We start from the raw sequence: 57,671 nt of genomic DNA, 5'->3' as shown, positions 1-57,671 counted from the left end.
CTTCAACCGCACGGCGCAGCAGTGTTTCCGCCTGTCCTAGCCTCCGAAGGCCCAGATTTGCCGTCCCCATCGAGGTCAGGATCTGCGTTGTCATTCCCTGATTGAGCGCTGCGCGGATAAAGGCATCCAACGCAAGCTCGTATTCACCCGAAGCCATCAGCCGGTTGCCGACTGCAATCTGATCCTCGGCCGGGGCTTTACGATCAATGCCAGGTGCATCCAGATCCCCAGAGGACCCCGTTTCCGTGCAAGAAGCCACCGTGGCAAGAACCACGGTGGCCTGTAACACGCGGCGTATCCCCGTTTGGATGCACCTGGGTTTCAATTTCATAGGCTATTAGCCTCCGCCGAATTCAGCGATGCCTTTGGCCGAGGGTCCAACCAGAATGACCAGCAACGGTGGCACCGTCAGCATCATAGTGGCGAGTGTCATTTTGGTTGGCAACTTGTTAGCGGCCTCTTCGGCGCGCATCACGCGCTTATCTCGCATCTCGCCGGCGTAAACCCGCAAGGCTTCGGCGATGGATGTACCGAATGTTGCCGATTGGATCATCACCGTCACAAATGAGTTAACATCCTGAACGCCACAGCGCGTACCAAAATCGCGAAGAACCGTATCCTTGTCCTTACCGGCCTTCAATTCGTGGGCGACGACTTCAAATTCAAGCGAAATCTCAGGGTAGGAGGCTTTCATTTCGCGTGCGACGCGAACGATGGCCTGGTCCAGCGACTGGCCAGCCTCGACACAGACCAGCATCAGGTCAAGAGTATCGGGGAAGCCTGCGGTGATCGCTTCTTGCCGTTCTGCGACCCTTCGGGTGATCCAATAGCGCGGCAGAAAATACCCGGCGGCCGAAGGGACAAGAACTCGTATTATCATCTGCTGCGCGGTAAATTCCTGACCATCGGAAAGGACAGTGACCAGCAAAACACCAATCACAATTCCGATGATGCCCAAGGAAAATTGAGCGAAGTGGAAAAACCGAACTGCGTCCTTTGACTGGTACCCCGCCTGCCGCAGTTTCAGCTGCATGGCAGACAGTTCTTCCTTATTCTGTGGCTCAAGGAAGTTGGCAAATTTCTCAAGCTGCTCGTTTCGCCCGCTGGTTCTGAGCTTGTCCTTTTTGACCTTCTTATCCTGTCGAGGGGCTGCATTAGAACGCTGCAGTTTCTTCAGGGGATCTTCTGGCTGGCTCAGGATCAAGGGGACGGTGATCAAGATCATGAACAGTCCAAGTACACCAACCACGATCAGTGGACCGAAGGGGCCAAGGAGCTCGGTTAGAAAGTCGTTTATTCGGGTCAGGATTTCCATGGTGGTGTCCTCAGACCTTGATGTCGGTTAGAATGCGCATGACGATCAGGTTCAGTGTCAGCATGATGCCGACAAAGAAACAGGCAGGAATGAACCATGGGTGATCCATTACTTCGTCATAGTACCCGGGGTCGTTCACCAAAATGAATCCCAGGCAGAACAGTGGAAATCCAGATAGGAATTTTCCTGACCATTTTGCCTCAGCTGTGATGGCGTTGACGCGCCGGAAAAGTCGAAAACGGGCCCGGATCACCTTGGCCAGACCGGCCAGAATTTCGGCCAGGTTACCACCGGATTGCTGTTGGATGCCGACGGCCACTGCCAAAAACCGTAGATCCTGCATATCCAGTCGTTGTGCCAGATCTTTGAGAGATTCACCGACGTCACGGCCATAGGCACATTCATCAGCGATAACCCCGAATTCAGTGGCGAGTGGATCCTGGACTTCATTTGCGACGATTTGAATGGTGGACACAAAAGGGTTCCCGACGCGAAGCGACCGAACCATCAATTCCACAGCATCTGGCAACTGTTCTTCCAGCATTGCCATACGCTTTTTGGCCTTGTTGTTTACCCACGCATAGACACCGCCAACACCGATTGCGACCGAAATAGCGGCCCGCATTATGGTTTCCGTTCCCGTTGCAATACTGAGCCCCATAAAGGCAAAGCCTGTCACCAACACCATAATCAGGATCAACTGACGGGGTGTGAAGGCGATGGCGGCCTTCTGAGCCTTGTCCGCCAACAGGGAATAGAGCGGAATGCTCTGGGACTTCATATGCTGCTGCATTTCCTTGCGCAGCTGTTCCAGAACTTGTTCGCGCCCGACGCCTTTATCCAGCATGTCCAGACGGCGGTTCACGCGGCTGTTCAGACTGATGGATTTTCCGAAGGCAACCAGATAGATTCCTTCCACCAACGCAAGTACGCCTACGAAGATCGCGACGTAGATCAGTGCCTCCATAGGCAGTTGCATTTCAAGATCTCCTACATAGTCGTTGGTTCGTAAATCGAAGGGGGCAGATCATAACCCCACAGACGGAAGCGTTCGGAGTAGTGGCTGCGAACGCCTGTCGCGGTAAAATGGCCAATGATCTTGTTGTCGGGTGTTAATCCAACGCGTTGAAAACGAAAAATTTCCTGCATGGAAATCACATCGCCTTCCATACCAGTGATTTCGGTGATCGAAGTCATGCGCCGCGAGCCGTCCTGCAGGCGGCTTGCCTGAACGATCAGGTTCACAGCACTGGAGATCTGGCTACGGACGGCCTTGATCGGCATTTCGATCCCGGCCATCGCGATCATGTTTTCAAGACGCGAAATCCCGTCTCGGGCCGAGTTCGCGTGGATCGTTGTCATCGAGCCATCATGGCCAGTGTTCATGGCCTGTAGCATGTCGATAACTTCCGAGCCCCGTGTCTCACCCACGATGATACGGTCGGGACGCATACGAAGGGCGTTTTTCAGACAGTCGCGGGGGCTGACTTCACCCTTACCTTCGACGTTGGGCGGGCGGCTTTCCATCCGGCCAACATGAGACTGTTGCAGCTGGAGTTCCGCTGTATCCTCGATGGTCAGAATACGCTCGGCGTCGTCGATAAAGCTGGACAAAGCGTTTAGCGTGGTTGTTTTACCGGAACCGGTACCGCCCGAAACGATCACATTCAGGCGTGTAGATACAGCAGCCTGCAGATAGGCGGCCATTTCTTCGGTGAAGGCACCAAAATTCACCAGGTCATCAATGGCCAGCTTATCTTTTTTGAACTTACGAATGGATACCAGCGAGCCGTCAACGGCAATCGGTGGCACCATGGCGTTGAAACGCGAGCCATCCGCCAGACGGGCGTCCACATAGGGGTTGGATTCGTCAACACGGCGGCCCACGGCGGATACGATCTTGTCGATGATCCGCATCAGGTGCTTTTCGTCTTTAAATGTAACGTCGCTAATTTCTAGCTTACCGAACCGTTCAACGAAAATTTGCTGCGGGCCGTTGACCAGAATATCGCTGACAGAGTCGTCCTGAAGCAAGGTCTCGAGAGGGCCAAGACCGGTTACTTCGTCATACAGTTCTTTGTTCAGCTGCTGCCGGTCGTCGCGGTTCAGAACGATGTTGCGGGATTCCAGAACCTCACTGGCAATCGCACTGATTTCCGAGCGCAGCTCGGATTCTCCAGCTTTCTCAAGGGCCGCTAGGTTCAGGTTTTCAAGAAGCTCGCGGTGGAGTTCGATCTTGATTTCGCCCAGACGCTCTTTGCGCTTGCGTTCCTTGTCCGCCCCTACAACCTCGGCCGCCTTTTTGGGGGTGGGTCGCCGGGCAACTGCAGTAGCGGTTGATGCTTGCTCCGCTGCAGGTGCAGGTGTGGCCTCGGGCGATTTAGCCGGTGCCTGGACCGGTTGTGCTTCTGGTTTTTTATATCTTGAAAACACGGCGGCTCTCCCTGTGGGATTGTGTTATGCGGCTTCGGCACTACTGCTGCCCAGGCTGTGCAGCGACTTCGCAAGCTTTGCGATTTCCTTGCGCAGTGGGTTCTTGGCCGCAGCGTTGGCCAATGGCAGACCGTGATCACCGCTTTGCATCACCGGTTTGCCGCCATCCGGCAGTTGAAGATCAATAGAGATACCCAGGCTTTCACCCATGCGCTTGACCCGGCCCTTACCATTCAGATCGGTAAATTTCGGGGCGCGATTGAGAGCGAAACGCAACTTATTGAAGGGTAGTTCCTCGGCCTGTAAAGCGCGCTTGAGGCGCAATGCGTTCTGAGCCGATCGCATGTCCAGTTCTATCAGGGCAAAGTAAACATGGGCGGCCTGCAGTACAGTTTCCGACCAGTGAACCAATGTCGTTGGCATGTCGACGATCACATAATCGAAGTGTTTTCGCGCCTTTTCGATCACCCGTTCGATATCTTCTTGCGTAATCAGATCCAAAGGCACCATATCCGACGGCGCGGTTAGCACCTGCAGCTTGTCCTCATAGGACTGAAGCGCCTGGTTGAAGACGTCATCATCCATTGCCGCCGTATCAGACAGCATCTCGAATACAGTTTCTCGACGGGGAAGATCCAGATAGGTCGAAACCGTTCCGTATTGCAGGTCCAGGTCAATCAAACAAACCGAAGGGGCCTCTTTGTCAGAGACCGTTGCCAGTTCCCAAGCTAGGTTGACGGCCATAGTCGTCGACCCGACCCCACCGGCAAGTCCCTGAATCACAAACAAAGCACCCTCTTTAGAGTCGCCAGCTGCACGTGCGGCATCTGATCCGGGGGCAACGGCGACGGGTTCGGGTTTGTTCATCCGGTCGATTGCTTCTTGCAATTCACCTTCTGGAAGAGGGTAGGGGACGAATTCGTCCGCGCCCTTGCGCAACAACTGATGCAGCGAAGCCGGGGTCACGTCCTCGGCGATCAGAACTATTTTGATATTTTTGTCTTTTGCCTGTGTGATGATTTCACCCATCAGTGACAGGTTGTCTTCATCCTCGCCATCAATGGCCAACGCGACAAATTGCAGTGAATTCGCCTCGGGTTGGTTGAAAAATGTCAGGGCTTCGGCAAAGCCGAGATCGCCCCAACGCTCACCCAAAGCGCCTTCCATATCTTCTATAAGCAGATCGAAATTCTGGACATCACGACTGATCGTGCAGGCCAGAATTGCGGTCTCTTCGTTTTGCGGCGTGGCGCTTGTCATTAACACAATCCTCGTCGAAGGGTAGGCGAACCATCCTGGCCCAGAGGACAGGATTGGCTTGCTGTCACCCTATTGCGGCCATTTTCGGACGCAGGTCACCCAATTGTTGAAAATGTGGCTTGGAACTTAGGCAAGAATTAGGCGCAAAAGAACCAATTGTAGGGAATTGGGCGACGATGCCGCCCAATCACAGTTTATTGTTCGCTTGTATCGCCAATAGCGGTTTCGCGGCGCAGCTGGGATTCATAAACCGCGCTTTCCACGTACTCACGATTGACGATAGCGGCGTATTTGCCATCGAGTAGCTGGGGTGCACGATCAACGAAGCCTGATACTTCGGTCACGGTGCGCCTGTTGCGACGGTCTCGATCCGGCGTAGCCACGAGAGGTCGAGACTTACCGAATGAAACAACCGCCTCCAACCGCGAGCGAGAGATACCCTGCCGCGTAAGGAACGCAACAGCCGCATTCGCGCGCCGCTGGCCCAGGCTTTGGTTATATGCCGTTGATCCAACAGCATCCGTATGGCCATAGACCCGGAACCGTGCCTCGGGGAACTGTTTGATCCAGTTCGCCTGACGCAAGAGTACTCGCTGAGCTGTTTCGTCCAGTTGAGCGCTGTTGAAATCAAAGTTGATCTGGGTCGGCACTTCGGCTGCGAACCGTTGGCCCAGGATCTGGGCATATGTCAGTTCGCCATTCATTACTTGAATGTTGTTCAGTGTCGCATTCCCGAACGCGCCTTGATCGGCTTCGTATCCGGCCTCACGCGTACATGCGGCGACAGCGACCGAAAGACCCAGTGTGATGATCCACTTCTGCATTGGTCCTATCCTCCTAATCAATCCAGGACGTAGCCGTACGAGCTACCGAAGTCCTGATTCGCGACTTCCGAAGCTGCACCGGCACCCAGACGTTCAGTCCGACCGACTTTGCCATTGACGAACAGATCAAATTCGCTGGGCGGTTTGACCCGATCCGTAGGCAGAGCCAGTGCCTCGCCACGAGTCGGCGACACAAGGTGGGCTGTGATGATGATCACCAGTTCACTTTGCTGACGCTGATATTCCGCGCTGCGGAAGAGGGCGCCAAGAACCGGGACGTCACCCAACCAAGGAATCTGGCTGTTCAGGTCGGTGAAATCATCCTGGATCAAGCCAGCGATCGCAAAGCTTTCACCATCGCGCAGCTCAACCGTTGTGCTGGTCTGGCGTGTGATGAAAGATGGAACATTATCACCTTGAATGGTGAAGTTCGACGAACCATCGATAGCTGACACGGCAGCAGCCATTTCAAGGTTGATCAGATCACCATCCACAACGCGGGGGATAAAGTCGATTTCAACACCGAAGGCTTTGTATTCAATCGCAATTACGCCGTCGTCCTGCGGTACCGGAATAGGAACTTCACCACCTGCAAGGAACGTCGCTTCCTGACCCGAAAGTGCGGATAGGTTAGGCTCTGCTAGGCTGCGCGCCAGTCCTTTGGACTCGAGTGCCTCCAGCAGCAGACGAACCTGTGTGGAGCCTGCGCCAAAGCCGAACAGAATTGCGCCGGTATTCGTCTGTACCGCCGGAATGTTGTTGTTCAGGGCATTTGCCAAAGCACCAGCATTGTTCAGCGTGTTGATACCGCCAGTCACATCACTGCCGCCGAAACCAAGCGATGCAGTCAGGCTTTTAGCTACCGACCGATTCATCTCGGCAAAGCGCACTTTCAGCATGACCTGCTGAACGCCGCCAACCGACATGAGGTTCGATACGCGCTCCGGTGCATAGCGCTCTGCCAGCTCCAATGCCCGCGCCAACTTGGCAGCGCTAGAAATTGTGCCAGAAAGAACGATACCGTCATTGGCGGTGCGAACTTCGATAGGCTCGGTTGGCAAAATCTGGCGCAGACGTTCTTTAAACTCGGTAACATCCGGTGCCACACGGACCCGAACATTAGCAAGTAGATTACCTGCGCCGTCGAACAATGTCAGGGTCGTCAGGCCAGGAGCCTTACCCAAAACATAGATAGTACGATCCGAAAGCGACGAAATATCAGCGATGCCTGCATTGGCGATGCTGAGTTCGGCAAACGGTTGCTCACTTTCTACAACTATTGCGCGGTTCATTGGCACATCAAGCGTTTCCGCTGTACCCTTCTTTACCACGCGAAGTGTTTCAGCCCAGGCAGCATTGCCGACTGGGCCAACTACGAGCGCCAAGCCCAATAGGGCTGCGCTTATCCAGGAACTTCTTTTCATGTGACCTGCCTCTCCGATCACGCCTCGTTTTTTGCGGCTACTGCCTTATGTCCGATAACACTGCGCGAATTGAGAATTTATTGCAATAATCAATGGTTTCTGGAATTTTCCTTATGTGGACAATGCGCAACATGCGAACAAATTAGGGCCGCGCAATTCGCGCGGCCCTGGTCATGTAACGCACTGATTTTCTGTTAATTTGTGCAGGGTGTTACTATTCCCGTGTCGACGATCTCGGCACCACGGCGTGTCTTGACCGTACAGACCTCTTCCGCGATTTTGGGTGCCACGGGGACGACATCTTTAATGCCCAGAAGTTTTCTTTGGTCAACTTCGACCGCGCTTGCGATTGTGTCGTCTTGCACGCCAACCAGCGCCAAAGACAGGCGGCCGGTGTTCTGAGCCTGAGCCAGTGCCGCGATTTGTTCTGGAGTAGCAGCGACCGTAACGGTGCGCGCGATCGTGGCTCCGGTCAGATCGGACCCGGCGCTCTGGTCAACAGCGATCAACTCAATGCTGGTTTGAATCAGGCGGGTGATTTCACCGCGCGACCCATCGATTCCGCCACCATACGAACCGGTCCAATAAACATCGATACTGTCCCCAGGGCGAAGGAAGCCGGATACGCCCGAGGCAACGTCCACGCTGATTGCAAATGCGCGCTTACCTTTCGCGATTCGTGATGTAAGACCCGCTGCCTCGCCTGGTTTGGTTACTTTGACCTCCATCAGGGCTTCGTCTTTTTCCATGGTCCTCAGAACGAAGCGGTCGCCACTGGCGTCCTCTGGAAACAGGACGGCCATTTCAAGGAAGCTTCCTTCGGGAATTGCATCCTCAGGCCATTTCACGATCCGCACATCTTCAGCGGCCAGACGCTCACCATATTTAAGAGCACGGTTCGAAACCAGAACGTCCACCGTCGGGACGGACTTAACATTTGCCAATGCTTCCTGAGCCGCCAAACGTTCTCTGGCCAATTCCGCCTGATACTGAGAAATATAGTCCCGCGCCATATAAACAGCTCCTCCTGCCAGAGCCACCCCAACAATCAGGACAAGTCCAAATACTGCACGCATGCGCGTTCCCTCATTTATTTGTATGCGATGTCAGTCGTCATAGGGAATACGACTTCAACTGACTATTGGTTACAGGAGAATTGTGTCGAAAAGGGGGACAATGAAGTATTTTTTTGACGCCCGTGTCCTTAGTGCCAGATTGATCAATCTGATTCCGATGCCTGTTCCTGATTCGCAGAATAGACCTCTATACCGCGAAGTGCGTTACCCGTCTCGGTATCGACGTGTTGTACCCCGCCCGTCAAGTTGAATACCGTGACAAGTCCAAGGCCGACCAGCGCAGCAGTAAGCACCACCCAATCAACGGTGATTGCGCCATGTTCCCCGGATAAGAATTTTGAAATACCCTTCATCGCAGGACCTCGTCTTTTTTCTATAAAAAAGGGGGCCGCGATCTGACGAGCGCAGCCCCCTTCAAAATTCTATCTAAATAATTACGGGGTTGTTGGGCCCGCGTTAGGTGCAGTAACAACAACACCCGTCAGGGCGGTGTCAATGTCGCCAGCCAGATCGTCGACACCGTCGCTAACCTGTGTCCAAGCAACAGCGGCCAGGCCAACAACAGCTGCGGTCAGAACGACCCAGTCTACTGTTACGGCGCCGTCTTCGTCAGTGGTGAAGTTCTTGATGAACTTGATCATGTTACGTCCCTCCTAAAGGATCTAATAAGTCTAATGAACCTCGGCGTCTTCCAGAGCTTCGTCTCTCAGTCCGCTCCCGATCGTCTCGGTATGGCATTATGTTTGCCTGTTGGGCGTGGCAGGAATTGGGCCAAACCCCAAATTTTTGTGCCGCAGCTTAACTTTTTGGTAGCTTTCCGATTAACTAATTGAAATTAAAGAAATAAAAATAATCCCTTCGTACGAGTACCGATAAAACCCGATGCAAAATGGCGCCAAATGAGGCGAAATTGCCCCAATTCACATTGTTTTTCTGGCCTTACAGACAGATTCGGGGTTCAAATTGACGCAAAAGAGAACGTGAGGCAGGCAAATGAATCTCCGGAACGCAATAACTTGCGCCGGCTTGGCGCTGGCAGTGGTGTCGGCACCTGTGTCTGTCCCCGCCAACGAAGTCGAACCGCGTGGCGTATATAAACGGATCAAAGCACCTAAACCCGGCCAACGTCCGCGCATTACCGTTCAGATATCGCCTACAGAACATGCCTCAGCACCTTCGGCGCCCAGCACAGGGGCTGAGATCGTAGTTCCTGAGATTATCGCGAGGACACGTGTTACGCCTCCGGGGCTTCCGGGAATTACGCCGCAAAACAAACCCGTCGGGTCATATAAAGCGTTCTGGGACAAGATCTCGCCCGGGATAGATGAGGCCAGTTCGGGTCGTTTGCAGGATTCGATAAATGCGCTTGCCGCCATAAACGTAGCCTCGCCCCGATTGCAGACGCTTCAGAATATTGCTCAGCGGCAGGGGATCGACATTTTACGCTCGACCGTAGGGACAAATGTGTCGCCTGCGTTGGTGCTGGCCGTCATCTCGGTTGAATCTGCAGGCCGGGAAAAGGCGGAAAGTTCGGCCGGAGCGCAGGGGCTGATGCAGCTTATGCCCGCGACCGCGAAACGATTTGGGGTCGAGGACAGCCTTCACCCGGGGCAGAACATCTCGGGCGGAGTGAAATACCTGAACTGGCTGATGGAAGAGTTTGGAAACGACCCGATCCTGGTCCTGGCCGGATATAATGCGGGCGAGGGTGCGGTTCGCAAACATGGTGGTGTACCGCCTTATGCGGAAACACGGGACTATGTGCCCAAGGTTCTCGCGGCTTTTCAGGTGGCGCGAGCGCTGTGTTCGACACCGCCCGAGTTGATTTCTGACGGGTGCGTGTTTCAGGCTCTTAATTGACCAAGGCCCACACTGAAGTGGGCCTTGCCATTAGGTGAATTGATCAGTCGACAATCGTCGCCTGTGTCGCGGCGCGCATCTCATCTTCGCTGACACCATCTGCGAGCTCTACGATCTTCAGGCCGCCATCGACCACATCCAGAACTCCAAAATTGGTGATGATGCGATCCACAACACCCTTGCCGGTCAAGGGCAGAGTGCATTCCTTCAGCACTTTCGATTCACCGTGTTTGTTGGTGTGATCCATAACCACGATCACACGGCCAACGCCGGCCACCAGATCCATGGCGCCGCCCATGCCTTTGACCAGCTTGCCGGGAATCATCCAGTTGGCCAGATCGCCTTTTTCATCCACTTCCATGGCACCCAGGATTGCCGCAGCGATTTTGCCGCCCCGGATCATGGCGAAAGACGTAGCGCTGTCGAAATAAGCAGTCCGAGACAGTTCGGTGATCGTCTGCTTGCCTGCGTTGATCAGGTCCGGGTCTTCGTCACCCTCGAAAGGAAAGGGACCCATACCAAGCATTCCGTTTTCGGATTGCAGGGTGATATCCTTGTCGCCAACATAATTTGCCACCAGCGTCGGGATACCGATGCCGAGGTTTACATACATGCCGTCTTCCAGCTCTTGCGCCGCGCGGGCGGCCATCTGATTCCGGTCCCAGGGCATTATGCGTCCTCCTTCTTGCGGGTGGTGCGCTGTTCGATGCGCTTTTCGTGATTGCCCTGAATGATGCGATGCACGTAAATTCCAGGTAGGTGGATCATGTCAGGGTCCAGAGAGCCACGGGGCACGATCTCTTCAACTTCGACCACACAGATCTTACCGCAAGTGGCGGCGGGCACGTTGAAGTTTCGGGCGGTCTTGCGGAACACCAGATTGCCGGTGTCGTCGGCTTTCCACGCCTTGATAATCGCCAGATCTGCAAAAATACCTTCTTCGAGAATATAGGTCTCGCCGTTGAAGTCTTTGTGTTCTTTGCCATCGGCAATAACAGTGCCTACGCCCGTTTTTGTGTAGAAACCCGGGATCCCGGCACCACCTGCGCGCATCCGTTCGGCCAGGGTGCCTTGAGGGTTGAATTCCAGTTCAAGCTCACCGCTGAGGTACTGACGCATGAATTCGGCGTTTTCGCCCACATATGAACTGATCATCTTTTTGACCTGCTTCGTTTGCAGCAGGATACCGATACCGAAATCGTCCACGCCCGCATTGTTCGAGGCAAAGGTCAGGTCTTTGGCACCCGAGGTCTTGATTGCCTCAAGCAGCAGCTCGGGAATCCCGCACAGGCCAAACCCGCCAGCGGCGATCAACATGCCATCCGAAAGCACGCCATCGAGCGCTTCGTTGGCATTGGCATAGATTTTCTTCATGGAAAACTCCCCCAATGAGATGGTGTTGGGCAGGTTGTGCCGTCACGTCACGGGGAAGTCAATGAAACCGGGCGAAGGGTGGTATTTCTACCTAACCGGCCTTCTTGGTTGTCTTCTTGGCGGCTTTTTTCTTGGGCGCCGCTTTTTTCTTGGTCCCTTTCAGGGCCGCGCGCTCATTGACCAGTTCGATGGCCATTTCCTGCGTTACGTCCTCGGGTTTGATGTCCTTAGGAATGGTCGCGTTGACCTTTTCCCACTTCACATATGGACCATAGCGCCCATCCAGGACCTGCATTGCGCCACCATCGGGATGTTCCCCCAGTTCTTTCAGCGCTTTGGCCGCAGCCCGGCGTCCGCGTCCCGGATTGGAGCGCTTTTCAGCAAGCAATTCGACCGCGCGGTTCATGCCGATCTCGAACACGTCATTGGGGTCTTTGAGGTTTGCATAAACCGGTTTGGCCTCATCCGTCAGCTGGTGCATCAGATATGGTCCGAACCGCCCGAAATTCGAGCTGATCATACCGCCCTCGGGGTGCTCACCAATCTGGCGGGGCAGGGATAGCAATGTCAGCGCCTTGTCCAGATCCATATCATCCTTGCTCCAGCCACGTGGCAGCGAGGCGCGCGGAGGTTTCTTGTTCTCGGGCGTTGGCTCTCCACGTTGAACATAAGGTCCGAACCGACCGGTCTTCAGCCAGATATCATCACCTGAATCTTCACCCAGCAGGCGCTCTTCACCCTCGGCACCTTCACCGGCGATAGGACGGGTATAGGTGCATTCGGGATAGTTGCCGCAGCCGACGAACCCGCCAGTGCGTGAAGTTTTCAGGTGCAACTGGCCCGCGCCGCATTTCGGACAGACACGCGGGTCAGATCCATCCTCGCGTGGCGGATAGAGCTGCGGTGCCAGTGCTTCGTCCAGTTTGTCCAGCACTTCGGAAATGCGCAGTTCCGATGTCTCGCCAATCGCGGCCGAGAAGTCGCGCCAGAATTTGCTCAGCAGATCCTTATAGTCCCGATCACCTGCACTCACATCGTCCAGCTGTTCTTCCAGATTGGCGGTGAATTCATAACCGACATACTGACGGAAGAAGTTTAGCAGAAAAATCGTGACGATCCGTCCCTTTTCTTCGGGGATCAGCCGGTTCTTGTCCTTGCGTACATATTCCCGGTCCTGAATCGTTGTGACAATCGAGGCATAGGTCGACGGTCGCCCGATCCCCAGCTCTTCCATCCGCTTGACCAGCGTCGCCTCGGTATAGCGCGGCGGCGGTTGAGTGTGATGTTGCAGCGCCAGAACTGATTCATTGTCTGACAGAATGGCCTCTTTCGCGGCCCGGTCCGTGCCATCGCTTGTCGCTTTGGTGAACTGATCCCGCAACGTGGTTTTAGAGAACCGTGCAGGGTCGCCCTGCATGATCTGGGGCAGGCGTTTGTCATCCTCATCGGCGACATCATCGCGGCCTTCTTCATAGACACGCATGAACCCGTCAAACATCACCACCTGACCGGTCGCGCGCAGGCCAACCTGCCCATCTTCGCTGCCGATTTCGACAGTTGTGCGTTCCAGCCGGGCAGCGGCCATCTGGCAGGCAATGGTGCGTTTCCAAATCAGGTCATAGAGCTTGCGCTGATCGTCGTCCGTTACCTTCAGTGCTTTGGCATCGCGGGTCATATCCGTAGGCCGGATGCATTCGTGGGCTTCCTGCGCGTTCTTTGCCTTGTTCTTATAGATGCGAGGGCTGTCCGGCACATATTCCGCACCATAGCGGTCGGCGATGGTCTCGCGCGTAGCCGCCACGGCCTCGGGGGCCATGTCGATGCCATCGGTTCGCATATAGGTAATGTAGCCGGCCTCATACAAGCGCTGTGCCACTTGCATCGCGTGACGCGCACCCATGCCGAACTTGCGGCTGGCCTCTTGCTGCAGGGTCGAGGTCATGAAGGGTGCGCTGGGATTTCGAGCGGCGGGTTTCGCCTCGACCGAAGTGACACTGAGCGCGCGGCTGGTGATCGCCTGCACCGCCAGTTCGGCCTGGGTTGAGTTGGACAGATCGTGCTTGTCCAGCTTTTTACCGGCTAGTGTGACCAGGCGTGCCTCATAGGTCTGACCACGGGGTGTTTCGAACAGGGCGCGCACCGACCAGTATTCCACCGGTTTGAACGCCTCGATTTCCATCTCTCTCTCGACGATCAGGCGCAGGCAGACAGACTGCACGCGGCCTGCGGATTTTGCACCAGGCAGTTTGCGCCACAAGACGGGCGACAGGTTGAACCCCACAAGATAATCCAGCGCACGGCGGGCCAGATAGGCCTCGACAAGTGGCATGTCCACCTGACGGGGGTTTCGCATTGCCTCGGTCACTGCGTCCTTAGTGATGGCGTTGAAGGTCACCCGGCTGACAGGCGTATCCTTTTTGATCGACCGGCGCTTGGTCAGTGCTTCCTGCAAATGCCAACTGATCGCTTCACCCTCACGATCGGGGTCGGTGGCGAGGATCAGGGCGTTGTCTTCTTTCAGCGCGTCGGCGATGGCTTTGACATGTTTGCGGCTGTCGTTCCCGACCTCCCATTTCATCGCAAACTCATCCTCGGTATCGACCGAGCCATCTTTGGGCGGCAGATCTCGAACATGGCCGTAAGACGCCAGAACCGTGTAGTCCGGGCCAAGATATTTATTGATTGTTTTGGCCTTGGCAGGGGATTCTACAACAACTACAGGCATTTAAGGGGAAACCTCGCTCGACGGAATTGGCGCCTTCTATGAGTGTGCAAGATGTGTAGGGCAAGAGCGAATTGTCAATGCGTTCCTTTGAAGGCAAGGATTTATACGCGATTTCAATGGGATACATGTGTAAGATTGGATATCCAACACTCAGGCGGTCAATGACAGAAGACCCCCGGGTTGGCGTTGAATACGTCCGTCCAGTTCCAGATCGACCAAAACCGGGGCAATTTCACCCGCCGTTGCCTCAACATCGCGGATCAACTGGTCTTCGGCGATAGGAGAGGGGCCGAGCCGGGTCAGAATTAGGCGTTCCAGGTCATTGGTTGAGCATGGTGTGCGGGGTAAATTCTTTTGGAGCATTTGCTGGGGTTCGAATAGGATCGCTTGCTGCGGTAGCGCTTCGATCACATCTTCTGCAGACCTTATCAAAGTAGCACCGTCGCGGATCAGCAGGTTGCAGCCAGCCGCACGCGCGTCAAACGGGTGTCCGGGCACAGCCAGAACATCGCGCCCCTGGTCCAAGGCGTCGCGCGCTGTAATCAGGCTGCCGGATTTGGCGGCGGCTTCGACCACAATAACGGCCTTTGCCAGGCCCGAGATGATCCGGTTGCGACGCGGGAAATGGCGCGCCTGTGGCGTGACGCCCATGGGTTGCTCCGAGACGCGCAGCCCGGAACCTGCGATTTCAGCGGCAAGATCGGTATTTTCAGCAGGGTAAACCACGTCGACCCCCCCCGCCATAACGGCGATGGTGCCTGTTTCAACCGTGGCTAGGTGCGCCGCGGTATCAATCCCGCGGGCCAGGCCAGAAACGATCACATAACCCTGTTTTCCCAGATCGGTCGCCAATCCGCGCGCCATTCGCGCGCCCAGAGATGAGCAGTTGCGGGCACCGACCATAGCGACCGAGGGGCGCTGTAAAAGACAGAGGTCACCGATTGCCCACAACATTGGCGGAGCATCATTCAGATCATGTAAAGCGGATGGGAAATCGGCGGACCCTAGGCACAAAAGCCGCGCATTGGCAGCTTTTGCGGCCTTGAGTTCCGCCTCAATCACGCCGGGCGGGCAGATTTCATACCCTTCTATTCCGGCGGCGCGTGCCATTTCCGGCAGCGCGGCCAGCGCATTCTGCGCCGAGCCATGTTCGCGAAGCAGCCGCCGAAACGTCGCCGGGCCCACTTTGCGAGAACGCAACAGACGAAGCCAGGAAAACCGATCCTCTTCCGTGGTGGGTGGGAGTGTGGGGTGATTGGAAGAAAGCTGCTCTTCGGTCATCCGTTGCTCCGTCTGATTGCAGAACTGGTTTACGGCTGCCAGGGTTAACAGCGTGTGAATCCCGTCAAATTTTCCGGATATATTTCGAGTCTCAGTTGTCTCAGTTGCGTAGGTTGTTGAAAAACAACGGCAAAAAATACAGCCGAGTCGGAAGTCGGAAAACGCCTCTCCGCAAAGTATCAATGCATATCCAAAGCGGGGCGTTAACCCTGCGCTTTGGAAGCAGTGACCGATTCTACTTAGGCCGCCGATCCTCCAATCGTCAGCCCATCCATCAGGACCGTAGGTTGACCGACGCCCACGGGCACCCATTGGCCATCCTTGCCACACGTGCCCATTCCCGGATCCAAGGCCATGTCGTTGCCCAACCCGCGAACGCGTTTGAGGGCAGAGGGGCCATCGCCAATCAATGTTGCCCCTTTGACCGGCGCGCCGATTTTGCCGTTTTCAACCCGGTATGCCTCGGTGCAGGAAAACACAAACTTGCCATTGGTGATATCCACCTGGCCGCCGCCAAAGCCAACCGCCCAGATGCCATCCTTTATATCGGCTACCAAAGCGGCGGGATCGGCATCGCCACCCAGCATGATTGTATTTGTCATCCGTGGCATTGGTTTATGGGCATAGCTTTGACGCCGCCCATTCCCGGTTGGTGCAACACCCATCAGACGGGCGTTTTGGCGATCCTGCATATATCCGGTCAGGATGCCGTCTTCGATCAGCACAGTGCGCGAACTGGGTGTGCCCTCATCATCGACGCTGATTGACCCGCGCCGGTCTGCGATTGTGCCGTCATCAACGACCGTAACACCTTTGGACGCGATCTGTTGACCCATCAGCCCGGCAAAGGCGGAACTGCCCTTGCGATTGAAATCCCCTTCAAGGCCGTGGCCAATCGCTTCGTGCAGCAAGATGCCGGGCCAGCCAGGGCCCAGTGCGACCTCCATCACGCCCGCAGGGGCGGGAACAGCCTCGAGGTTGACCATGGCGATGCGAAGGGCCTCGCGGGCTTTATCCTGCCAGTCGGTTGGTTCGATCAGCCCGTCCAGGCCGATCCGGCCACCTCCACCGGTCGAGCCGCTCTCACGACGGCCGTTCTGTTCTACGATGACCGAGATATTCAACCGGGTCATGGGGCGGACATCGCGGACCAGAATGCCGTCAGGGCGTAGAATCTCAACCTCCTGCACCGCAGCAGCAATAGTGGCGCTGACCTGTACTACACGCGGATCAAGATCACGGGCAAAGGCGTCAATCTCGCGCAATGTTTCGATTTTGACGGGGAAGCTGGCAGATTCGATCGGGTCTTCGTCTGTATAAAGGCGCTTGTTGGTGGCCCGGGGGGCATCAGCTAGCGTTCCGCCACCATCACCGACCGCCAGCCGCGCGGTCTCGGCGGCCCGTTTCAGGGCAGGAATCGAGACGTCCGTTGAATGCGCATAGCCTGCCACTTCGCCCTGCACGGCGCGCAGGCCGAAACCTTCGGACGCGTCATAAGAAGCGGTCCGCAAGCGCCCGTCATCAAAGACCAGAGACTCGGATTTCCGGCGTTCAACGTACAGTTCTCCGTCCTCGGCCCCGGCGGTGGCGGATTGCAGTACCGCAAGCGCTTCGTCATGTGGAAGAGCGCTTTCAAACGGGCGAAACGGGTCGTTGGGCATCTCTTGGGACCTTTCGAGTTTGATCCAGATCAAAAATAGCGTCTGTTTGACGCAAGCATTTTGCTTTATCTACCCGCAGGAATATGGTTTTTAACGCGGCCAAAGACAACGGGTGAGGTGTGGCCGATTCACACCTTTTCGCCAGGGACGCAAAGATCAAACGATCAGGACAGAAAATGAAGAACGCTTTGAAGCTTTCGGGGCTTATGACAGCCCTCTCCAGCCTTCCCGCCATGGCTCAGGAGCTTGAGATTATCGGTCAGCCGGTTGACGGCGGCATAGGATTCCAGCCCGCAGCCACAAGCCTTGCCGAGGGGATTCATCGCCTGGATAATATGATTCTGGTGATTATTACCGCGATCTGCATATTCGTTGCGGGCCTGCTGGTTTACTGCATCATGCGTTATAACCAACGCGTCAACCCGACCCCGGCGCGATTCTCGCACTATACTCCGGTCGAGATCGTCTGGACGTTGGGTCCGATTCTGATTCTAGTATTCATCGGTGCTTTCTCTCTGCCGGTTCTGTTCAAGCAGCAAGAAATCCCCGAAGGTGATGTCGTTATCAAGGTTGTCGGCAACCAGTGGTATTGGACATATGAGTATGTCGATCACGATTTTGCATTCGACAGCTATCTGCTTGGCCATCCGGCCACGTTGGACGAAGGTACCCGCCCCGCCGATGCGGACGTGACGGCGTTTGTCCTGGATGACGCGATGCGGGCCAAGCTGGCAGACGCAGGGTATAGCGACGATGAGTGGCTGCTGGCCACCGACACAGCGGTAGTTGTCCCGGTTGGCAAGGTCATCGTGATGCAAGTTACTGCGTCCGACGTGATCCATTCCTGGACCATTCCGTCCTTCGGTGTGAAGCAGGACGGTGTACCCGGACGCCTGGCTGAGCTGTGGTTTGAGGCCGAAAAGGAAGGCATCTATTTCGGCCAGTGTTCGGAACTGTGCGGCAAAGACCATGCCTATATGCCGATCACTGTCAAAGTTGTCAGCCAAGAGGCGTATGACGCGTGGTTGAAAGGTGCGATCGACGAGTATGCAGGCCTGCCGCAGAACTATCAGGTCGCTTCGAACTGATTTCAGTAAGGACGGGATGCGTCCCGCCTGCTACAAGATGCAGGCTGTGCGAGAGATCGCACAGCCTTCGCCCCAAAAGGACCCGAGATGAGCGACGCAAGCATCAATGCAAGCCAAACGACCGTCCAAGCGTATGCGAATGAGGCCAGCTTTGGCGATTACTTCGCCCTGCTGAAGCCGCGCGTGATGTCGCTGGTTGTATTCACGGCGCTTGTTGGTCTGCTGGCAGCGCCGGTACCGGTACATCCGTTCGTTGGGTTCTGCGCGATATTGTTCATTGCCATCGGAGGTGGCGCATCCGGCGCGCTGAACATGTGGTGGGATGCAGATATCGACCGCGTTATGAAGCGCACCAAAGGTCGCCCCATACCGTCGGGCAAGGTACAAGAGGGCGAAGCGATGGCCTTGGGCCTGGCACTGTCCGGCCTGTCGGTGATCATGTTGGGTCTTGCAACCAACTGGTTCGCCGGAGCCTTTCTGGGCTTCACCATCTTCTTCTATGTCGTTGTCTACACGATGTGGCTCAAGCGCTCGACGCCACAGAACATCGTGATTGGCGGCGCAGCTGGGGCTTTCCCGCCGGTCATCGGTTGGGTCGCTGCAACCGGATCCATGTCCGTCGAACCTTGGCTGATGTTTGCCCTCACCTTCATGTGGACGCCGCCGCATTTCTGGGCGCTGGCCCTGTTTATGCGGTCGGATTACGACGATGCGGGTGTGCCGATGTTGACGGTAACCCATGGTCGGCGGGCGACGCGCTGGCATATTCTGGTCTACACCGTTCTGCTGGCAGTGCTTGCGATTGGAACCGGCTTTTCGGCGATCGGCGGTCCGATCTATCTGACTGTCGCTATTGTACTGAACGCGTTGTTCCTGCGCGGAGCATGGGCAATCTCGCGTCGGACCGAGGATGACTCCGAGGCTGATAACTTCAAAGTTGAGCGTGGCTTTTTCAAGCTCTCGCTGCTGTATCTTTTCCTGCATTTCGGCGCGATCCTTGCCGAAGCACTGCTGAAGCCTTATGGGCTGGGAGGCTGGGCATGAGCCTGCGCAAAAGCCATGAGTTGCATCAACGTCGGTTCAGCCGAAATCTGGGCGTTGGCCTGACGCTTGCTGCATTCATCGTGCTGATCTTTGGGCTGACGATCGTCAAAGTCTCAGGGACCGATTTTAACAGGGCCATGCAAGAGGTGCAGAACTGATGGCGCTCACGGGGCCGCAAAAAACCGTCGTGCAAACTGTCGGCGTTGTTGTTCTGATGGGCAGTCTCGCCTGGGCTTCGGTACCGTTTTACGACTGGTTTTGCCGGGTCACCGGGTATGGCGGCACAACCGGAGTGGCTGAAGCCGCGCCAGAGGACATCCTTGAGCGCACTGTTACCGTTCGCTTTGACGCCTCAAAGGCGAAAGACATGGCCTGGGAATTTAAGCCGGTCGAGCGCCAGATGGAAATCCGCATTGGCGAAACGGGCCTGGCCTTCTATGAGGCATATAACCCCACGGACCGCCCGATTGCCGGTCAGGCGTCTTACAACGTTGCGCCTTATTCGGCCGGTGGGTATTTCCAGAAGATCGCCTGTTTCTGTTTTGAAGAACAGGTGTTGCAACCCGGAGAACGGGTTCAGATGCCGGTGAGCTTTTTCGTCGATCCCGAAATGGTCGAGGATCTGGAAGCCAAATATGTGCATACGATCACTCTGTCGTATACATTCTACGAAATTGACCTGCCCGAGGGCTATGCCGCCCTTGATGTTCAGGCTGATACAAACAAGAACTAACGCCTGTAGGTGAGGGACGCTGATGGCACACGCAAAAAATCATGATTACCACATTCTGACCCCTTCGATCTGGCCACTGATCGGCGCTGCGGGCGGCTTTGTGATGTTGTTCGGAGCCGTCCTCTGGATGCACGGCGTCACCTCCTACATGTTCTGGGCCGGTCTTGTCGCGGTTCTTTACACTATGTTCGCCTGGTGGTCCGAAGTGGTGGCCGAAAGCCGTGTAGGCGATCACACGCCGGTCGTGCGCATTGGCCTGCGCTATGGGTTCATCCTGTTCGTGATGTCCGAGGTGATGTTCTTCTTCGCCTGGTTCTGGTCGTTCTTCAAACACCGCATGTACCCGATGTACGACTATGCGGGCACCGAGTACATCCAGCCGGATATCCACGCGGTTGACCCGTTCCACTTGCCGCTGATCAACACGCTGGTCCTGCTGCTTTCGGGCTGTGCCATCACCTGGGCGCACCACGCGCTGGTGCATGACAATGACCGCAAGGCGCTGATCAACGGCCTCGCTATCGGTATCGTTTTGGGCATCGCCTTTACCGCTCTGCAGGGCTTTGAGTACTACGAATTGCTGGCCCATGAGGGCTGGAAATTCGGTGGTGATCAGTTCTATTCGAACTTCTTCATGGCAACCGGCTTTCACGGCTTCCACGTGATTATCGGCACCATCTTCTTGTCGGTCTGTTTGATCCGGGCGCTGAAGGGTGATTTCACGCCGGAAAAGCACGTCGGTTTCGAGGCCGCGGCCTGGTACTGGCACTTTGTTGACGTTGTCTGGCTGTTCCTGTTCTTCGCAGTCTATATCTGGGGACAAGCCCCTTTGATCTGACGCCGGACCGGTAACAAAATTGCAAAAGCCGCCCCCACGGGCGGCTTTTTCTCTATCAGGGTGCAAGATTGCACCCGATACAAATGGGTGGTTGCAATTCAGTTCACACCGCCCTTAACAAGACGCCGGTTTCTGCAACAAGGTTTGACCCCGCCATGCGCCGCATAACTTTCCTGCTGATCTTCGGGCTCGCCGGTCTGGGCGTACTTGTGTCGCTGGGCGTCTGGCAGGTACAGCGGCTTGGGTGGAAACAAGACGTGTTGGCCGAGATTAACGACCGGATCTCCGCCGAACCTGTTTCCCTGCCGCAGCAGCCTTCCGAGACACGGGACAAGTACTTACCGGTTTTCGTCCAGGGTGAGATGCAGCCGGGTGAAATCCATGTTCTGGTTTCGGTGAAACAAGTAGGCGCTGGCTATCGAGTTATCCAAGCTTTCGATACTGGCGACCGGACTATTCTGGTCGATCGCGGTTTTATCCCAACCACTGCCAAACAGGTTGAAAGACATACCGGGCAGATCGAACTGACGGGCAATCTGCACTGGCCGGATGAGATCGACGGCTATACGCCCGAACCCGATTTGTCTGCTAATATCTGGTTTGCCCGCGATGTTCCCGCTCTTGCCGCAGCTCTGGGAACCGACCCGGTTCTGCTGATCGCACGGTCCCAAACCGATCCGAATGTGACCCCTCTGCCAGTGGACACTGCGGGCATCCCGAATGATCATCTGGGATACGCGATCACATGGTTTGGCCTGGCTTTGGTCTGGGCTGCGATGACTGGTTATTTCCTGTGGCGCGGTCGCGCCCCATCAGAAAGTGAAGCGCAATGAAATATGTCTCAACCCGCGGGCAGGCGCCCGAACTGAGTTTTGAAGAGGCGATGCTGACCGGGCTGGCCCGCGACGGCGGCCTGTATCTGCCCGCCGAGATCCCGGTGATGAGCCAGGATGACATCGCTGCTTTGGCCGGCCTGTCCTATGAGGAGATCGCCTTTCGTGTGATGTGGCCCTATGTCAGCGGATCATTTGGGGAAGATGAGTTCAAACAGATCATTGCCCGCGCCTATAAAGGGTTCGGCCATGACGCCCGCGCACCGTTGAAGCAGTTGAACGAGAACCACTTCCTGCTGGAGTTGTTTCACGGCCCGACACTGGCCTTCAAAGACTTCGCCATGCAGCTAATCGGTCAGTTGTTCCAGGTAGCGCTAAAGCGTCGCGGGGATCGGGTGACTATCGTGGGCGCGACCAGCGGTGATACCGGTTCTGCCGCGATTGAGGCGTTCCGGGGGCTGGATGCGGTAGACGTGTTTATCCTGTATCCGCATGGCCGCGTTTCCGAGGTGCAGCGTCGTCAGATGACCACACCTTCGGACAGCAATGTGCATGCTCTGGCCGTCGACGGGGACTTTGACGACTGTCAGGCCGCGCTGAAAGATATGTTCAACGATTTCGACTTCCGTGACGGTGTGAAACTGGCGGGGGTGAACTCGATCAACTTTGCCCGCGTGCTGGCACAGATCGTCTATTACTTCTCGGCCGCCGTCAGCCTTGGCGCACCGCATCGCAAGGTCAGCTTTACCGTGCCGACAGGCAATTTCGGCGACATTTTTGCGGGCTATCTGGCCAAACGCATGGGCTTGCCGATTGACCGGTTGGTAGTGGCGACCAACCAGAATGACATTCTGCATCGGTGCCTGGCAGGCGAAGGGTATTTCAAGGGAAACACGATCCCTTCGATCAGCCCTTCGATGGATATTCAAGTCAGCTCGAACTTTGAACGGGCGCTGTATTATGCCTATGACGAGGATGGCAATTCTGTGGCTCAGCTGATGGGCGAGCTGAAGAATGGCGGCTTCAACGTCAGCCAGGGTGCGATGGAAGCGCTGCGTGAAAGCTTCGACTCGGGCCGCGTGTCCGAAGAGGAAACGCTGGCGACGATCACAGCCACGCTGGCCCGCAGCACCGAACTGGTCTGCCCCCATACTGCCGTGGGTATCAAAGTTGCCGAGGAGCACCGCGACGCGAACGTCCCGATGATCACTTTGGCGACCGCACACCCGGCCAAGTTCCCGGCTGCGGTCGAGAAGGCGAGTGGCGTACATCCGCCTCTTCCCTCTCGCATGTCTGATCTGTATGAACGTCCGGAACGGGTGGCCCGCATCGCCAATGATCTGGGCGCCCTTGAGGATCATATCAAAGGGCATATCGCCGAGTGACTGTCAGACAAGATCAACTGAAGAACGGCTTCCGTATCGTCAGTGAACATATGCCGGGGCTGCAATCTGCGGCCATAGGCATCTGGGTAACCGCCGGTGCGCGCAATGAGCGGATCGAACAAAATGGCATAGCCCATTTCCTTGAGCATATGGCGTTCAAGGGAACCAAACGGCGATCCGCGCTGCAAATTGCCGAAGCGATCGAGGATGTGGGCGGGTATATCAACGCCTATACTTCGCGCGAAGTGACGGCCTATTACGCGCGCGTTCTAAAAGACGATGTGGCGCTGGCGATGGATGTCATCGGTGACATCGTCCTGAACCCGATCTTCGATCCGCGCGAGATTGAGGTCGAACGCGGTGTGATCCTACAGGAAATCGGTCAGGCCTATGACACGCCCGACGATGTAATCTTTGACTGGCTGCAAGAGCAGAGCTATCACGACCAGCCCCTGGGCCGGACCATACTTGGCCCCACTGAACGCGTCAGCGCATTCTCGCGCGAGGATCTGTCGGGTTTCGTGGCCGAGCATTATGGCCCTGAACAGATGATCCTATCCGCTGCTGGTGCGGTGGATCACGATGCACTGATGAAAACGGCCGAAGAGATGTTTGGTCACCTGCAACCACGCAAGGGTTTGATCCCTGAAGTGGCCCGATTTACCGGTGGTGAGGCGCGGCAGGAGAAAGAACTGGAGCAAGCTCATTTCGCTTTGGCGCTGGAAAGCCCCGGCTATCGCGACGACGCGATCTATACCGCGCAGATTTATTCGACCGCGCTGGGCGGGGGTATGTCTTCGCGCTTGTTTCAGGAAGTGCGGGAAACACGCGGGCTTTGCTATACGATCTTTGCCCAGGCCGGCGCCTATGCCGACACCGGGACAACCACGATCTACGCGGGCACATCTGCGGATCAGATCGGTGAGTTGGCGACGATCACCATTGACGAAATGAAGCGTGCCGCCGAGGATATGAGCCCCGAAGAGGTCGCCCGTGCTCGTGCGCAAATGAAGGCCGGAATGCTGATGGGGCTGGAAAGCCCCTCGAACCGGGCCGAGCGTCTGGCGCGTCTGGTGCAGATCTGGGGACGGGTGCCGTCGCTTGAGGATACAGTCGCCAAGATTGACGCGGTCAGCACCGAAGATGTCCGCAGCTTTGCCGAGCAGATAGCAGCACAAGCGCCAGCGGCGCTGGCGCTGTATGGTCCGGTATCAGGTGCACCCACACTCGCGGACTTGCAGGAGAGGCGCGCGGCGTGATGCTTCTGGGCAGACGCAAGCTGAAACTTGAAACCGAGCGGCTCAGCTTGCGCCCGCCCGTGCACTCCGACTTTAATGACTGGGCAGCGCTGCGGCGCTCGTCCAAAGACTTTCTGACCCAGTGGGAGCCAATCTGGGCTTCGGATCATCTGAGCCGGAAGTCATTTACCAACCGGGTCTACTGGGCGCAGCGCTCGGTTGCGAGCGGGACGGCGATCCCGTTATTTCTGTTCCGGCGATCTGATGACCTGCTGGTCGGTGCAATCACCCTGGACAATGTGCGCCGTGGCCCAGCACAGGCGGGGACCCTGGGCTATTGGACGGGCCAAGCCTTTGCTCGCAACGGGTATATGCGCGAGGCTATTGGCGCGGTGGTCCATCATGCCTTCACGCGTTTAGACCTGAGCCGGATCGAGGCGGCCTGCCTGCCCGAAAACAAACCTTCGCGTGGGTTGCTGGAAAGCTCGGGCTTTAAATACGAAGGCGTGGCGCAGTCCTATCTGCAGATTGACGGGCGCTGGCGAACGCATGTGTTATATGCCTGTCTGCGGTCGGACCGGCGCGGCAAGACAGACGCAGGGTAGGACCATGGCGCGGGCGAAACAGCCAATGATTTGGATCAGCCGTGCGATGGTAAGCACCTCTAGCATCAAAGGGTTTGAGGCAGACGTTGTCTTGAACGACAGGGAGCGAGCCGTTGAAGCAATGAAGCGGAACAGACTTGGCGAACCGCAGCCCGAAGATTGCTTCCCCAAAGAAGTGTACGCGAAATACAAAGACAAAAAGGAAAAGAAGCAGCCGGACTTCTTTATGGCTGGAGGGCTATGGACGGTTTCTGCAGCATGCGCCGCTGTTCTACGCCAATTCGACCTTGGTGACGGAAATCTCTATCCAGTCAAACTGTTTCAACACGATCGCACCACACCGGTTGAGGGCGAGTATTTCTGCTTGAACTTTGGGGCGCAAAAAACTGCCGTGCTGACCGATCAATCACCGCGTATAGATAAGCCATATGAAAACCACAACATCTGGGAGCCGCCCGGCGCAATGCAAGACAAGGACATCGCCGTGAGTTTGTCTGCGTTGGATGGGCCCGACATCTGGATCGACACACAAATGCGCGACGCGTTTTTTGTGAGCGACGCATTGGCACAGGCCTTGCGTGCGGCGAAGGTCTCACGCCCGTTCAGGCTACGTAAGTGCATCGTGGTTTGAGGCACTTCAACCCGCGGAAAGTTCAATTTCACTTTGCGGTCGCGATTCAACCGTGCTCTGCGCTACAATCACGTCATGCGCTGGGTGGTTTTTGCATTGATGGTGATCTCGGGCGGGGCTGTCGCGCAGGAGCGGCGGCCAAGCCATTGCATCGCTATTGCGGATGCGACACCTGGGATCGAATACCTACATAAAGCGGCTTGGCAGGATCCGGTGCCGGAGCATTCGGTTCGGATCAACTATATCGCGCATGCGTCTTTCCTGATCCAGACGCAGGGCGGGTTGAACGCCGTGACGGATTTCACCGGCTTTATCGGCGGGGCCAGTCTGATTCCCGATGTGGTGACGATGAACCACGCCCATGGCACCCATTGGACCGAATACCCCGATCCCGCCATTCCGCATGTGCTGGAGGGGTGGGGCGTGTTCGGGGAGGGGATCGAACATCATCTGGATCTGGACGAGATGCTGGTGCGCAATGTCTCGACCGATATCCGTTCTGTTTATGGCGGGGTCGAAGAACGTGGCAATTCGATCTTTGTGTTTGAGGTGGCGGGCTTGTGTATCGGGCATCTGGGTCATCTGCACCACGTCCCATCGGACGCGCAATTTGCGGCCCTTGGGCGGTTAGATGTTGTCATGGCCGCCGTTGATGGCGGGACGACCATGCCGCTGCCCGAAATGATTACAGTTCTGAAACGGTTGAAGAGTTCGGTCATCATTCCGATGCATTGGTTTTCGGACTATTCGCTGGATCGGTTTCTGGCGGATATCAGGGGGGATTTCCCTGTTGAACGCGATGGCGTGTCGGAAATCACCGTATCCCTGCGCTCACTTCCGGACCGGCCAACGGTGGTTGTGTTAGAGCCGCAATACCTGATCGAGTTGGAATAGGGCTTGTCGGGACCCGTTGCCTTGGGCAAGGAATGGGCATGACCCTGAATCCCGCAGACGATCAATTCGCCCAATCAATTCGCGCCGCCTTGCCGGATGAAGTGCTGCGACCGGTCACCGCGCGATATCTCGAGGAGCCGCGCCGTCGGATTTCCGGGCAGGCGGGGGTGCTTGCGGTGCCCAGAACGGCCGAGGAGGTGGCGGTTCTGATCCGATTGGCTGCCGAGGCGTCGGTCCCGGTGGTGCCATATGGGGGCGGCACCGGTGTTGTTGGCGGTCAGGTGACGTCGGACGGGCCTGCGCCTTTGCTAATCTCGCTAGAGCGGATGACAGCGATCCGGGCTGTCTATCCGACAGAGAATGTGATGATTACAGAAGGTGGTGTGATCCTTGCAGATGTGCAGGCGGCTGCCGAAGGCGCGAACCGGTTATTTCCACTTTCCCTTGCCTCACAGGGGTCATGTAGGATCGGAGGGAACCTGTCGACAAATGCAGGGGGGGTTAACGTGTTGCGCTATGGAAACGCCCGTGACCTGTGTCTGGGCCTAGAGGCGGTTCTACCAAGCGGCGAAATCTGGCATGGGCTCAGCCGGTTGCGAAAGGACAATACCGGGTATGATCTGCGCAATCTTTTGATCGGAGCCGAAGGGACGCTAGGGATCATCACTGCGGCGGCACTCAAGCTGTTTCCCTGCCCTGAGGCGGTTGGAACGGCCATGGTTCAGGTCACCTCTGCCGAAGCGGCGGTTGATTTGCTGGCGCTGGCGCGGGACCTCATGGGGGACAGCGTCAGCGCATTTGAACTGATTCACCAACAGGGGCTTTTGTTCCTGAGTGAGGTTCTGCCAGACACGCGGCAGGCCTTTGCCGAGCCGCCCGAATGGTCTGTACTGATCGAGATTGGCTTGTCGATGGGCCAATCACCTGAAACCGCGTTTGAGGTGCTGTACGAGGCCGCTGAGGTACGTGGGCTGGTCACCGATGCGGTGATTGCCCAAAGTGAGGCGCAGCGGCAGGACATGTGGGCCGTGCGCGAGCGTATTCCGGATGCAAACCGGCTGATCGGGTCGGTCTCAAGCCACGATATCTCGGTGCCGATCTCGGCCATCCCAGAATTTATCCAGCGTGGTGCAGATGTTGTGGCCGCGCTTGGTCCGTATCGGGTGAACTGCTTCGGGCATCTAGGCGACGGAAACCTACATTACAATGTGTTTCCGCCAAACGGGCATTCCCGGTCAGAGTATGACGCCGAAAGCGCGAAGGTAAAAAGGGCCGTTCATGACCTTGTGCATGAGTTTCAGGGATCCGTCAGCGCAGAGCACGGTATCGGGCGATTGAAGACCGAAGATCTGGAACGATATGGCGATCCGGCCAAACTGAGTGCGATGCAGGCGATCAAGGCGGCGCTGGACCCCAAAGGGATCATGAATCCCGGCGCGGTCCTGCGATTGTAAGTGCGGGATCCGTCAGAGTCCTTCGAATTCGCACAGGACATGAACATCCATGCCCATCTCTTCCAGAACCTTGCGTCCGCCCAATTCTGGCAGGTCAATGATGAAGGAACATGACACGATCTCGCCGCCCAGCCGTTCGATCAGTTTGATCCCGGCGGCGGCGGTGCCTCCGGTGGCCAGCAGGTCATCCACGACGAGAATTTTCTCACCTGGTTGGATGGCATCATCGTGAATCTCGACGATAGCCTCGCCGTATTCCAGCGTGTAATCCTGGCTGATTGTTGTACCGGGCAGCTTGCCCTTTTTGCGGATGGGGACGAAACCGACGCTCAGCTGATGAGCGATGGCGCCGCCCAATATGAAACCGCGCGCCTCAAGCCCCACGACCTTGTCGATCTGTTCGCCGGCATAGGGGTGCAACATCTGATCAATCGCCATACGAAACCCGCGCGGGTCTGCAAACAAGGTGGTGACATCCCGAAACATGATCCCTTCGTGCGGAAAATCGACGATGGTTCGGATGTAATCCTTGACCGACTTGTTTCTTGACATGACCATCCCCTTCTGGCGTCAAAACACGCTGGGTTGTTTGGCCCATCGGGGACGGTCATGCAAGAACAGAATGAATGGCTGGCTTGCAATCTTCCTAGAACGTGCGATTGCCTATCTCACCGAAAAAACCAGATAGGTTTCCCAAGACGTCGTCTTTTTTAGCCAATGCGTTGGTTCCGAAAAAGAATTACCTGAATTGAACACTGGCTACTTGCAAAGATTCCGCAAGGTTGTTAGCTGCCATCATATGTTTTCTATATACTTAGTATATACGTTTCATTCCTTCTGAAGTCTTTTGGAGACAAAGTGCATGTCCGGGACAGATCGTAAGGTTTCAGCCAAAAAGGACAGCCAGCTGGTTCTGCGGCTGGATCGTGGCGAGCGCGATGCTTTTGTAGAGCTGTGCAGGGAACTCGACACGTCGGCGGCGCGAGAAATCAGGCGGTTTATTCGCGGATTTATGAATGATCACACCGCAGAATAGGCCCTCAGGCCGGGCGACGCAGGATTGATGTGGCGATCCCCATACCGATCAGGGTCAGCCCCCCGAAACGCGTCAATGCGCGAATGGTACTTGCGTGGCCGATCATATGGCGCAGCCGATCTGCCAAAAGGGCATAGGCCAATGCGTTCAACCAGGCCAGCCCGACGAAGGTGCCTATCAGGATCGCGAATTGAGGGCCCAAAGGTTCGGTAGGGCGCAGGAATTGCGGCACGAAGGCGATAAAGAACGCAATCGATTTGGGGTTCAGGGCGGTTACAGCGGCCGCGTGACCAAAGACGCCTCGCGCAGAGATATCTGCGCCGGGTTCAACCGCTTGCAGCCCCGCCGATGGGGCGCTGCGGAGTAACTTGATACCCAGCCACACCAGATAGGCCGCGCCGACCCACTTTAGGACAGAAAACAACGTAGCTGAGGCCAGAACCAATGCCCCCAATCCCAGCAATGAGGCCGTCATGGCCACCAAATCGCCAACCGCCACCCCGGTGGCCGAGGCTACGGCAACGCTGCGGCCTTTGGACAGCGCATAGCTGAGCACCAGCAGCACAGTGGGGCCGGGGATCAGCAGCAAAGCGGTGGATGCGGCCACAAAGGCCAGCCAGAGGTCAAAGGGCATGTGATCTCCGATTATGATACGCGGGTATCAAGCTTTGGTGACGGGCAAACGTCAAGCCCCCGATGGGCGCGTCACACGGTGCATCAACGCCTCAAGTGGTCCGCGTCTGAAGCGCAGGAACCATAGCAGAGCAAATCCTGAGGACAGCACGCAGAAACCCAAGGCGTAGCCAACGATCTGTGGCGCGCTGAGCGATCCGTCCAGCAGGTCGGCCTCGTCCAGAATGCCCATCCCAATCACGATATGTGCGATATACAGCGTCAGGCTTTGCCGCCCAGGCGCAGTCAGCGCCATCGCGGCGCCCAGCCCTTGAATCCGCGGCCAGAGCTTTAGCAACAGGCCGATCACCACACAGGCGGTTCCAGCCCCGGCCAAAATGTAAAACGGCCCCGGAGGGATGGATTGAGTGCCCAGATAGGCGGCCAGGTCAGGATCGGTTGTCAGCTTTTGCGGAAACAGGGCCAGAACGGCTGCGCCAAATCCCCACATGATCAACCGGTGCTGAACACAGACCGTCTGTAGTTGCGATCGCCCAATCGCCATACCGATCAGCAAGAACGCTGCCCAAGGTAGAACGGGGTGCCAACCATTGAACAGCAAGTTTCGTACAAAGCCCGGTATCGACCACAGGTCGGTATGGGTCAGGGAAACCCAGTCCCATCCCTGATCATAGTCAAAGATAAGATTGGCGAGAACAGCCAGGACAACGACACTGCATGCGCCAAGCCACAAACCAAAGATGGACGAGGACAGAAACGCCGCGCCGACAACAAAATACAATGCATAGAAATGCAGGATATCGGCCTCAAACATGGTCATATTGATCAGGCCAAGTACGAACAGAAATGCAGCCCGTCGTGACAGAATTCCAGCAGAAGGGCTGGACAGGCCAATACCGATCCCGGCCAGAATGACAAACAATGCAGCAGCACGACCTTCCAGTGCATCGACAAGCGCCGATGCCCAGTCATCTGTCGGTTTGACCTGCGCCGCGATGCGAAAGTTCACCAGCACCATGCCGCAAAATGCCAGAAAGCGTGCGGCGTCCAGGGCCTCGAGCCGTTTCATTCCTATCCTCTTCGTTCCCTGCCGCCCGTACCGAACTTAAAAGGCTGCCTTTCGGTTAAGTACTGATGCGGCCGACCGGAATAGGCGCTGATACCAATCGCTAGAGCACCCGCCCCGCGACTGCGTCCAGTTTCGCCAGCAGCGCCGGATCACGTTTTTCTGGCGCGGTAAGGATCGCGTATTCCAGCGCCCGGTCACACCCGTGCGGGCAGGGCAGGCGCTCTGCCCCCAGCAACTCTGGCAAGCCCTTGACCAGCGCCCGGCCTTTTTCGGCGTTCCCGGTCAGGGTGGCGATAATGGCGGTCACGTCGACCTCGCCATGGTCCGGGTGCCAACTGTCGTAATCGGTGACCATGGCGATCGAGGCATAACAAAGCTCGGCCTCTCGGGCGAGTTTAGCCTCGGGCATGTTAGTCATTCCGATCACATCGCAGCCCCAATGCTCGCGGTACATTTTGGATTCCGCCAGTGTCGAGAATTGCGGCCCCTCCATCGCCAGATAGGTGCCGTCGCGATGAATGGTGATGCCGGCGGCCTTGCCAGCAGTCTCACAAGCATCTGACAAACGCGGGCAGGTTGGGTGTGCAACGCTGACATGGGCCACGCAGCCAGAGCCAAAAAAGCTCTTGTCCCGCGCAAAGGTGCGATCGATGAACTGGTCGACGACAACAAAATCTCCGGGCGCCATATGCTCGCGGAACGATCCGCAGGCCGAGATCGAGATCACATCCGTAACCCCCAGACGTTTCAGCGCGTCGATGTTGGCGCGATAGGGCACGTCCGTCGGCGAATGAATGTGGCCACGCCCGTGGCGAGGCAGGAACGCCATCTCGATGCCGTTCAGCGCGCCGGTCAGTATTTGGTCCGAAGGCTTACCCCAAGGCGTTTCAACCGAGACCCATTGCGCATTCTCCAATCCGTCGATGTCGTAAATGCCTGATCCGCCGATGACGGCAATCTTGGTCTGGGTCACTGGTTTTCTCCAATTTTGGTGCCTGTTCAGCGATTTGTGCGCTGCGCTGCATGGTTTGACAAGGGTGATCGCCCGGTGGTTCTATCACTTTTTTCGCAGGGGTTCGGGTCGTTGCTATCCGAGCCAGGCAGAGCATCAAGCCAAGGTGTGACGGCAACGAACCGACATCAATTCACCTATTCGCGAGATATGTGCTATGCGTGCTGCGCATATCAGCCTCCCGCCTGATGCGGTGGCTCAAAAACCGGTTCACAGATAGAAGTCCCTTTTTCGCGCGAACCCATAAACCAACAGGACGCCCTATGCCCCGAGCTATGCTGGCAAGCTTTGCCAATCGTATCGCCAAACCTGATCTTCGTTGGGTTCCGGATGAGGGCCTGACCGTCTCGCGCCTTCGGATCGAGCTGCTGTCCGGCCTGACGGTTGCACTTGCTTTGGTCCCTGAGGCGGTGGCCTTTGCGTTTGTCGCGGGCGTGCATCCTCTGGTTGGTTTGTATGCTGCGTTCATGGTGGGGCTGATCACTGCACTGATTGGTGGCCGTCCGGGTATGATTTCGGGCGCAACCGGGGCGCTGGCCGTGGTGATGGTTGCCTTGGTGGCAGAACATGGGGTCGAATACCTCTTCGCTACAGTGGTTTTGATGGGAATACTGCAGCTGATCGCAGGGGCGATGCACTGGGGGCGTTTTATCAGGCTGGTACCACATCCAGTGATGCTGGGGTTTGTGAACGGATTGGCCATCGTGATTTTTCTGGCCCAGATGGGCCAGTTCAAAGTTCCCGGCAGCATGGAAAACACGGGCCATGGCATGAGCGGTGGCGAATGGCTTTCCGGTATTCAGCTTTTTACTATGTTGGGTCTGGTCGGCCTGACTATGGCGGTGATCCTTATCGTGCCGCGCATTACACGCATTGTCCCGGCGCCTTTGGCAGGGATCATGGTCGTCGCAGCATTGGTGATTGGTTTTGGACTGGACGTCCCACGGGTGGGCGATCTTGCCTCGATCGAAGGTGGCTTGCCGCCGTTCCACATCCCGATGGTGCCGCTGAACTGGGAGACGTTTGAGATCATCCTGCCATACGCCGTCATATTGGCAGCGATCGGCCTGATCGAGTCGCTTCTGACGCTGAACCTTGTTGGCGAAATCACCGGCAAACGTGGTGGTGCCTCGCAAGAATGTATCGCCCAAGGGTTTGCCAATGTGGCCACTGGCTTTTTCGGAGGCATGGGCGGCTGTGCCATGATAGGTCAGTCCATGATCAACGTGAAATCAGGTGGGCGCACGCGCATTGCCGGTATCGCAGCGGCGCTGTTCCTGTTGGTATTCATCCTGTTCGCCTCCCCGCTGATTGAGCAGATTCCATTGGCCGCTTTGGTCGGGGTCATGTTCATGGTGGTGATCGGGACCTTCGCCTGGAACTCGTTCAAGATCATGCGCAAAGTGCCCTTGATGGACGCGTTTGTCATCGTGCTGGTGACTGTCGTGACCGTGATGGAGGACCTGGCGGTAGCGGTTGTTGTTGGTGTGATCGTCTCGGCCCTGGCTTATGCTTGGAATAACGCCAAGCGTATCCATGCAATTACCCGCGATTCACTGACGGAAAAAGGCGCAAAGGTCTACGAGATTCAAGGGCCGCTGTTCTTTGGTTCGTCCGAGGGATTTGTTGAGATATTCGACGTTTCAAACGACCCGGAAACCGTGATTGTCGATTTTGCCGAAAGCCGTGTGGTGGATCAGTCGGCATTGCAGGCCATCGAGAACATCGCTTCGAAATATGAAGCCGCAGGAAAGCGCGTCATGCTCCGTCACCTCAGTCGTGACTGTCACAAACTGCTGAACAAGGCAGGCCATTTGATGGTCGACAGCGACGATGACCCCGATTACGCGCTGGCGGTCGATTATTCTGTTCGCACCGGCATTCTGGGTGGGCACTGATTGTGAAAGGCGGCCAAATGGGCCGCCTTTTTTAGGGGGCTAAACGCTCCAGCATATCGACGTTTCCGGACAGCAGAGCACTTTCGGCTTCGGTAATCAGATCAGTTGGCCAATCCCACCACTTCAAAGCAAGCAGCCGGTCGATTGTACCGGCCTCAAACCGATACCGTCGTACTTCTGCAGGATTGCCTGTCACGATTGCATAAGGCGGTACTGTTCCGCGCACGACGGATCCTGCACCGATAATGGCGCCATCTCCGATTTTAGCGCCAGGCATGATCAAGGCACCGTATGCGATCCAAACGTCATTTCCGATCACGGTATCGCGCCTGTCAGGTTGATATTCCAACAGCTTTTCGGGGTCGAAAACGGGAAAAGGATAGCATGTCGCCCCGCTCATGGCGTGATTGGCCGATGAAGTGATGAACCGGACGCCGTGGGCGATTTGACAGAATCTACCCAAGACAAGTTTTTCGCGGGAAAACGGGAATAGATAAGGGGCAAGGCGTTGCGCCCAATCCTCTGGTGCGTCGAAATCCGACGCATAGCTGTATTCACCGGCTTCTATTCTGGGGTGGTCGATAGCCTGAGATAGGAAGACCGTTCCCGGGTGGTCCGAGCCGTTAGGCAATGTGATTGGGTATCGGCGCGATGCGTCAGGTAAAGGCATTAGTCATCCGGTCTTGAAAGGCTGAACAGCTCGGACGCGACCGAATAATCCCGGTAGCCAAGCCGTGCCAGTGGTTTGAAAGACGTCACATCGAATTTGCCATCCCGCATATGGTCGTCGTGCAGATGCACTCCTGTCACTTCGCCGAACACAACCCGGTTCGCCTGTCCGGGCAGGGTCACGATCTCCGTGAGCTTGCATTCCAATGCGGCTGGGGCACCTTCGACACGGGCGCAGGGAATGGTCTCGCATTCGATTGCGGTAAGGCCGGCGTGTTTGAACTCGTCGACATGTTTGGGTAGCGCGGCTGAACTGGCGTTCATTGCGTCGCGGTGGGCGTGGGCGACAACGTTCACGCAGAATACGCCTGTTGCCTCGATATTGGCGATGCTGTCCTTTCCACCGTCCTGATCGGCCTTGGTTCCGGTCGAGGCAAACATGACCTGCGGGGGTGTGTAGGCCACACCATTAAAGAACGAATAGGGCGCGAGGTTGTTGGTCCCATCCGCGCCACGGGTTGATATCCAGCCGATCGGGCGCGGGGTGATAATGGCGTTGAACGGATTGTGTGGCAGGCCGTGGCCGTCTTCTGGGCGATAGAACATAAGGTCTCCAAGCGTTTGCCCAAGGCGTAACGAAGTGCTAGGGCGAATTCCAGCTAGGAAAAGAGGGCAGGGTGCAGCAATTCGTGATCAGGCCGGAGGAGCCGGACGATTGGTGGGAAGTCGAGGCTTTGTACGATTTGTGCTTTGCGCCCGGGCGCGAAGCGCTGTCTTCGTATCGCCTGCGCGATGATGTTCCGCCAATGTCAGGCTTGTCACAAGTGGTGCGGGACGGGCAGGATATCCTGGCCGGTGCAATAAGATTCTGGCCCGTGCATGTTGGCGATCAGGACGCGCTGCTTTTGGGCCCTGTGGCCGTCCACCCGACCCATCAAGGTGAAGGACTGGGTGGATTTTTGATCCACGAAGGATTGCGGGCCGGGCGAACCAAGGGTTGGGACAGGGTCATGTTGGTCGGGGATGCACCCTATTATGCTCGGTTTGGATTCACCCGTCTGACCGGGGTCGAGATGCCCCCGCCAACCAACCCGGATCGGGTTCTGGGCGTAGACCTGATACCCGGCGGATGGGACGGAATAACTGGTCTGGTAACTCGCTGGAGCCGCTGAGCTATTGAAACCGCTGCGGTAAGTGCCGATGTTCTAGGGGCAGGAGGGTACTTATGCAGGACTTGGTTCTTGTCGGAAAACTCAATGCCGAAGCGGAACTGGACCGTTTGGCCGGATATTACCAATCCGCCGGAGGGCCGGGCGTCAAGTTGTTGAACAGTGTCGGTGGCTCGGCAGAGTCATTGCTTGAACAGCTGCCGCCATCTGTGCGCGAAGCCCTAACCGGGGCGACAGAAAAGGCGCTTTGGATTGCGATGAACGCGGCTGAAGGGTCGCGTAGGGCGGTGCCCGATCAGTTGCCATGGGTCAATACGGCCCTGACGACAGCCATGGGAGCTGCAGGCGGTATCGGTGGCGTTCCGACCGCATTGATGGAGTTACCGGCAACCACGACCATGCTGCTGCGTTCAATTCAGGGCGCTGCGGCGCGCGAAGGGTTTGACCCTTCAGAGGTTGGTGTCAAATTCGACTGTGTCCGGGTATTGTCAGCCGCTGGTCCGATGTCTTTCGATGACGGCGCGGATCTGGGTTTCTTTTCGGCGCGTCTGACCCTGACAGGCCCAGCTTTGCAAAAGCTGATATCTGCCGTTGCCCCGAAACTGGCGGTGGTTTTGGGGCAAAAACTGGCTGCGCAATCCGTGCCTGTGTTGGGCGCCATTGCCGGTGGCGGGACGAATTACGTCTATACCCGCTATTACCAACAGATTGCCCGCGTCCACTTTGGCCTCAGGCGGCTGTCGGTAGATGCCGATATCCCGCATGAGGTTCTGGTCCGCAAACTTGAGGCGCGGATGCAAGGGATTGAAAAATAACACTTCATATGGCATTCTTCAGATGCGGGCCCGCTAAATAAGCGCAAAAGCGCATCGGGCGGGCATATACAACGTTCCCTGAAGAGGCAGCAGGACGTGATCGAGCAAAGGCAACTCAACCTGCATCAAGCGGGCACTGTACGAGTCGTACGGCAATCGGCGGCTCTGTGCTATCGTGTCCAAAGCGGCACGCCAGAGGTGTTGCTTATTACGACGCGTGGTTCCGGTCGCTGGATCATACCCAAGGGGAATTTGATTGATGGCCTTTCGCCCTCCGGTGCGGCCAGTCAAGAGGCCTGGGAAGAGGCTGGTGTGACCGGTACATGTACCCCAAATGCCTTTGGGCAGTTCCTGCACTACAAGCGGCGGCACAAGAAAGGATCAGCGGTTTATCTGGTCGATGTCTATCCGCTGGTGGTCAAATCCCTGGCCGCGCGATACCCTGAATGGCAAGAGCGCAAGCGCAGGTGGTTTTCGCTGGGACATGCCGCCTCTCGGGTTAATTCGCCCGATCTTGCATCATTGTTACGCAATGTAGAGCATTTGTATCACTGATGTCCCCCTCAGGGGCTTGCCATTGCAATAGTGGTTGGTATCTATTTGGCATCCGACATTTGGACAGAACATGATTCAATATGCGTTGAAATGTAATAGCGGTCACAGCTTTGACAGTTGGTTTCAATCAGCCGCCGCTTACGACAAACTTGCCGCCGCGGGCATGGTGACATGCGCTGTGTGCGGTGATCCGCAAGTTGAAAAAGCAATCATGACCCCGCGTGTCCGCCCCGGACGTACGGTCGAATCTCGTACCACGGTCCCGGCATCTCGGGATGAGGTCGTCAACATGGCAACGCCAAGCGTTGATGTCGAGAAAGCCCTTTCCGAGCTGCGGCGCAAAGTCGAGGACAACTCGGATTACGTTGGCAAGGATTTTGCCAAAGAGGCCCGTAAGATTCATTTGGGCGACGCGCCGGAACGTGCGATCTATGGCGAGGCCAAGCCAGAAGAAGCCAGGGCATTGATCGATGACGGCGTACCTGTTGCGCCGCTGCCTTTCGTACCTTCGCGCAAGACGAACTAGCCGATGCATGTTGTTATCACCGGTGCTGGGCGGGGGATCGGAAAGGTTCTGGCGGACAGGTATCGTGCGCAAGGATGCGACGTAACGGGCACGGCTCGGGATGGCAGCGCGGAGGTGGCGCTGGATGTAACAGACCCGAAACAACATAAAGCGATGGCGGAAAAACTGGCAATGCGCCCTGTTGATCTGCTGGTCTGCAATGCCGGTGTATATCTGGATAAATCCCAAACCATCGATGGCTACCCCGCCGAAATGTGGGCGCAGAGTTTCGCTGCCAATGTGACGGGGGTCTTTCTGACAGTTCAGGCCTTGTTGCCCAATCTGCGCGCGGCACAGGGCAAGATTGCGATTTTATCCTCGCAGATGGCCTCGCACACGCGGGCACCTGGTGGCAGCTATATCTACCGCTCGTCCAAGGCTGCTGTTCTGAATCTGGGGCGCAATCTGGCTGTGGACCTGCGCGGCGACGGCATTTCAGTAGGCATTTACCACCCCGGCTGGGTTCAGACGGATATGGGTGGGACCGGGGCTGATATCACGGTTGATAAGGCTGTTCAGGGCCTGATCAACCGTTTCGATACTCTGTCACTTGAAAGTACCGGGTGCTTTGAAACCTATGAAGGCCAGTCGCACCCTTACTGACGGGCAAGAGCGACTTTAGGGATCTCATATACCTCACCGGGATCAACGAAAATCACCATAACATCGCCTCGGTTTTCATAGGTGATCTTAGCTGCCGAATTTGTTGAATCCGGGATGCCATCGGTGAAATAGATGTTGCGGACTTCGCCATTTCCCATCGCAACCGCAAGCGTAGAGCTGCCGTCGTCACGGCGCCGCATTTCGGCGTTGCAAGTGCGCATCGCCTCGCCTGGGCTGGTCGCACAGGGCACCTTCCCCAAGGCGTTTTGACCGTCGGTGCCGGTCAGCGAGGCGACTTGCGCCGCCGCAGGTGTGGAAAATAGGGCAAGGACAAGGGCAAGACGGTGCATTGAATACCTCGTAGTGAATTTGATGCGTCAGGCTTACACCGTCATACACGGTTGTAAAGCGATGCTAGGCCCTGACTGATGCGGTATTGCACTCTTGCTCTTGCGGCCCCCCTCGCATAAGACGCACGGGATCTGAATTCCAAGGCGCGGAGACATCAGCCCCCATGCCCGTACTCGTGATGAAATTCGGCGGCACATCCGTCGCAAATCTGGACCGTATCCGCCGTGCTGCAAAGCGCATCGGCGTTGAGGTGGCCAAGGGTTATGACGTGATCGTCATCGTCTCGGCCATGTCGGGCAAGACCAACGAGCTGGTGGGCTGGGTCAACGAAACCTCGCCACTGTTTGATGCGCGCGAATATGACGCCGTGGTGTCTTCGGGGGAAAACGTCACCGCCGGCCTTATGGCGCTGACATTGCAAGAGATGGACATACCAGCCCGCAGTTGGCAGGGCTGGCAGGTGCCGCTGCTGACCACCAGCGCCCACAGCCAGGCGCGGATCGAGGATATCCCGACCGACAACCTGAACCAGAAATTCGGCGAGGGTATGAAAGTGGCCGTTGTCGCGGGTTTCCAGGGTCTCAGCCCTGAAGGCCGTATCACGACACTTGGCCGTGGCGGGTCGGATACCACTGCGGTGGCCTTTGCTGCCGCATTCGGGGCCGAGCGCTGCGACATCTATACCGATGTAGACGGCGTTTACACGACCGACCCGCGCATCTGCCAAAAAGCGCGTAAGCTGGATCGAATCTCGTTCGAAGAAATGCTGGAACTGGCCTCGCTTGGGGCTAAGGTGCTGCAAACCCGCTCGGTTGAGCTGGCGATGCGATATAAAGTGAAATTGCGCGTTCTCTCAAGTTTTGAAGAACAATCCGACGAGGCCGGTACGCTGGTCTGCGACGAGGAGGATATCATGGAATCCAATGTTGTGGCCGGTGTGGCCTATTCTCGTGACGAGGCCAAGATGACCGTCGTTTCCGTGGCGGACCGCCCCGGTATCGCCTCGATCATCTTCACGGCGCTTAGTGACGCGGGCGTGAATGTGGATATGATCGTTCAGAACATCTCGGACGAAGGGCGCACGGATATGACCTTTTCCTGCCCCACGGATCAGGTGACGCGCGCCGAAAAGGCGCTGTTGGCTGTGAAAGACCGGGGAGAGCTGAACTATGCCGACCTGGTCGCAGATAATGATGTCTGCAAGGTTTCTGTGGTCGGGATTGGAATGCGTTCGCAATCGGGTGTTGCGGCCAAAATGTTCAAGATACTCTCGGATGAGGGTATCAACATCAAGGTTATTACAACCTCTGAGATAAAAATTTCCGTCTTGGTGGACAGGAAATACATGGAACTTGCGGTTCAGGCACTGCATGATGCCTTTGAATTGGACAAGGCGGCCTGAGCAATTCAGCCAAGGGTCACGCCTGAAACCTTAGACTGGTTGGGCTATGGCAGACGGCACTGAAACAGAATCCCGTAAGCTGCTGGGGCGGCTGCGTGAAGAGATGGCGAGCGAAGCTGCCGGTCAGGAACGTCTTGACCGGATCACTCACCTGATCGCAGACAGTATCCGGGCCGAGGTCTGCTCGATCTATCTGTTCCGCGACGAAGAAACCCTGGAACTTTGTGCGACCGAAGGCCTGTCGCCCGAGGCCGTTCATAAGACCCGTATGCGCATGGGCGAAGGACTGGTGGGGCGCGTCGCGAAATCCGGCAAAATCGTGAATACGCCCGATGCGCCGTCAGCCAAGGGCTTTCGCTATATGCCGGAAACGGGCGAGGAGCGTTTCTCGTCTTTTCTGGGTGTGCCGATTCAGCGGCTGGGTGAAAAGCTTGGCGTTCTGGTTGTTCAGTCCCGCAACGCGCGCGAATATTCTGCGGATGAAGTTTATGCGCTGGAAGTGGTTGCAATGGTTCTGGCCGAAATGGCTGAACTGGGAGCATTCGTTGGCGAGGGCGCGGCCCTGTCGCCACGCCACCAGCAACCGGTTCAGTTTACAGGCGGCCCAGCACAAGAGGGCTCGGCCGAAGGCCATGTCTGGCTGCACGAACCGCGCGTTGTTGTTACCAACCCGATTGCCGATGACCCGCACCGCGAACAGGAGCGTCTGACCGAGGCGGTCGAAGAATTGCGCGTCGGTGTCGACAAGATGCTCGAGATATCCAAGAACGGCGACAAGGAACAGCTACAGGTTCTGGAAGCCTATCGCATGTTCGCCAACTCCAAAGGCTGGATGCGCCGGATGGAGGAGGACATTGCACTTGGGCTTAGCGCCGAAGCTGCGGTGGAAAAGGAACAATCCCAGGCGCGCGCGCGCATGAGCCAAGTCTCCGACCCCTATCTGCGCGAGCGATTGGCGGATTTGGACGATCTCAGCAACCGTCTGCTGCGCATTTTGACCGGGCAAGGGCAGACAAACAGTGCCGACCTGCCACCGGACCCAATCCTGGTTGCCCGGAATATCGGTCCAGGTGACCTGCTGGAATATGGCCGGTCCTTGAAAGGCATCGTGCTCGAAGAGGGCTCGGTCGGAAGCCATGCCACCATTGTTGCCCGTGCTTTGGCCATACCACTGGTGGTCCATGTCGGCCGCATTACGACCGAGGCCCTGAACGGAGACCATATCCTGGTTGATGGCGATCAGGGCACTGTGCAGCTCAGACCAGAAGATACCGTGGTCAGCGCGTTCCGTGATAAGGTCGCGATGCAGGCCAAGGCGCAGGAACGCTATGCCTCGATCCGCGAAACGCCAACGGTGACGCGGGATGGAGAGCGGATCAATCTGGTGATGAACGCGGGTCTGATGGCGGACCTGCCTTCGCTGAACAATTCCGGTGCCGAAGGCGTGGGCCTGTTTCGTACCGAGCTCCAGTTCCTGATCCGCAATAAGATGCCCAAGCGTTCCGAGCTTGTGACGCAATATCAGCGGGTTCTGGATGCGGCCGATAAAAAGCGCGTGGTATTTCGCACGCTGGATATCGGGTCCGACAAAGTTCTGCCCTACATGAAACATATCGAGGAGCCGAACCCGGCCTTAGGCTGGCGCGCAATTCGGGTTGGCCTGGATAAACGCGGCGTGATGCGGATGCAGCTGCAGGCTCTGATCCGGGCCGCCAATGGTCGTCCGTTGACGGTCATGTTCCCATTCGTGGCACAAGCGGAAGAGTATTACGAAGCGCGATGGGAAGTGAATAAGACCATCGACCGCGAGAAACGTCTGGGCCATGCCCTGCCTGAAAGTATTGAAGTCGGAGCGATGTTGGAAACACCCTCACTCGCTTTTGCACCGCAGAAGTTTTTTGACGAAGTCGATTTCATTTCGATTGGTGGCAATGATCTGAAACAGTTCTTCTTTGCTGCCGACCGTGAAAACGAGTTGGTCCGCCGCCGCTATGACTCGCTGAATGTCAGTTTCCTGACTTTTATCGAACGGATCGTAGAACGCTGCAACATCTCGGATACGCCACTCAGCTTCTGCGGTGAAGACGCAGGACGCCCGGTCGAGGCGCTGTGTCTGGCCGCGATGGGAATCCGGACGTTGTCGATGCGCCCGGCGTCGATTGGGCCGGTCAAAAGCGTATTGTTGCGGGCAGATCTGCAAGCAGTGCGCAAGATCATATCGGACGCTCGTCATCGCGGAGAGCAATCCGTGCGACCAGCTGTGATGGAATGGTTACGCAGCCAGGGGTAGTGCGTCAAATCCACCCTTGCTTTCTTTACTCGCTTTGCCTAAGGAAATGGGGAATGTTAGCGATAACATTTCCAATTCACCGGCGCTGTCAGCTTTAAGTGCTATTGTGGTTCAGCAGAGGATTGAAGGAGCCCGACGATGGTTTCACGCGTAATTCCCGTTAACCCGTTCGATCTGGTGCTGTTTGGCGCGACCGGTGATCTGGCACAGCGAAAAATCCTGCCGGGTTTGTGTCATCGTTTCGAAGTCGGCCAGATGCCAGACGAAGCCCGGATTATCGGGTCTGCCCGATCCGCCATTGATAGCGACGCGTTTCGGGATCAGATACGCGCCTCGATGAAAGAGTTCGCGCCGGAATTCAAAAAAGACGTTCTGGACCGCTTTCTGTCACGCGTGGAATATGTACAGGTTGATGCCTTGGGTGATGCGGGCTGGGACAATCTGGCCAAGTCATTGCGCCCAGACGTTGTGCGAGCGTTTTACCTTTCTGTCGGCCCAAGCTTGTTCTCGGGCATTGCGAAACGGCTGAACGATCACGATCTTGCAACGCCTGACAGTCGTATCGTTGTGGAAAAGCCGTTTGGTCATGATCTGGCCTCGGCCAAGGCGCTGAACGAAGGGCTGCGCGCCTGTTTCGAAGAACATCAGATCTATAGGATCGACCACTATTTGGGCAAAGAGACCGTGCAGAACCTGATGGCCCTGCGCTTTGCCAATTCCCTGTTCGAGCCGTTGTGGAACGCAACACATGTCGACCACGTCCAGATCACCGTGGCTGAAACCGTCGGCGTCGAGGGGCGTGGGGCCTATTACGATCAGTCGGGTGCAATGCGGGATATGATCCAGAACCACTTGGTACAGCTGCTGTGCCTGACAGCGATGGAGCCGCCGTCCAAGTTCTCTCCCAACGCGGTTCGCGATGAAAAGGTCAAAGTGATCGAGGCGCTTGAGCCGGTGATGCCTGCGGATATCGCCCGCGGTCAATACCGCACGGGCGAGGGCGGTGACGGGTATCTGGACCATGTCGGCAACCCTGCAAGCCGGACAGAAAGCTATATTGCGCTAAAGGTTCATTTGGGTAACTGGCGTTGGGCTGGGGTGCCTTTTTATCTGCGCACCGGAAAACGTTTGCGTGCGCGCGAGTCGGAAATCGCCGTCTACTTCAAGGATCCTCCACACACTATCTTCCCCAATGTAGGGCCATTGCATGGAAATGTGCTGGTGATCCGTCTGCAACCGGACGAAGGGATCACCCTGCGCACCACCATCAAAGATCCCGGTCCGGGCGGATTCCGGCTGTCGGATGTGTCGCTGGATATGAGTTTTGCCGAGGCGCTGGGCGCAGATGCGCGGGCTCAGGACGCTTATGAACGGCTGGTGATGGATGTGATCCGCGGTGACCAGACCCTGTTCATGCGTGGCGACGAGGCCGAAGCCGCCTGGGCTTGGGTTGACCCTATTATTCAAGGTTGGGAAAACCGGGGCGACCGGCCATCGAAATATGATCAGGGCAGTTCCGGGCCCGAAGAAGCTCTGATGCTGATGCATCGCGACGGGCGCCGCTGGCGTCAGATCGGAGGTTAGACATGGTTAATTCAGTTATCACCGACGTCACGCAACGGATTATAGCGCGCAGCGCCGATTTGCGCGGCCCGCATCTTGAGCGGATGGAACAGGCCCGGTCCAAAGGCCCGGCGCGGGCGCATCTGTCCTGCAGCGGTCAGGCCCACGCCTATGCCGGCGCAGGCGATGACCAACAATCGATGGCCACTGGTACGGCGGGCAATCTGGGCATCGTCACCGCCTATAACGACATGCTGTCAGCCCATCAGCCGTTCGAGCGCTATCCCGGCCTGATCCGCGATGCGATCCGCACCGCAGGTGGAACCGCGCAAGTGGCAGGTGGCGTACCGGCAATGTGTGACGGCGTCACGCAGGGCGAGGCGGGGATGGAACTGTCGCTGTTCTCGCGCGATGTGATCGCATTGGCTACAGGCGTGGCGCTGAGCCACAACACTTATGACGCCGCCGTGTTTCTGGGGGTCTGCGACAAGATCGTGCCCGGCCTTGTGATCGGCGCGCAGGCGTTCGGCCATCTGCCAGCTGTATTTCTGCCCGCAGGCCCGATGACCAGCGGTTTGCCAAATGACGAAAAGGCCAAGATCCGCCAGAAATTCGCCGCCGGAGAGATCAACCGCGCCGAGCTCATGGCCGCCGAGATGGCCGCCTATCATGGCCCCGGCACCTGCACCTTTTATGGCACCGCCAATACCAACCAGATGCTGATGGAGTTCATGGGCCTGCACCTTCCGGGATCCAGCTTTGTCAATCCAAACACACCGCTGCGCGATGCGCTGACAGAAGAAGGTGCGCGCCGTGCTCTGTCGCTCAGTGCGCTGGGCAACAACTATGCGCCGGTCTGCCAGATACTTGACGAACGTGCCTTTGTGAACGGCATCGTTGGTCTGATGGCCACTGGCGGGTCGACAAACCTGCTGATCCACCTGATCGCGATGGCGCGCGCGGGCGGTATCGTGCTGGATTGGCAGGATTTTTCCGAAATCTCCGCCGTGGTGCCTCTGGTCGCGCGAGTCTATCCCAACGGACTGGCCGATGTGAACCATTTCCACGCCGCGGGCGGGCTGGGCTATTGCATTGGCACGCTGCTCGAAGACGGGTTGCTGCACCCCGACACGCTGACCGTCGCGGGGCAGGGGCTGCACAATTATACCAAAGAACCCAAGCTGAAAGACGGCGACCTGACCTGGGAGGACGGCGCAGGCCAAAGCCTGAATGACAAGATATTGCGCCCCGCCAAAGACCCGTTCCAACCTACAGGAGGTCTCTCGCGGCTCAGCGGCAATCTGGGTACCGGAGTGATGAAGGTTTCGGCGGTTGCCCCCGAGCATCAAGTGGTCGAGGCCCCGGTGCGGGTGTTCCAAACTCAGGATGCGGTCAAGGCGGCGTTCAAAGCCGGAGAGTTCACGGATGACGTCATCGTCGTTGTGCGCTTTCAGGGACCCAAAGCGAATGGCATGCCCGAATTGCATTCATTGACGCCGATGCTGTCGATCCTTCAGGGCCGGGGGCAAAAGGTGGCGCTGGTGACCGATGGCCGTATGTCCGGCGCCTCCGGCAAGGTTCCCGCTGCCATTCATATTTGCCCCGAGGCTCTGGATGGCGGTGCGATCGCCTATTTGCAGGATGGCGACATTCTGCGCGTGGATGCCATAAACGGCGCGCTCGAAATCCTCACCCCAAGTGTGCTAGATCGCACTCCGGCCACGGCTGACCTTTCTGCCAACCAACATGGTGTCGGGCGCGATCTGTTCGGCGCGTTTCGCAACGCTGTCGGCACCGCGGATACCGGCGCCAGCATCTTCGGAGTGTAAGACCTATGTCCAAAACACAACGCACCCGTGAAATCTGTGCCCTTGCCCCGATTGTCCCGGTTCTTGTAATTGACGACGCCGCCAGCGCACGACCTTTGGCCGAAGCTCTGGTCGCGGGCGGTCTTCCTGCGCTCGAAGTCACCTTGCGCACACCGGCAGCGCTCGATGCGATCCGGGCGATAGCGCAGGTTCCCGGTGGCGTCGTCGGGGCGGGTACATTGATCACGCCTGATGACGTGCGCGCCGCGAAAGAGGCTGGCGCGCAGTTTGGCGTCTCGCCCGGTGCCACTGACGCCTTGATTGCCGCATGCGAAGCCCAAGACCTGCCCCTGCTGCCCGGCGCCGCAACCGCCAGCGAGGCGATGGCCCTGCTGGAAAAAGGCTATGACATGCTGAAATTCTTCCCGGCCGAAGCCTCGGGCGGGGCGCCTGCGCTCAAGGCTATCGGCGCGCCCTTGCCGCAAATCACCTTCTGCCCAACGGGCGGTGTATCGCCTTCAAATGCCCGAGATTACCTGTCTTTGTCCAACGTGATCTGTGCGGGCGGCAGCTGGGTAGCACCCAAACAGATGGTCGCAGAAGGCAACTGGTCCGGGATCGAAACGCTTGCCCGGGATGCCGCCAAGCTGATGGATTGACGCCGAAATTGGCCACGTTAGGGTAGGGCCAATTCAAACAGGTTGATCCCATGACACATCCAATCTCCCTCGCGCGTGGGCGCGAGTATCTGGCTATTCCAGGCCCCTCGGTCATGCCTGACGCTGTGCTGCAGGCGATGCACCGACCGTCACCTAATATCTACGACGGCGAATTGATCGAGATGATGCCCGATCTGATCCGCGATCTGCGTCGCGTTGCCCGCACGGCCCATAACGTGGCCATCTACATTGCCAACGGCCATGGCACGTGGGAGGCGGCACTGTCGAACACCATCGCGCCAGGTGAGACAGTGCTTGCCCCCGCATCGGGGCGGTTTACCCATGGATGGGCCGAAATGGCCGAAGGGATCGGCGCCAAGGTGGATGTGATTGATTTCGGAACCAGCTCGGTCTGGGATTTCGATCACATTGCCGAGGTGCTACGTGCTGATTCATCGCATGATATCAAGGCTATACTTGCAGTTCACGTGGATACCTCGAGCTCAATTCGCAACAACCTCCCGGCGCTGCGCGCGTTGCTGGATGATTTGGATCACCCGGCGCTGGTGATGGCGGACTGCATCGCCTCGCTGGGATGTGAGCAATTCGAGATGGATGCCTGGGGTATCGATGTGACTGTTACCGCCTGTCAAAAAGGGCTGATGACCCCACCGGGCGTGGGGTTTGTATTTTTCAACGACAAGGCGCAGGCAAAACGGGCCGCAATGCCGCGTGTTTCCCGGTATTGGGACTGGCAGCCACGAGCCAATCCCGAGCTATTCTACCAATACTTCGATGGTACCGCACCGACCCATCATCTCTATGGGCTGCGGGCCGCGCTCGACCTGATCCACGCGGAAGGGATCGAAAATGTCTGGGCGCGCCATCAACGCCTCGCTCAGGCAATCTGGACCGCCTGCGAAATCTGGGCACAGGGCGGTGCGCTGTCGTTGAATGTAGCCGACCGCGCCGACCGAAGTCATGCGGTCACCGCGCTGCGCCTGAGTGGAGGGCTCGGAACCCCATTGCGGTCCTATACCGAACAATCGCTGGGCCTGACTTTGGGAATAGGCCTCGGGATGGAAGATTGGGACGCCTGTTTTCGCCTGGGCCATATGGGTCACATCAATGCACAGATGGTCATGGCGATGCTTGGCGGCGTGGAAACTGCCATGGCCGCCCTTGATATTCCGCGCGGCACGGGTGCGTTAGAAGCCGCCGCCACCGCGCTTGTGACCTGAGATCAGCTCCCGATCTCAGTGCTAATCTGTATCTTCATCTGACTCAAAATACTTTCGGGGGGAATCGCGCAAACGGCGCGATGGGGGCAGACAGCCCCCCCGTCCCGATGGCCATAAGCGAGAGCTTCAGACGTTCAGCGCCCGGGCGTCAGCAAGCGCTTTTGGCAAAGAGGCGGCAAAAGCCCCTAGATTGGAGGCATCGCCGCAGCTCACTCGAATGCACCTGTTCTGAGGCGCGGCAAAGGGCATCCGAACGAAAACCCCCTGCGCCACCAGCGACTCCAGAACAGCCTTGGCAAACACCCCATCCTGACCGCAATCGATGGCCACGAAATTGGTGGCTGAGGGTAAAGGGTGCAGCCCGTTCTCCAACGCAATCGCGTTGATCCGCTCGCGCGCATCTGAGATGCGGGCACGGATTTGTAACAGCCAAACCTCATCCTGCAGCGCAGCCAACGCGCCTGCTTGTGCAGCCTTGTTCATACCGAAATGGTTGCGCACCTTGTTGAACGCCGAGATCAGGCCTGGCGCCCCAATGGCATAGCCGACACGCGCGCCGGCCATTCCGTACACTTTGGAAAACGTGCGCATCCGGATCACACGCGGGTCATCTGCGGCAACCGGCGCTGCAGTCCCGTCGGGGGCGCATTCCACATATGCCTCGTCCAGAACCAGCAGACAGCCATCGGGCAGCGCATCCAATACAGCCACGATATCAGTGCCCGAATGCCAGCTGCCCATAGGGTTGTCAGGATTAGCCAGATAGACCAGCTTAGCCTCGACCTCAGCGGCCTTGGTAAAGAGTGCTTGAGGGTCTTCGTGATCGTCGCGATAGGGAACCGTGTGTATCACCCCGCCAAACCCGGCGACGTGATAGTTGAAGGTCGGGTAGGCCCCGTCCGAGGTCACAACCGTATCTCCTTGCCCAACCAGCAAGCGCACCAGATAGCCCAGCAACCCATCAATGCCTTCGCCAACCACGATATTTTCGGGTGAGACGGAGTGGTACTCAGCCAGGGCGTGGCGCAGGTTGTGGTTTTCCGGATCGCCATACATCCAGATATCGCCAGTTGCCTGCCGCATGGCCTCGATAGCGCGCGGCGAAGGGCCAAAGACATTCTCATTCGCACCCAGACGGGCCACAAATGGTGCACCGCGCTGTCGTTCCTGTGTTTCAGGGCCGACAAAAGGCACAGAAGCAGGAAGAGATTGGGCAAGCGGGGTATAGCGTGGATTGGTCATGCAGACAGATAAACGCAAGGTCATCCGACAGGCAACCTTGCTTTGCCTGCACAGTGCCCACAGTCTGGCATCAACAAAAACAAAGGAGTGTCCATGCGCATCGCGATTGGTTTGGCTTTAGTGGGGCTTGCCTATTTGATATTTTGGCCTGTTGGCGTGGACCCAGTGGCCTGGGAGCCGCCCGAAGCTCCGGGCTTTACCGGCGTGTTTGCCGAGAACAACGCTTTGGACAGCCTCGAACTAGTCTCTTTGCCGGATGGGGAGGAAGGCCCGGAAGACATCGCGATCATGCCGGATGGCACGATCTACACGACATCCATGTCCGGCGCGCTTTATCGGATCGACGGCGACAGCCCGGTCAAGATCGACGACCTGGGTGGGCGCCCTTTGGGTCTGCAAGCTGGGCCGGACGGCGCGCTATATATCGCAGATAGCTACCGGGGACTGATGCGCTGGACCGGGCCCGGCACGCTGGTATCCCTTGTGTCCGAGATTGGCGGGTCTCCGGTGGTCTATGCCAATCAGTTGGACGTGGCTCCGGACGGTACGGTCTATTTCTCGAACTCGTCTGATCGGTTCGATCCCGAAACCATGGGCGGTACCAAAGCCACCTCGGTCCTGACCATCTGGGAGCAGTCGGATACGGGATACGTGGCCCGCTATTCCCCTGATGGCACAACAAAAAAGGTGGCCGAGGGCTTTGTCTATACCAATGGTGTAGCGCTTTCCCCGCAGACGGATTTTCTGCTGATCGCCGAAACTGGTCGTGCGCGGGTGCACAAGCTCTGGCTAACTGGGCCGAGTGCTGGGCAGCGCGAGGTGTTGATGGAAAACCTGCCGGGATACCCCGATAACCTCACGGCGCAGGGCGACGGCACTTATTGGATGGCCTTCGCCAGCCCACGGGTGCCGAGTGAAGCTTTGATGCCCTATCCCTTTTTGCGCAAGGTGATCTGGCGGCTGGGTCCCTTGGTGCGACCGGCGCCGATTCATCGCGGCATGATCGTCCAATTCGACGGGGATGGCACAATCCTGCAAACCTTGCAGGACCCCGGCGGGCGGCTGGGCATCACCACGGCGGGTCAGGTCGTTGGTGACCTGTTCTATGTCATGACGCTGGATTCGCCGTGGTATGGCCGGATGCCCGTCGCTGATTTGCCCTGACGTCGTGGTGGCACTGTCCTCATCTTGCTGGCATGGTCGACGCAACACTGATTTCCGGAGGGACCAATGTCTCGCGTTTCCATCGAATACAAAGACCATATCGCCCATGTCACGCTAACCCGTGGCGACAAGATGAACGCGCTGGACGAAGCCATGATCAAGGCGATCCTGTCCGCCGGGCAAGAGGTGGCGGTCTCCGACGCCCGCGCCGTGGTGCTGTCGGGTGAGGGTAAAAGCTTCTGCGCCGGTCTCGACATGGCCAGCTTCGCCAGCATGGCCCACAAGGACCCAACCGAATGGCTGATGAACCGCAGCCATGACGACGCCAACGAAATGCAGGAGCTTGCCTTGATCTGGCGCCGTGTCCCCGTTCCAGTCATCTGTGCCATTCAGGGTGTGGCCTATGGTGGCGGTCTGCAAATCGCACTGGGCGCGGATATCCGCATTGCCCACCCCGAGGCGAAATTGGCGGTGATGGAGATGAAATGGGGTATCATTCCCGACATGGGCGGCATGGTTCTGCTGCCCGAGCTTGTCCGCTCGGACGTGCTGCGCTTGCTAACGTATACTGCACGTCCAATAGGCGCGCCGCAGGCGGCTGATTGGGGGCTGGTCACGAAACTCTCGGACGATCCTCTGACCGAGGCGCTGGCTCTGGCTGAAGACATCGCAGGCCAAAGCCCTTCAGCCATCCGTGCCGCCAAGCGCCTGATCGACGTGGCCGAAACCCGTTCGCGAGCCGACGTTCTGCTGGCCGAATCTGCCGAACAGGTTGAGCTGATCGGCAAACCCGATCAGATGGAGGTTGTCATGGCGCAGATGCAGGGCCGTAAGCCCAAGTTCAAGTAGTCACCACATGAATCCCGATGCGCATCGCGGACCTGCGCGTCAGGCAGTGGGGTGTAGGCTTTGCGCATCTTTTCCAGCGTTACATGAAACGAATTCTCTGGGTTGGACTTTGGTCTGTGCTTTCTTGATCCGGCGTTCCACCAGAGTTCCCAATGATCCAAATTTAAGCTGGTTTTGCTTTGGCTGTGGCCTCAGGGCAAAGCGGCTATCGCAGCCGGTTAGTCACCAGATAGGCAATGCCACCAGCCAGCAAACCCCAGACCGCGGCCCCGAGTCCGAAGACTGTGATACCGGACGCAGTGATAGCAAAAGTCAGGATCGCCGCCTCACGCTCGGCTACAACCTCCAGCGCAGCGTGGATCGCATTTGCCAGCACACCGATCAGTGCGACCCCGGCCAGCGTCCCCATCAGCAACGGATCGGCATGGGCGGCAAATCCGGTGATGGCCACGGCAAAAATACCAAACAGGCAATAGAATACGCCACCCATGATGGCCGACCAATAGCGCAGCGCAGGATCGGGATGACTGTCCTGATTTGAGCACATCGCGGCGGTGATGGCGGCAAGGCAGGTGGCGGGGGCTCCGAACGGGGCGGACAACAGGCTGGCCCCTCCGACGGCCGAGAACAGTTTGCCCGGCACGGGCGAAAAGCCAAAGCTGCGCATCACCGCGATGCCGGGGATGTTCTGTGTCGCCATGGTGACGATGAACAGCGGCATTCCGATCCCTATGGCCGAGGCCAGCGAGAATGTAGGCATGGCCCAGATCGGTGCCGCAACCAGACGCTCGGGCATGATCGTTGTATCCCCGGCGTTCAGGATGACAACAACGGCTGCTGCGATCACTGCCGCGGGAACCGCAAACAGCCGGTTGAACCGCCCCGCGATGAACCATGTCAGGATTACGGGTAGCGCCTGCCACGGAATCTCGACGGCCGCTTTGAACGGGAGGATACATAGCGGCATCAGAACCCCGGCAAGCATTGCCTGCGCTAACGTGGTCGGGATTGCAGCTGCCAACCTTCCCAGCGGCTTCCACAACCCAGCCACAACCGTCAAAGCGCCAGCGCACAGGAACGCACCGATAGCTCCTGAGAATCCCTCGACAGGTGTGGCGGATACAGCCAACAGCGCGACACCCGGCGTGGACCAGGCGACACTGATCGGCAACTTGTAGCGCAAGCTCAGCACGATGGCGGCCAGCCCCATGGCGATGGCGGCGGTCATCAGGCCCGATGCGGCCTCCTCCGGTGACGCACCCATCGCATCCAGCCCCTGCAGTACGATGGGGAATGAGCTGAAAAAGCCGACGATGGCCACAACCAATCCGGTTGAGATGGTCTGCATTGGTGGAAATGCGCGTGTCATCCTGCCCTCAGCGTTATCAACCCGCACTTGCTAGCAATCGTAAGCGGAGGTGAACAGGGCGAAATCTGGGCCGGGGAACGAAAACCCCGCCAACGCGGGCGTGGCGGGGTCTGGTATCTTGAACGGTTTGGAGTAGACGAAGATCAGGCGATTTCTGCCAGACGGGCTAGCGCTTCGTTCAGTTTCACCTCTTCCTCTTCACGGGCGGCGAGGTTGGCTTTGGCTTCGGCGACAACCTCTTCCGGGGCCGAGGCCACAAATTTCGGATTGTTCAGACGACCGCGCAAACCACCCAATTCCTTGGCAAGTTTGCCCTTGGCCTTCTCAAGTCGTTCCTTTTCGGCGCCGATATCGATGATATCCGCCAGCGGCAAACCGAACGTCGCACCCGGCGCGGCAATCGAGATCGTCCCCTTGGGAAATGCGTCCACTTTGGTCAGGCTGTCGATCCGCGCCAGCCGCTTGATCAGCGCCTCGTTACGGTCCCATGCAGCTTGGCCATGCGCGTCAATCTCTGTCACCAGCATCGGCACATACAGACCCGCTGGCACCCGCATCTGCGAACGCGCCGAGCGGGTGTTCTCGATCACCGAGATCACCCAGTTCATTTCGCGATCCGCCTCTGGGTCGACCAGTTCGGTGCCGTAAGTCGGCCAGTCGGCGTGCACGACCATCTTGGCGCGCGTGCCTGTCAGGCCCCACAGTTCCTCGGTAACGAAGGGCATGATTGGGTGCAGCAAGACCATGCACTGGTCCAGAACCCAGCGCATGGTGGCGCGGGTCTCGGCCTGTGCCTCGGCGTCGTCACCCTGCAGCAGGGGTTTGGACAGTTCCACATACCAGTCGCAGACCTTGCCCCAGACAAAGGCGTAAAGCCCGTTCGCCGCATCGTTGAAGCGATAGCATTCCAACGCCGCGTCGACCTCTTCCCGCACGCGGGCAGTTTCGCCTATGATCCAACGGTTTACGGCGGCCTTGGGTTTCAGATCGGCGACGTCTGGTTGCGGTACGGCGTCGGTGAAGACCTCGTTCATCTCGGCAAAGCGAACAGCGTTCCAAAGTTTTGTACCAAAGTTGCGATAGCCGGTGATGCGTTCGCGAGACAGTTTCAACACGCCGCCAATCGCCGCCATCGAGGCATTGGTAAAGCGCAGCGCGTCGGCGCCGAATTCGTCCACGATCTCCAGCGGGTCGATGACGTTACCGGTGGTCTTGGACATCTTCTTGCCCTTCTCGTCGCGGACGAGCTGGTGCAGGTAGACGGTGTGGAACGGGATCTGATCGACCACCGCCAGTTGCATCATCATCATCCGGGCGACCCAGAAGAACAGGATGTCAAAGCCAGTGATCAGAACGTCCGTGGGGAAGTAGCGTTCCAGCTCCTCGGTCTGCTCGGGCCAGCCCAGCGTGCCGATGGGCCAGAGGCCGGAGGAGAACCAAGTGTCGAGAACGTCGGGGTCACGCCAAACCGGATAAACCAGCTTCGTCGGGTCTTGTTCAACTGCATACTGAGCAAGGCTTTCGGCGAATTGATGGATCGCTTCTTGCTTATCGGCAACTTCGATTACAGTTGCGTGGCTTAGCGGACTGGGAATGTTTGCATTATCGTCCAGGAATTTTTCAGTCACTGCTTCCAGACTCGACGCGCATTCCATGACATTGCCACGGTGCAACATACCACCTTCGTTCAGCAAACGACCCAATTCGACCAGATCAAGGTTGCCGTCGTTCTCGTCATCCTTGAAGTTTTCGGCCGACAGGTCGAGGCCATACCAAACCGGAATCTGATGCCCCCACCACAACTGGCGCGAGATGCACCAGGGCTCGATGTTTTCCAGCCAGTGGTAATAGGTCTTCTCGCCCGATTCCGGGATGATCTTGACCGTACCGTCCTTGACCGCGTCCAGCGCGGGGCCGACGACTTTTTCGGCATCCACGAACCACTGGTCGGTGAACATCGGCTCGATCACAACTTTCGAGCGGTCGCCAAAGGGCTGCATGATCGGTTTGCTCTCGACCAGCGGGACGAGTGCAGCCGGGTCGTCGTCCTCACCCAGCTTTGTGCCCAGAACCGGATTGTCGGCGCGGGTCATTACGGCCAGGCCGTCGGCGGTGATCTCTTCGACCACCTTAGCGCGCGCTTCGAACCGGTCCAGTCCCCGCAGGTGATCGGGGATCAGGTTGATTGCGTCGATCTCATTCTCGGTGAACTCCTTGCCGCGCGCGTATTCCTGCGCCTTGCCGGCCTCTTCGGCATAGGGCGCGCCATCGGCTCGCATTGCGCCACGCGTGTCCATCAGACGGTACATCGGAATACCGCCACGCTTGGCGACCATGTTGTCGTTGAAATCATGCGCGCCGGTGATCTTCACCGCGCCCGAGCCGAAATCGGGATCGGGATAGTCATCAGTAATGATCGGAATCTGGCGACGATGCTCTTTCGGTCCAACGGGAATTTCACAGAGTTTGCCGATGATTGGCGCGTAGCGCTCATCTGACGGATGAACCGCAACCGCGCCATCGCCCAGCATGGTTTCAGGCCTTGTCGTGGCGATTGAGATATAGTCGCGCTGTTCCTCAAGCACGATATTCCCGTCCTCATCCTTTTCGACATACGTATAGGTCTCACCACCCGCCAGCGGGTACTTGAAGTGCCACATATGGCCCGCGACTTCGATATTCTCGACCTCAAGATCCGAGATTGCGGTCTCAAAATGCGGGTCCCAGTTGACCAGACGCTTGCCGCGATAGATCAGGCCCTTTTCGTACATTTCTACGAAGACCTTGATGACGGCATCGTGGAAATTTGCAGAATTCTCATGCCCTGTGCGCGGGTCACCCGGTGCACCTGCCATGGTAAAGGCGTTGCGCGACCAATCGCAGCTGGCGCCAAGACGCTTGAGCTGTTCAATGATCGTGCCGCCGTATTCACCCTTCCATTCCCAGACTTTCTCGAGGAACTTCTCGCGCCCGAGTTCACGCCGCCCTTCGTTGCCCTGCGCCGCCAGCATCTTTTCAACCTGCATCTGCGTGGCGATGCCTGCGTGGTCCTGACCGGGTTGCCAAAGCGTGTCGAAGCCGCGCATCCGGTGCCAGCGGGTCAGGATATCCTGCAGCGTGTTATTGAACGCGTGTCCCACATGCAGCGCCCCCGTCACGTTGGGCGGCGGGATCATGATGGTAAAGCTTTCATCGCGCGATCTGTTCGCGCCCGCCTTGAAGGCTCCGGCCTGTTCCCAGGCCTCGTAAATGCGGGCCTCGGCCTCGGCCGCGTTGAATGTCTTTTCCATCGCCATTGGATGCGTCCTGCGTCAACAAATTCGGGTTAGCGCTTGCAATATCGAAAGGATAGCAAAAGGGAAAGGGCCAAGCGCCGGGGCTATGGACAATGATGCATCGCAGCCTAATGTCGCCTAGAGGCACAGACAGGAGTGCGCGGTGGAAAAGTTTGGCAAAAGCCAGCCCGTCAAACGGACCGAGGACCAGCGGTTTCTGACCGGGCAGGGGCATTTTATGGACGATGTCCTGCCGCACGGGGCTTTGCATGCGGTATTCGTGCGATCTCAGGTGGCGCATGGGGTGATTGGGGCGCTGGATCTGGATGACGCGCGCGCGGCCGAAGGGGTGCGGCTGATCATGACGCTGGACGACCTGAAGGCCGCCGGGATCGACACGTGTATGAATGCGGCCATCCTGAATAACCGAGACGGTTCGAAAGCCGCTGCGCCGGACCGGCATATGCTGGCCGCGGATCGCATACGGTTTGTCGGAGAACCCGTCGCTGTAGTCATTGCCGACACCGCCTTACAGGCCCGCGATGCGGCCGAGCTGATCTGGGTCGAAACCTCAGACTTGCCCGTAAAACTGGACGTGTGTGCGGGCGGAGAAACGCTGCACGCGGAAACTCCGGATAATCGGGCATTTGACTGGGCGCTGGGCGATGAGGCGGCAACTATTGCTGCGTTTCAGCAGGCGGCTCATACCGTTGCACTGAATGTGGAAGACAATCGAGTGATCATCACGTCGATTGAACCGCGGGGCTGTCAGGCGCATTGGGTTGATGGGCGGTTGCACTTTTCCTATGGCGGGCAGGGGGTTTGGGCCATGCGTGGTCAGCTGGCGCAAAAGTTGCGACTCAACCCCGAAGATATCCGCGTCACGACCCCGGATGTCGGTGGCGGGTTCGGCATGAAGGTCATGCCCTATCCCGAATATTTCTGTGTGGCCGTAGCTGCGATGAAGTTGAGCCAGCCTGTTCACTGGATGTCTGACCGTTCCGAGGCAATGTTGTCCGATCACCATGGCCGCGACCTGTCTTCGCTGGCCGAGCTGGCATTTGACAGCGATCACCGGATCACCGCCTATCGGGTGCACAGCAAGGTAAATCTCGGGGCCTATAACAGCCATTTCGGCCAGGCGATACAAACCAATCTTTTCAGCAAAGTGTTGATGGGCGCCTATGATGTACAAACCACCTATCTGCGGGTCGAGGGGTTCTTTACCAATACAACGCAGGTTGACGCCTATCGCGGCGCAGGGCGACCCGAGGCCATATATGTCCTTGAACGCGCTATCGACCGCGCCGCTCGAGAACTGGGCGTAGATCCCTGGGAGTTGAGGCGCAAGAATTTCATCCGGCCTGAGGCATTTCCTTACAAGACCGCGACCGGCGAAACGTATGATGTCGGCGATTTCGACATGGTTCTGTCCCAAAGCCAAATACAGTCCAGCGGATTTGCCGCCCGCAAGATCGCCGATGCTGAACGCGGTTTGTTCCGGGGGCAGGGGATTTGTTACTATATCGAAAGTATTTTGGGCGACCCTTCCGAGAACGCAAAGATCGAGTTCGTTGAGGATGGCACCTTGAAACTTTTTGTCGGAACCCAATCCAACGGGCAGGGGCACGAAACGGTCTATGCTCAGTTCCTGTCTGACCAAACCGGGGTTCCCCTGGATTGTATCATCGTAGTTCAAGGTGACAGCGACCAGCTTCCGAATGGTGGGGGAACCGGGGGATCGCGATCAGTTACGGTGCAAAGTACAGCGACGCTTGCCACGATCGACGTCATGGTTGCCGCATTCACGCCCTATCTCGCAGATAAGATGGGGGTGGAGGAAAGCGACGTGCGCTTTGATTTTGAAACCTTCCGCGCGCCGGGATCAAACCTGACGCCCACTTTGACCGAGGCCGCGGATATGGCCCGTGCCGACGGGCGCGTTGATTTGTTGCAGCATCAGGCAAGCATCACGCTGGACGACCGTAGCTATCCCAACGGGGCACATGTTGCCGAAATCGTGATTGACCCTTGTACCGGCGAAACATGGGTAGACCGCTATACTGTGGTCGATGATTTCGGTAATCTTATCAATCCGATGCTGGCCGAGGGGCAAGTTCATGGTGGTGTCGCACAAGGCATAGGTCAGGCGCTGTCCGAACATGTTGTCCATGATGCGCAGGGGCAACTGCTCACGGCATCGTTGATGGATTACGCCTTGCCCCGCGCAACCGAGATACCCATGATTAAGTTTACCTCGGCGCCGGTACCGTCAACCTCTAACCCGTTGGGAATGAAAGGATGCGGAGAGGCCGGCACCGTGGGCGCGCTGGCTGCAGTGGCAAATGCGGTTCAGGATGCGCTCTGGGATCACGGGGTGCGGCAGGCCGATATGCCTTTTACGCCGCACAAAGTATGGGAACTGCTGAACGATGCAACTGTCGCGGCTGAGTAGAAA

55 protein-coding genes (2 of these 55 only partly in view) are annotated in these 57,671 nt (G+C 57.4%); 30 read left to right on the top strand and 25 right to left on the bottom strand.

The features are described from left to right. The 10 genes from AC2FLG_RS19580 to AC2FLG_RS19535 form a co-directional block, all read right to left on the bottom strand. Nucleotides 1-331, bottom strand: partial view of a tetratricopeptide repeat protein gene (locus tag AC2FLG_RS19580; protein WP_185956705.1) — the 5' portion only. The gene continues 251 nt to the left of window position 1, outside the view; the window shows 331 of its 582 coding nt (coding positions 1-331); its start codon is at nt 329-331; its stop codon lies off the left edge, out of view. Nucleotides 332-337: 6 nt separating this feature from the next. Continuing rightward, nucleotides 338-1,315, bottom strand: coding sequence for a type II secretion system F family protein (locus tag AC2FLG_RS19575; protein ID WP_282022131.1), 978 nt, complete (start codon nt 1,313-1,315; stop codon nt 338-340). A gap of 10 nt (nt 1,316-1,325) precedes the next feature. Beyond that, on the bottom strand, nt 1,326-2,294 hold the full coding sequence (locus AC2FLG_RS19570; RefSeq protein ID WP_142637962.1) for a type II secretion system F family protein: 969 nt from the start codon (nt 2,292-2,294) through the stop codon (nt 1,326-1,328). A gap of 11 nt (nt 2,295-2,305) precedes the next feature. Next, nucleotides 2,306-3,748 carry a TadA family conjugal transfer-associated ATPase gene (locus AC2FLG_RS19565; protein WP_282022130.1) on the bottom strand — a complete coding sequence of 481 codons (1,443 nt, stop codon included), beginning with the start codon at nt 3,746-3,748 and terminating at the stop codon, nt 2,306-2,308. 24 nt (nt 3,749-3,772) lie between these two features. After that, on the bottom strand, nt 3,773-5,008 hold the full coding sequence (locus tag AC2FLG_RS19560; RefSeq protein WP_281973278.1) for a CpaE/TadZ family protein: 1,236 nt from the start codon (nt 5,006-5,008) through the stop codon (nt 3,773-3,775). Between the two features lie 194 nt (nt 5,009-5,202). Then, nucleotides 5,203-5,832, bottom strand: a complete 630-nt coding sequence (locus AC2FLG_RS19555) for an OmpA family protein (protein WP_282027744.1) — start codon at nt 5,830-5,832, stop codon at nt 5,203-5,205. Nucleotides 5,833-5,849: 17 nt separating this feature from the next. After that, nucleotides 5,850-7,256 (bottom strand): type II and III secretion system protein family protein, encoded by a 1,407-nt coding sequence (locus tag AC2FLG_RS19550; protein ID WP_142637970.1) that lies wholly within the window; start codon nt 7,254-7,256, stop codon nt 5,850-5,852. 194 nt (nt 7,257-7,450) lie between these two features. Beyond that, nucleotides 7,451-8,332, bottom strand: coding sequence for a Flp pilus assembly protein CpaB (cpaB, locus tag AC2FLG_RS19545; protein WP_142637972.1), 882 nt, complete (start codon nt 8,330-8,332; stop codon nt 7,451-7,453). A gap of 143 nt (nt 8,333-8,475) precedes the next feature. Beyond that, nucleotides 8,476-8,685, bottom strand: a complete 210-nt coding sequence (locus tag AC2FLG_RS19540) for a hypothetical protein (RefSeq protein WP_142637974.1) — start codon at nt 8,683-8,685, stop codon at nt 8,476-8,478. Between the two features lie 81 nt (nt 8,686-8,766). Next, a complete protein-coding gene (locus tag AC2FLG_RS19535) occupies nt 8,767-8,973 on the bottom strand; it encodes a hypothetical protein (protein ID WP_142637976.1) in 207 nt (68 codons plus the stop codon). 352 nt (nt 8,974-9,325) lie between these two features. Between AC2FLG_RS19535 and AC2FLG_RS19530 the strand changes: the two genes are divergently transcribed. Continuing rightward, entirely contained in the window at nt 9,326-10,192 is an 867-nt protein-coding gene (locus AC2FLG_RS19530) for a lytic transglycosylase domain-containing protein (protein ID WP_496703308.1), read from the top strand. Nucleotides 10,193-10,235: 43 nt separating this feature from the next. On the opposite strand, the gene AC2FLG_RS19525 is transcribed toward AC2FLG_RS19530, so the two are convergent. The 5 genes from AC2FLG_RS19525 to tldD all read right to left on the bottom strand — a co-directional run bounded on the left by AC2FLG_RS19525 (nt 10,236) and on the right by tldD (nt 17,233). Further along, complete coding sequence (locus AC2FLG_RS19525; protein WP_142637980.1) at nt 10,236-10,862, bottom strand: 3-oxoacid CoA-transferase subunit B; 627 nt, start codon at nt 10,860-10,862, stop codon at nt 10,236-10,238. Next, a complete protein-coding gene (locus AC2FLG_RS19520; protein WP_142637982.1) occupies nt 10,862-11,566 on the bottom strand; it encodes a CoA transferase subunit A in 705 nt (234 codons plus the stop codon). The genes AC2FLG_RS19525 and AC2FLG_RS19520 overlap by 1 nt, the downstream gene beginning before the upstream one ends. Before the next feature lie 91 nt (nt 11,567-11,657). Continuing rightward, nucleotides 11,658-14,291, bottom strand: a complete 2,634-nt coding sequence (gene topA, locus AC2FLG_RS19515) for a type I DNA topoisomerase (RefSeq protein WP_496703310.1) — start codon at nt 14,289-14,291, stop codon at nt 11,658-11,660. 150 nt (nt 14,292-14,441) lie between these two features. Continuing rightward, nucleotides 14,442-15,572, bottom strand: a complete 1,131-nt coding sequence (gene dprA / locus AC2FLG_RS19510) for a DNA-processing protein DprA (RefSeq protein WP_496703312.1) — start codon at nt 15,570-15,572, stop codon at nt 14,442-14,444. Between the two features lie 239 nt (nt 15,573-15,811). Continuing rightward, nucleotides 15,812-17,233, bottom strand: a complete 1,422-nt coding sequence (gene tldD, locus AC2FLG_RS19505) for a metalloprotease TldD (protein ID WP_496707627.1) — start codon at nt 17,231-17,233, stop codon at nt 15,812-15,814. A gap of 176 nt (nt 17,234-17,409) precedes the next feature. On the opposite strand from tldD, the gene coxB reads away from it, so the two are divergent. The 12 genes from coxB (at nt 17,410) to AC2FLG_RS19445 (ending at nt 27,976) form a co-directional block, all read left to right on the top strand. Beyond that, the gene (gene coxB, locus AC2FLG_RS19500; protein ID WP_142637990.1) at nt 17,410-18,321 is read left to right on the top strand and encodes a cytochrome c oxidase subunit II; all 912 of its coding nucleotides are present in this window, start codon (nt 17,410-17,412) and stop codon (nt 18,319-18,321) included. An 87-nt stretch (nt 18,322-18,408) separates the two neighbouring features. Next, nucleotides 18,409-19,365, top strand: a complete 957-nt coding sequence (gene cyoE / locus AC2FLG_RS19495; protein ID WP_496707625.1) for a heme o synthase — start codon at nt 18,409-18,411, stop codon at nt 19,363-19,365. After that, entirely contained in the window at nt 19,362-19,523 is a 162-nt protein-coding gene (locus tag AC2FLG_RS19490; RefSeq protein WP_185956706.1) for a cytochrome c oxidase system small membrane protein, read from the top strand. Before cyoE ends, AC2FLG_RS19490 begins: the two co-directional genes overlap by 4 nt. Further along, on the top strand, nt 19,523-20,098 hold the full coding sequence (locus AC2FLG_RS19485; RefSeq protein WP_142637994.1) for a cytochrome c oxidase assembly protein: 576 nt from the start codon (nt 19,523-19,525) through the stop codon (nt 20,096-20,098). The genes AC2FLG_RS19490 and AC2FLG_RS19485 overlap by 1 nt, the downstream gene beginning before the upstream one ends. 22 nt (nt 20,099-20,120) lie before the next feature. Next, a complete protein-coding gene (locus AC2FLG_RS19480; protein ID WP_142637996.1) occupies nt 20,121-20,936 on the top strand; it encodes a cytochrome c oxidase subunit 3 in 816 nt (271 codons plus the stop codon). A gap of 155 nt (nt 20,937-21,091) precedes the next feature. Next, nucleotides 21,092-21,769, top strand: a complete 678-nt coding sequence (locus AC2FLG_RS19475; protein WP_142637998.1) for an SURF1 family protein — start codon at nt 21,092-21,094, stop codon at nt 21,767-21,769. After that, on the top strand, nt 21,766-23,154 hold the full coding sequence (gene thrC / locus AC2FLG_RS19470; protein WP_496707623.1) for a threonine synthase: 1,389 nt from the start codon (nt 21,766-21,768) through the stop codon (nt 23,152-23,154). The genes AC2FLG_RS19475 and thrC overlap by 4 nt, the downstream gene beginning before the upstream one ends. Continuing rightward, complete coding sequence (locus tag AC2FLG_RS19465) at nt 23,151-24,413, top strand: M16 family metallopeptidase (RefSeq protein WP_142638002.1); 1,263 nt, start codon at nt 23,151-23,153, stop codon at nt 24,411-24,413. The genes thrC and AC2FLG_RS19465 overlap by 4 nt, the downstream gene beginning before the upstream one ends. Then, entirely contained in the window at nt 24,413-24,997 is a 585-nt protein-coding gene (locus AC2FLG_RS19460; protein WP_496707621.1) for a GNAT family N-acetyltransferase, read from the top strand. Before AC2FLG_RS19465 ends, AC2FLG_RS19460 begins: the two co-directional genes overlap by 1 nt. A gap of 4 nt (nt 24,998-25,001) precedes the next feature. Further along, entirely contained in the window at nt 25,002-25,628 is a 627-nt protein-coding gene (locus tag AC2FLG_RS19455; protein ID WP_496707619.1) for an imm11 family protein, read from the top strand. Nucleotides 25,629-25,703: 75 nt separating this feature from the next. Next, a complete protein-coding gene (locus tag AC2FLG_RS19450; RefSeq protein WP_496707617.1) occupies nt 25,704-26,522 on the top strand; it encodes an MBL fold metallo-hydrolase in 819 nt (272 codons plus the stop codon). A 38-nt stretch (nt 26,523-26,560) separates the two neighbouring features. Further along, the gene (locus AC2FLG_RS19445; RefSeq protein ID WP_496707615.1) at nt 26,561-27,976 is read left to right on the top strand and encodes an FAD-binding oxidoreductase; all 1,416 of its coding nucleotides are present in this window, start codon (nt 26,561-26,563) and stop codon (nt 27,974-27,976) included. 12 nt (nt 27,977-27,988) lie between these two features. Here the strand turns inward: AC2FLG_RS19445 and AC2FLG_RS19440 are convergent, their stop codons facing one another. Beyond that, nucleotides 27,989-28,528, bottom strand: a complete 540-nt coding sequence (locus AC2FLG_RS19440) for an adenine phosphoribosyltransferase (protein WP_142638010.1) — start codon at nt 28,526-28,528, stop codon at nt 27,989-27,991. A gap of 310 nt (nt 28,529-28,838) precedes the next feature. On the opposite strand from AC2FLG_RS19440, the gene AC2FLG_RS19435 reads away from it, so the two are divergent. Beyond that, on the top strand, nt 28,839-29,012 hold the full coding sequence (locus AC2FLG_RS19435; protein ID WP_281995766.1) for a hypothetical protein: 174 nt from the start codon (nt 28,839-28,841) through the stop codon (nt 29,010-29,012). A gap of 4 nt (nt 29,013-29,016) precedes the next feature. On the opposite strand, the gene AC2FLG_RS19430 is transcribed toward AC2FLG_RS19435, so the two are convergent. The 3 genes from AC2FLG_RS19430 to AC2FLG_RS19420 all read right to left on the bottom strand — a co-directional run bounded on the left by AC2FLG_RS19430 (nt 29,017) and on the right by AC2FLG_RS19420 (nt 31,687). Further along, nucleotides 29,017-29,646: a LysE family translocator gene (locus AC2FLG_RS19430; protein ID WP_496707613.1), complete on the bottom strand. Its 630-nt coding sequence runs from the start codon at nt 29,644-29,646 to the stop codon at nt 29,017-29,019. A 51-nt stretch (nt 29,647-29,697) separates the two neighbouring features. Then, nucleotides 29,698-30,714 carry a DUF418 domain-containing protein gene (locus AC2FLG_RS19425; protein ID WP_496707611.1) on the bottom strand — a complete coding sequence of 339 codons (1,017 nt, stop codon included), beginning with the start codon at nt 30,712-30,714 and terminating at the stop codon, nt 29,698-29,700. Nucleotides 30,715-30,814: 100 nt separating this feature from the next. Next, nucleotides 30,815-31,687: an S-methyl-5'-thioadenosine phosphorylase gene (locus tag AC2FLG_RS19420; protein ID WP_496707610.1), complete on the bottom strand. Its 873-nt coding sequence runs from the start codon at nt 31,685-31,687 to the stop codon at nt 30,815-30,817. A gap of 302 nt (nt 31,688-31,989) precedes the next feature. On the opposite strand from AC2FLG_RS19420, the gene AC2FLG_RS19415 reads away from it, so the two are divergent. Continuing rightward, nucleotides 31,990-33,624, top strand: coding sequence for a SulP family inorganic anion transporter (locus tag AC2FLG_RS19415; protein WP_142638018.1), 1,635 nt, complete (start codon nt 31,990-31,992; stop codon nt 33,622-33,624). Between the two features lie 31 nt (nt 33,625-33,655). Here AC2FLG_RS19415 and AC2FLG_RS19410 read toward each other — a convergent pair whose 3' ends face one another. Further along, nucleotides 33,656-34,294, bottom strand: a complete 639-nt coding sequence (locus tag AC2FLG_RS19410) for a CatB-related O-acetyltransferase (RefSeq protein ID WP_496707608.1) — start codon at nt 34,292-34,294, stop codon at nt 33,656-33,658. Further along, nucleotides 34,294-34,899 (bottom strand): flavin reductase family protein, encoded by a 606-nt coding sequence (locus AC2FLG_RS19405; protein WP_496707607.1) that lies wholly within the window; start codon nt 34,897-34,899, stop codon nt 34,294-34,296. Before AC2FLG_RS19405 ends, AC2FLG_RS19410 begins: the two co-directional genes overlap by 1 nt. 71 nt (nt 34,900-34,970) lie before the next feature. Between AC2FLG_RS19405 and AC2FLG_RS19400 the strand changes: the two genes are divergently transcribed. The 5 genes from AC2FLG_RS19400 (at nt 34,971) to AC2FLG_RS19380 (ending at nt 38,000) form a co-directional block, all read left to right on the top strand. Then, entirely contained in the window at nt 34,971-35,465 is a 495-nt protein-coding gene (locus tag AC2FLG_RS19400; RefSeq protein WP_271950478.1) for a GNAT family N-acetyltransferase, read from the top strand. Between the two features lie 53 nt (nt 35,466-35,518). Continuing rightward, nucleotides 35,519-36,277 carry an EcsC family protein gene (locus AC2FLG_RS19395; protein ID WP_496703329.1) on the top strand — a complete coding sequence of 253 codons (759 nt, stop codon included), beginning with the start codon at nt 35,519-35,521 and terminating at the stop codon, nt 36,275-36,277. Between the two features lie 96 nt (nt 36,278-36,373). Continuing rightward, nucleotides 36,374-36,832: an NUDIX hydrolase gene (locus AC2FLG_RS19390; protein WP_496703331.1), complete on the top strand. Its 459-nt coding sequence runs from the start codon at nt 36,374-36,376 to the stop codon at nt 36,830-36,832. A gap of 70 nt (nt 36,833-36,902) precedes the next feature. Continuing rightward, nucleotides 36,903-37,358 (top strand): DUF1178 family protein, encoded by a 456-nt coding sequence (locus AC2FLG_RS19385; RefSeq protein WP_271950473.1) that lies wholly within the window; start codon nt 36,903-36,905, stop codon nt 37,356-37,358. 3 nt (nt 37,359-37,361) lie between these two features. Further along, entirely contained in the window at nt 37,362-38,000 is a 639-nt protein-coding gene (locus tag AC2FLG_RS19380; protein ID WP_281973265.1) for an SDR family NAD(P)-dependent oxidoreductase, read from the top strand. Here AC2FLG_RS19380 and AC2FLG_RS19375 read toward each other — a convergent pair. Next, complete coding sequence (locus tag AC2FLG_RS19375; protein ID WP_142638033.1) at nt 37,994-38,350, bottom strand: hypothetical protein; 357 nt, start codon at nt 38,348-38,350, stop codon at nt 37,994-37,996. The two genes, AC2FLG_RS19380 and AC2FLG_RS19375, sit on opposite strands and share 7 nt — an antisense overlap. Before the next feature lie 164 nt (nt 38,351-38,514). On the opposite strand from AC2FLG_RS19375, the gene AC2FLG_RS19370 reads away from it, so the two are divergent. From AC2FLG_RS19370 to AC2FLG_RS19345, 6 genes are all read left to right on the top strand, one after another. Then, nucleotides 38,515-39,753, top strand: coding sequence for an aspartate kinase (locus tag AC2FLG_RS19370; RefSeq protein ID WP_496703335.1), 1,239 nt, complete (start codon nt 38,515-38,517; stop codon nt 39,751-39,753). Between the two features lie 46 nt (nt 39,754-39,799). Beyond that, on the top strand, nt 39,800-42,043 hold the full coding sequence (ptsP, locus tag AC2FLG_RS19365) for a phosphoenolpyruvate--protein phosphotransferase (protein WP_142638037.1): 2,244 nt from the start codon (nt 39,800-39,802) through the stop codon (nt 42,041-42,043). A gap of 138 nt (nt 42,044-42,181) precedes the next feature. Then, nucleotides 42,182-43,627, top strand: coding sequence for a glucose-6-phosphate dehydrogenase (gene zwf / locus AC2FLG_RS19360; RefSeq protein WP_142638040.1), 1,446 nt, complete (start codon nt 42,182-42,184; stop codon nt 43,625-43,627). Between the two features lie 2 nt (nt 43,628-43,629). Next, nucleotides 43,630-45,435: a phosphogluconate dehydratase gene (gene edd, locus AC2FLG_RS19355; RefSeq protein ID WP_496707604.1), complete on the top strand. Its 1,806-nt coding sequence runs from the start codon at nt 43,630-43,632 to the stop codon at nt 45,433-45,435. 5 nt (nt 45,436-45,440) lie between these two features. Further along, nucleotides 45,441-46,073 carry a bifunctional 4-hydroxy-2-oxoglutarate aldolase/2-dehydro-3-deoxy-phosphogluconate aldolase gene (locus AC2FLG_RS19350; protein WP_496707602.1) on the top strand — a complete coding sequence of 211 codons (633 nt, stop codon included), beginning with the start codon at nt 45,441-45,443 and terminating at the stop codon, nt 46,071-46,073. Between the two features lie 50 nt (nt 46,074-46,123). Beyond that, nucleotides 46,124-47,314: a pyridoxal-phosphate-dependent aminotransferase family protein gene (locus AC2FLG_RS19345; protein WP_496703343.1), complete on the top strand. Its 1,191-nt coding sequence runs from the start codon at nt 46,124-46,126 to the stop codon at nt 47,312-47,314. A gap of 126 nt (nt 47,315-47,440) precedes the next feature. On the opposite strand, the gene AC2FLG_RS19340 is transcribed toward AC2FLG_RS19345, so the two are convergent. Further along, a complete protein-coding gene (locus AC2FLG_RS19340; RefSeq protein WP_496707599.1) occupies nt 47,441-48,556 on the bottom strand; it encodes a pyridoxal phosphate-dependent aminotransferase in 1,116 nt (371 codons plus the stop codon). 93 nt (nt 48,557-48,649) lie between these two features. On the opposite strand from AC2FLG_RS19340, the gene AC2FLG_RS19335 reads away from it, so the two are divergent. Then, nucleotides 48,650-49,720, top strand: a complete 1,071-nt coding sequence (locus AC2FLG_RS19335; protein WP_496698037.1) for an SMP-30/gluconolactonase/LRE family protein — start codon at nt 48,650-48,652, stop codon at nt 49,718-49,720. A 66-nt stretch (nt 49,721-49,786) separates the two neighbouring features. Continuing rightward, nucleotides 49,787-50,569: a crotonase/enoyl-CoA hydratase family protein gene (locus AC2FLG_RS19330; protein ID WP_496698039.1), complete on the top strand. Its 783-nt coding sequence runs from the start codon at nt 49,787-49,789 to the stop codon at nt 50,567-50,569. 205 nt (nt 50,570-50,774) lie between these two features. Here the strand turns inward: AC2FLG_RS19330 and AC2FLG_RS19325 are convergent, their stop codons facing one another. Further along, nucleotides 50,775-51,938 (bottom strand): benzoate/H(+) symporter BenE family transporter, encoded by a 1,164-nt coding sequence (locus AC2FLG_RS19325; protein ID WP_496707597.1) that lies wholly within the window; start codon nt 51,936-51,938, stop codon nt 50,775-50,777. Between the two features lie 143 nt (nt 51,939-52,081). Then, nucleotides 52,082-55,234, bottom strand: coding sequence for a valine--tRNA ligase (locus AC2FLG_RS19320; protein ID WP_496707595.1), 3,153 nt, complete (start codon nt 55,232-55,234; stop codon nt 52,082-52,084). A 142-nt stretch (nt 55,235-55,376) separates the two neighbouring features. On the opposite strand from AC2FLG_RS19320, the gene AC2FLG_RS19315 reads away from it, so the two are divergent. Both AC2FLG_RS19315 and AC2FLG_RS19310 read left to right on the top strand, forming a co-directional pair. After that, a complete protein-coding gene (locus AC2FLG_RS19315; protein WP_496707594.1) occupies nt 55,377-57,668 on the top strand; it encodes a xanthine dehydrogenase family protein molybdopterin-binding subunit in 2,292 nt (763 codons plus the stop codon). Further along, a protein-coding gene (locus AC2FLG_RS19310) for a T6SS phospholipase effector Tle1-like catalytic domain-containing protein (protein WP_142638056.1) crosses the window boundary here: on the top strand, nt 57,646-57,671 show its beginning. 1,051 nt of this gene lie beyond the right edge of the window; only the first 26 of its 1,077 coding nucleotides appear in the window; the start codon lies at nt 57,646-57,648; its stop codon lies off the right edge, out of view. Before AC2FLG_RS19315 ends, AC2FLG_RS19310 begins: the two co-directional genes overlap by 23 nt.

Source organism: Ruegeria sp. CDSA193 (assembly GCF_059611885.1).
Note: the sequence above shows the minus strand (reverse complement) of the source record. Positions and strands in the feature narration are given on the sequence as shown.

Coding starts and splice junctions, on each gene's coding strand:
- AC2FLG_RS19575 (WP_282022131.1), bottom strand. CDS start 1,315: ATGGAAATCCTGACCCGAATAAACGACTTTCTAACCGAGCTCCTTGGC.
- AC2FLG_RS19570 (WP_142637962.1), bottom strand. CDS start 2,294: ATGCAACTGCCTATGGAGGCACTGATCTACGTCGCGATCTTCGTAGGC.
- AC2FLG_RS19560 (WP_281973278.1), bottom strand. CDS start 5,008: ATGACAAGCGCCACGCCGCAAAACGAAGAGACCGCAATTCTGGCCTGC.
- AC2FLG_RS19555 (WP_282027744.1), bottom strand. CDS start 5,832: ATGCAGAAGTGGATCATCACACTGGGTCTTTCGGTCGCTGTCGCCGCA.
- AC2FLG_RS19550 (WP_142637970.1), bottom strand. CDS start 7,256: ATGAAAAGAAGTTCCTGGATAAGCGCAGCCCTATTGGGCTTGGCGCTC.
- cpaB (WP_142637972.1), bottom strand. CDS start 8,332: ATGCGTGCAGTATTTGGACTTGTCCTGATTGTTGGGGTGGCTCTGGCA.
- AC2FLG_RS19540 (WP_142637974.1), bottom strand. CDS start 8,685: ATGAAGGGTATTTCAAAATTCTTATCCGGGGAACATGGCGCAATCACC.
- AC2FLG_RS19535 (WP_142637976.1), bottom strand. CDS start 8,973: ATGATCAAGTTCATCAAGAACTTCACCACTGACGAAGACGGCGCCGTA.
- AC2FLG_RS19530 (WP_496703308.1), top strand. CDS start 9,326: ATGAATCTCCGGAACGCAATAACTTGCGCCGGCTTGGCGCTGGCAGTG.
- AC2FLG_RS19525 (WP_142637980.1), bottom strand. CDS start 10,862: ATGCCCTGGGACCGGAATCAGATGGCCGCCCGCGCGGCGCAAGAGCTG.
- AC2FLG_RS19520 (WP_142637982.1), bottom strand. CDS start 11,566: ATGAAGAAAATCTATGCCAATGCCAACGAAGCGCTCGATGGCGTGCTT.
- topA (WP_496703310.1), bottom strand. CDS start 14,291: ATGCCTGTAGTTGTTGTAGAATCCCCTGCCAAGGCCAAAACAATCAAT.
- dprA (WP_496703312.1), bottom strand. CDS start 15,572: ATGACCGAAGAGCAGCTTTCTTCCAATCACCCCACACTCCCACCCACC.
- tldD (WP_496707627.1), bottom strand. CDS start 17,233: ATGCCCAACGACCCGTTTCGCCCGTTTGAAAGCGCTCTTCCACATGAC.
- coxB (WP_142637990.1), top strand. CDS start 17,410: ATGAAGAACGCTTTGAAGCTTTCGGGGCTTATGACAGCCCTCTCCAGC.
- cyoE (WP_496707625.1), top strand. CDS start 18,409: ATGAGCGACGCAAGCATCAATGCAAGCCAAACGACCGTCCAAGCGTAT.
- AC2FLG_RS19490 (WP_185956706.1), top strand. CDS start 19,362: ATGAGCCTGCGCAAAAGCCATGAGTTGCATCAACGTCGGTTCAGCCGA.
- AC2FLG_RS19485 (WP_142637994.1), top strand. CDS start 19,523: ATGGCGCTCACGGGGCCGCAAAAAACCGTCGTGCAAACTGTCGGCGTT.
- AC2FLG_RS19480 (WP_142637996.1), top strand. CDS start 20,121: ATGGCACACGCAAAAAATCATGATTACCACATTCTGACCCCTTCGATC.
- AC2FLG_RS19475 (WP_142637998.1), top strand. CDS start 21,092: ATGCGCCGCATAACTTTCCTGCTGATCTTCGGGCTCGCCGGTCTGGGC.
- thrC (WP_496707623.1), top strand. CDS start 21,766: ATGAAATATGTCTCAACCCGCGGGCAGGCGCCCGAACTGAGTTTTGAA.
- AC2FLG_RS19460 (WP_496707621.1), top strand. CDS start 24,413: ATGCTTCTGGGCAGACGCAAGCTGAAACTTGAAACCGAGCGGCTCAGC.
- AC2FLG_RS19455 (WP_496707619.1), top strand. CDS start 25,002: ATGGCGCGGGCGAAACAGCCAATGATTTGGATCAGCCGTGCGATGGTA.
- AC2FLG_RS19450 (WP_496707617.1), top strand. CDS start 25,704: ATGCGCTGGGTGGTTTTTGCATTGATGGTGATCTCGGGCGGGGCTGTC.
- AC2FLG_RS19445 (WP_496707615.1), top strand. CDS start 26,561: ATGACCCTGAATCCCGCAGACGATCAATTCGCCCAATCAATTCGCGCC.
- AC2FLG_RS19440 (WP_142638010.1), bottom strand. CDS start 28,528: ATGTCAAGAAACAAGTCGGTCAAGGATTACATCCGAACCATCGTCGAT.
- AC2FLG_RS19435 (WP_281995766.1), top strand. CDS start 28,839: ATGTCCGGGACAGATCGTAAGGTTTCAGCCAAAAAGGACAGCCAGCTG.
- AC2FLG_RS19430 (WP_496707613.1), bottom strand. CDS start 29,646: ATGCCCTTTGACCTCTGGCTGGCCTTTGTGGCCGCATCCACCGCTTTG.
- AC2FLG_RS19425 (WP_496707611.1), bottom strand. CDS start 30,714: ATGAAACGGCTCGAGGCCCTGGACGCCGCACGCTTTCTGGCATTTTGC.
- AC2FLG_RS19415 (WP_142638018.1), top strand. CDS start 31,990: ATGCCCCGAGCTATGCTGGCAAGCTTTGCCAATCGTATCGCCAAACCT.
- AC2FLG_RS19410 (WP_496707608.1), bottom strand. CDS start 34,294: ATGCCTTTACCTGACGCATCGCGCCGATACCCAATCACATTGCCTAAC.
- AC2FLG_RS19405 (WP_496707607.1), bottom strand. CDS start 34,899: ATGTTCTATCGCCCAGAAGACGGCCACGGCCTGCCACACAATCCGTTC.
- AC2FLG_RS19395 (WP_496703329.1), top strand. CDS start 35,519: ATGCAGGACTTGGTTCTTGTCGGAAAACTCAATGCCGAAGCGGAACTG.
- AC2FLG_RS19385 (WP_271950473.1), top strand. CDS start 36,903: ATGATTCAATATGCGTTGAAATGTAATAGCGGTCACAGCTTTGACAGT.
- AC2FLG_RS19380 (WP_281973265.1), top strand. CDS start 37,362: ATGCATGTTGTTATCACCGGTGCTGGGCGGGGGATCGGAAAGGTTCTG.
- AC2FLG_RS19375 (WP_142638033.1), bottom strand. CDS start 38,350: ATGCACCGTCTTGCCCTTGTCCTTGCCCTATTTTCCACACCTGCGGCG.
- AC2FLG_RS19370 (WP_496703335.1), top strand. CDS start 38,515: ATGCCCGTACTCGTGATGAAATTCGGCGGCACATCCGTCGCAAATCTG.
- ptsP (WP_142638037.1), top strand. CDS start 39,800: ATGGCAGACGGCACTGAAACAGAATCCCGTAAGCTGCTGGGGCGGCTG.
- zwf (WP_142638040.1), top strand. CDS start 42,182: ATGGTTTCACGCGTAATTCCCGTTAACCCGTTCGATCTGGTGCTGTTT.
- edd (WP_496707604.1), top strand. CDS start 43,630: ATGGTTAATTCAGTTATCACCGACGTCACGCAACGGATTATAGCGCGC.
- AC2FLG_RS19350 (WP_496707602.1), top strand. CDS start 45,441: ATGTCCAAAACACAACGCACCCGTGAAATCTGTGCCCTTGCCCCGATT.
- AC2FLG_RS19345 (WP_496703343.1), top strand. CDS start 46,124: ATGACACATCCAATCTCCCTCGCGCGTGGGCGCGAGTATCTGGCTATT.
- AC2FLG_RS19340 (WP_496707599.1), bottom strand. CDS start 48,556: ATGACCAATCCACGCTATACCCCGCTTGCCCAATCTCTTCCTGCTTCT.
- AC2FLG_RS19335 (WP_496698037.1), top strand. CDS start 48,650: ATGCGCATCGCGATTGGTTTGGCTTTAGTGGGGCTTGCCTATTTGATA.
- AC2FLG_RS19330 (WP_496698039.1), top strand. CDS start 49,787: ATGTCTCGCGTTTCCATCGAATACAAAGACCATATCGCCCATGTCACG.
- AC2FLG_RS19325 (WP_496707597.1), bottom strand. CDS start 51,938: ATGACACGCGCATTTCCACCAATGCAGACCATCTCAACCGGATTGGTT.
- AC2FLG_RS19320 (WP_496707595.1), bottom strand. CDS start 55,234: ATGGCGATGGAAAAGACATTCAACGCGGCCGAGGCCGAGGCCCGCATT.